A 56302-nucleotide genomic window follows, 5' to 3' on the forward strand; every position below is an offset into this window, starting at 1 on the left:
GACCGACCCCGCACGAACAAGGTAGGGAGCTTTTCGGCACCTCGCTGGCGACGGACAACTCGCGGATGTCGCGCAGCACCGGGTAGCTGGAGTGGTGACATCGACGCCGTGATCGGCGCCGGCTGGTCGTCGTCCGCGCGGACCTCGGCAACGGCGCACACCTCGGACAGCAGGATGCGCGTCCGGTTGCTCACGCCGGCGCCACCATGGTGCGCATCCGCTCCCATACGTCCTTGACGACAGCGACGCCCCGCGTCGGCCGACGCCCCGGGCAAGCTCCCGCACGTTGTCGTAGGCGCGGACCGAGGGCGGCGCGCTGACCTCGTCAAGCGCCCGGTCGGCGGTCGCCGACGCCTCCTCGGGATCGCCGCCCGTCGTCTGCAGCGCGGCCAGATTGGTGCGGGGGAAGGTGCGGGAGCGGGCGTAGGCGTCGGTGTGGTCGTCGACGGCGCTGCCAGGCCACCTCGCCGGGTTCGCTGCCGTCCACCTCCAAAAGGGACGGAGCATCGTCGCGCTTCGGCGCCGCCCCTGCGATCTCGGCCGCCGCACCATTCGAAGATGCACAATCCTGTCTAATTAGGTAGTCTCCATGACTACCTAATTAGGAGAAAATCGCACGCCAGGAAGGACCCCGATGGACACACCCGTCAAGCCCGCGCGGGTGCAGCACCGGGACCGCGAGTGGGCCATGCTCGCCGAGTTCGCCGCGCGCGCCGGGGACTCCCTGCGCATCGCCGTCGTCTCCGGGCGTCGCCGTTACGGCAAGTCCTTCCTGCTGCAGGCCCTCACCGAGGCCATGGGCGGGCTGTACATCACGGCCGTCCAGGAGGACGGCGCCCGGGCGGCCAAGGACCGCATCGCCCAGGCCCTCGCCTCCCACAGCGGGTTGCCCACCGATGCACTGCGCATAGAGGACTGGGACCAGCTGCTGCGCACCGTCTTCCAGGTCGCCGGCCGGGGACCTGGCGCCCCGCTGGTGGTCATCGACGAGTTCCCCTACCTCCTGCAGCACTCCCCCGAGATCCCCGGGCTGCTCCAGCGCATCTACGACGAGGGCCAGTTCGGCACCGCCGACGCACCACGCGGCGCCCTGGTCCTGTGCGGATCCGCCCTGTCGGTCATGCACGAACTGCTCTCCGGCCAGAAGCCGCTGCGCGGCCGGGCCCTGATCGACATGCGCCTCGGCCCCTTCGACTACCGCCAGGCCCGCGCCTACTGGCAGATCCCGGACGCCCACACCGCATTCCTGGTCGACGCCTGCCTCGGTGGGGCCCCCGGCTACGCCCGGCTGACCGACACCGAACCCCCGCACAGCCCCGAGGAGTTCGCCGCCTGGGCCGTCCGCGTCCTGCTCTCTCCCGACCGCGCCACCTACACCCGCACCGAGACCGGGTATCTGCTGCGCGAAGACCCCCGCATCCGCCAGCGGACCACCTATTACGAGCTGCTGACCGCCATCGCCGACGGCGCGACCACCCCCACCGCCATCGGCGCCGCCGCGGGCAGGGAGCGCACCGCCCTCACCCATACTCTGGAGGTCCTGGAGACGGCGGGCTACGCACGCCGCGACCAGGACGTGCTCAAGCAGCGCAACCCCATCATCACGCTGCCCGACCCCGTCATCCGTTTCAACCAGGTCGTCACCCTCCCCCAGGCACCACTGATCGACCTCGGGCAGCCCGAGCGCGCCTGGAGCAACGCGAACCACGCCTTCCACTCCAAGGTCGTCGGCCCCCACTTCGAACAGCTGGCCCGGGCCCATGCCGCCACCCACCTGCTGACGGAGCGACCCGAGCTGCCCATCGGCCACACCGGCAGCACCGAGGTCCCCGACCCCGCCAAGCGCACCCAGCACGAGGTCGATGTGCTGGCTCTCGCCCCCGGCGAGAGCCCCCGCAAGGCCCACCGCTCCATCACCGTGATCGGCGAGGCCAAGGCGACCGCCGCTCCCCGGGCCATCGCGGACCTGGATCGGCTGGCGCGCATCCGCGACCTGCTCACCGCGCAGGGCCACCGCACCGAACACGCACTCCTCGTCCTGTACTCACTCGCCGGCTTCTGGCCCGACCTCGAACAGCACGCCGCCAAGCGCCCCGACGTCCTCCTGGTCGACCTGGCCGCACTCTACGGAGACGGCCCCCTGCGGGGCGGCGGCGCTTCATGACGCCACCTGACGCGCCGGGGCCGGAAAACAGACCGCCGACTACTGCGCAACCGTCCCGCACCACACCTCACCGCATCAGCGGCTCGCCTCGCCTCGCGGATCGGCGGAGACTCGTTCACGCGCCCGCACGATCTGCCGGACTGGCGAGTGGCCTTGTTCCGCCTTTACGGAGAGGCTGGTGGAGGGTGGCACGCGCCCAGCCAGCCCGTACGAGGCTCAGGCGGCGGTGTCCAGGAGCTGGCGGACCGTCACGAGCTGGGCTCGGGTTCGGGGGCCGGGCGGCGGCGGCGTGATCGGTGCGCGGGGGGCCGACGCGCTGGGAGCCGACGCGCTGGGGGTGTCCTGGAGCTGGGGTCGGCGGGGGTCGGTCAGGTGCAGGGCGAGGACGGCGCCGACCAGGGCTCCCGCGAAGGCAGCCACGGCGATGCCGACAGCGGAGGCGCCCGTGGCGGCCACCACGGCCGCGAGGAGACCGGCTCCGGTGACGGTGGCGGCTTGGGTCACGTTTCGAAGGTGGGCGTCCACGGGTCTCACGTCCTGTCGGTTGCGTGTCGGTTCGGTGTTGGTGCGGGCCCAGCGGCCTGACGGGGCGTCGGACCGTCAGGCGTGGGCGCTGATGATGCCGCCGGCGCTGAGGACGATGTAGATGCCGTTGGCGTCCAGCCCGGTGTCGTGCTGGTCGGCGTCGATGGTGGCGGCCACGCCGTCGTTGCCGATGATCTGGGCGCGGTAGTGCAGTTCACCGACCTGGGTGACCTTGGCCGTCCACCCTCCGGCCAGGTGGAAGGTGCCGGGGCTCTGCTGGCCGCCGCCCATCCAGGAGTGGACCTGCCCGTCCAGGGTGAGCGTGACGAACATGTCGTTGGCGTCGAGTCCGGCGTCGGTCTCGCCGGTTTCGATCGTGGCCAGGACGTCGCCGTCGTGGACGATGTCGGCGCGGTAGTGCTGGTTGCCCAGGTCGTAGATCCGGGCGACGCTGACGCCGTCCGCGAGGTGCTGGGTGCGGTAGGAGGAGCCGGCGCGGGAGGTGGTGGTGCCGGCGGTACCGGTCTGGGTGGCGGGGCGGGCCTGGCTCCTGGGGGCTGCCTGGGCCTTGGCGTCCTGCACGTGGGAGTCATGGGTGCCGGTGGCAGTGGCGGTGTCGCCGGACTGGGCGGTGGTCACGCCGGCGACGGTGGAGCCGGAGGCGTGGGCGCCGGCGGTGCCGGTTCCCGAGCAGGCGGTGAGGGAGAGTCCGGCGGCGGCGATCAGCGTTGCGGCGGCGATCTTGAGGCTGCGGCGGCGGGTGGTGGTGCGCATGTCGGGTCCCCCTGGGTGGTTGGTGAGCGTGGCGCTCCCTTGCTCTGCTCCTCACTCTGGACGGGTCCCCTGGTGCTCAACTGCCGGGTGGCTAACGGCGGGCTAACGGCCGGACCGGCCTGGGCGCCCCCCGGTGCACGCCGGTGGTGGTCAGCATTGAGGCGTCGTGGACCCGGTCGATAACGAAGTCGATGATGCACGGGCCGTCTTCGCCGAGGATGATGTTGGCGGTGCGGCGCCCTCCCACCGGGCGCGCGGCCGCCACCCCACGGCAGAGGCGTTTGCGGAATCCGGGGTTCTGGGTGAACCCCGGCCGGGCCGGCGGCCGCTCTTCCGGCGTCACTTGCCGCTGTAGACGGGGAAGGCGCTGTGCTCGCCGTAGTCCACGTCGCGAAGGTCGCGCAGGACGTCCATGTCGTCGCCGGAGATCTCGAAGTCGACCTCGGCGTTGGACCGCATGTGGTCGGGGTTGGCCGTCTTGGGCAGCGACACGGTGTCCAACTGCAGGGTGTAGCGGATGCACAGCTGCGGGACGGAGACGCCGTACTTCCGCGCCATCGCCTTGACCTCGGCGTTGTTCAGGATCGCGCCGTGCGCGATCGGCGAGTACGCCTCGACGAGGATCTGCCTGCTCTCGCAGTAGGCCAACAGGTCGGAGGGCGTGTTGCCGGCGTGCACGAGCAGCTGGTTCACGTGCGGCACGACGGTCGCGCCCTTGAGCAGGTTCTCCAGGTCCTGCTGCTGGAAGTTGGACACCCCGATGGAGCCGATCCGGCCGGCCCGGTGCGCCTCTTCGAGGGCGCGCCAGGCGGCGCGGTTGCCCTCGGCGTAGTCGCCGCCGCGGAAGTCGTTCCACGGCTGCGGGCTGTGGATGAGCATCAGGTCGACGCGGTCCAGGCCCAGCTTCTCCAACGAGCCGTCGATCGCGGCAAGCGCCTGGTCGTAGTCCTTGATCTCGGCGGCGAGCTTCGTCGAGACGAACAGCTCGTCGCGGGGTACCGCGGCGGTGCGCACGCCCTCGCCGACGCCGCGCTCGTTGCCGTAGGCCTGGGCGGTGTCGATGTTGCGGTAGCCGATCTCCACGGCCGCGCGGACCGCCTCGGCCGCCTTGTCGTCGTCGATGAACCAGGTGCCGAGCCCCAGCTTGGGGATCTCGACTCCGTTCGACAGGTGGTAGGTCTCGTCCAGGATGGTCATGCGTGCGCTCCGTTCCTCGGCAGCTTGCCGTACACCTCGTCGGTGACGGGCTCCAGCCATTCGTTGCCGACGCCTTCCCCCGGTGTGATGAAGGCCAGATGGGAGAACCAGGAGTCGGCCTTCGCGCCGTGCCAGTGCTTGGTGCCCGCCGGGACGCGGACCACCGTTCCCGGCTCCATGCCGACGGGGTCCTCGCCCTCGGCCTGGAACCAGCCGCTGCCCGCCGTGCACAGCAGAATCTGGTCACCGCCGCCGCCCGTGCCGTGGTGGATGTGCCAGTTGTTGCGGCACCCCGGCTCGAAGGAGACGTTGCTGACGGGGACGCTCCCCGAGGCGAGCGGGGCCAGGTAGCTCTGGCCGATGAAGTACTGCGCGTAGGCGTCGTTCTTCTCCCCCAAGGGGAAGATCTGATCAAATCCGTTGCCGGCCATCTCGTTCTCTCCGTCGTTGTGCTGGTCGCGCCGGTGATCAGGCGGAGGCCTGCTCGTCGGCGATCCTCTTCAGCTGGTTGATCGCGGTCATGGCGTTGGGCCAGCCGGCGTAGAAGGCCAGATGGGTGATCGCCTCCGACAGCTCCTCGACGCTGAGCCCGTTCTCCAGGGCTTTGCCCAGGTGATAGGGCAGCTGCTCGGTCCGGTACAGGGCGGCCAGCACGCTGACCGTGACCAGGCTGCGGTCCCGCGGCGACAGCCCGGGGCGCTCCCACACGTCCGCGAACAGCACCCCGTCGGTGATCTCGACCAGTTTCGGTGCGATGCCGGCCAGCTCCTGGGGGGCGGACTGCTTGGCCATGAGGCGACTCCCTGCGACAAATCGATGGTGTGGTCGGGCGGGCATCGGGGCGGTCCGGGATCCACGGTCGGCCACCGCGGGCCCGGCGGCATCTCCGGGCGTTCTGGCGCCGGCCGGAGACGGGGCCGCATCTGCTGCCACCTTCGAGACAACCGCAGCCCACGGAGCCGGGGAAGGCACCGCCGTTCCGTGTACCGACAGAACCCCCCAGGGCTGCTCCACCCTGCCTAACCTGGGGTGATGGACACCGCAAAGGAGATCCGCGAGTTCCTCGCCAGCCGCCGCGCCAAGATCACTCCGCAGGCCGCCGGGCTGCCCGCCTTCGGCGGCGGCCACCGCCGCGTGCCCGGCCTGCGCCGCGAGGAGGTCGCGCTGCTGGCCGGTGTCAGCATCGACTACTACGCCCGCCTGGAGCGCGGCCAGCTCGCCGGCGCCTCCGAGGAGGTCCTGGACGCCGTCTGCCAGGCCCTGCAGCTGGACGAGGCCGAACGCGCCCATCTGCACGACCTGGCCGCCGCCCAGCGCCGGCGCCCCCGGCGCCGCACCACCCGCAAGGCCAAGGAACCCGTCCCCGCCAGCCTCAGGCGGGTGCTGGAGTCCATGACCGGCTCCCCGGCGTTCATCCGCAACGGCCGCCTGGACATCCTGGCCGTCAACCCGCTCGGACGCGCCCTGTACGCACCGTTGTTCGCCGGTGCTGCGGCCCTGCCGGTGAACATCGCCCGGTTCCAGTTCCTCGACCCCGCCGGCCGCGACTTCTTCCCCGACTGGGACGCCTCGGTCAACACCACCGTCTCCCTGCTGCGCACCGAGGCAGGCCGCGCCCCCGGCGACAGCGACCTGACCGGGCTGATCGGCGAACTCGTCACCCGCAGCGAGGAGTTCCGCACCGCCTGGGCCCAGCACAACGTGCGCCTGCACCACACCGGACGCAAGCCCTTCCGGCACCCCGCCGTCGGCGAACTCAGCCTGGACTTCGACGCCATGGCCTTCCCCGCCCATCCCGGCCTGACGCTGACCGCCTACAGCGCCGAGCCCGGCACACCGGATCACGATGCGCTGTCGCTGCTCGCCTCCTGGGCCGCCACCGAACAGAAACCTGCCGCCCACGAGGACACCTCCCGCCCCTGACCCTTCCGCCGCCGCCTCGCGCCCTCACGGGACGGGACCGCGACCAAGGGGTGCGGCGCCTCAGACCAGCAGCAACAGACCCTCCCCATCCCGTACTTGGCACAGCGGTGCAGCCTGCGGAAGGCACGGCACGCGGCCCAATGGATCCAGTGCTCACCTGCTGGCGGCTACGGAACCGAGCATTCCCCGACTCCATAGCTCCCATTAGGCTTCGGGGATGTCCCGGCCGAAGGTTTCCAACGTGATGTCGGCGGGTTCGGGGCCGCGGCGGGTGCCGGTGTCGAGGTGGTCGAGGACTTCGAGTTCGGCCGGGGTGAGCTGGAAGTCGAAGACGTCGAAGTTCTCGGCGACGCGCTGGGGGCGGACGGACTTGGGGATGGCGGAGCGGCCCTGCTGGAGGTGCCACCGGATCATGACCTGGGCGGGGGTCCTGCCGTGGTCGGCGGCGATGGCGGTGATGGCGGGGTCCTCGAAGGTGCTGGTACCGGTGCCGCGGTAGCTGGTGATGCCGCCGATCGGCGACCACGCCTGGGTGACGATGCCGCGGTCGGCATCGGCCGCCTGCACGGCCGGCTGGGTGAAGTAGGGGTGGACCTCGATCTGGTTGACGGCCGGCACCACGCCCGTGTGCTTCAGCAGCTGGTCGAGGTGCTCGGGCATGAAGTTGCTGACGCCGATGGCCCGCACGCGTCCGTCGGCGAGCAGCTTCCCCAGCGCCCGGTAGGCGTCCTGGGTGAGGTCGAAGCGATCGGGCAGGGCCTGGTGCAGGAGGAGCAGGTCGATCTGCTCGACGCCGAGCTTGCCGGCGCTCTTGTCGAAGGCGTGCAGGGTCTGTTCGTAGCCGTAGTCGCTGATCCAGACCTTCGTCTCGATGAACACCTCCTCGCGCGGCAGCCCGGAGTTGCGGATGGCGTTGCCGACCTCGCGTTCGTTGGCGTAGGCCGCGGCGGTGTCGATCAGCCGGTAGCCGGTCCGAAGCGCGGTGGCCACGGCCTGCTCGGTGACGTCGGGGGGCGTCTGGAAGACGCCGAAGCCCAGGGCGGGCATCGTCACACCGTTGTTCAGGGTCAGGTACTGCACGGGACGCTCCTCAGCTCGGCCGGTGGTCGGAGGGGGGTGGTGTGCCGGCGTGGCGCTCGGTGACCTGGGCCAGGACGTTGATGGCGCTCATGGCGGCCGGCCAACCGGCGTAGAAGGCCAGGTGCGTGATCGCCTCGGCGAGTTCGGCGGTGCTCAGGCCGTTGTCGAGGGCGCGTTTCAGGTGGCCGGTCAGCTGGGCGTCGCGGCCCAGCGCGACCAGGGCGGCGACGGTGATCAGGCTGCGGTCGCGGGGTGCGAGGTCCGGGCGCTGCCACACGTCGGCGAACAGCACGTCGTCGGTGAGGTCGGCGAGCTTGGGGGCGTGGCGGCGCACCAGGTCGGGTGCCATGCGCGGGTTGGTGCCGGTCATCAGCGCTCCATCATCTTCATCTGCGCCGGGTTGTGGGTGTCTCCGGCGGCCGGGGGCAGGGCGCTCAGCCGGGCGAGGTGCTCGTCGGTGAGCTCGATGGCGTCGGCGGCGGTGTTCTCCTCGACGCGGGCGACGCGGCGGGTGCCCGGGATGGGGGCGATGGTGTCCCCCTGGGCGAGCAGCCAGGCCAGGGCGACCTGGCCGGGAGTGGCGCCGATCTCGGCGGCGACGGCGGCGACCTGGTCGGCCAGGCGCAGGTTGTGGGTGAAGTTCTCGCCGGTGAAGCGGGGGTTGTCGGCGCGGAAGTCGTCCGCGGCGAACTGCTCCGGCGAGCGGATGGCGCCGGTCAGAAAGCCGCGGCCGAGCGGGGAGAAGGGCACGAAGCCGATGTTCAGCTCGCGCAGCACCGGCAGGACCCGGGCTTCGGGGTCGCGGGTGAACAGCGAGTATTCGGACTGCACCGCGGTGACCGGGTGCACGGCATGGGCGCGGCGGATCGTGTCCGGGCCGGCCTCGGACAGGCCGATGTGCCGGATCTTGCCCTCGGCGACCAACTCGGCCAGCGTCCCGACGGTCTCCTCGATCGGCGTTTCCGGGTCGACGCGGTGCTGGTAGTACAGGTCGATGTAGTCGGTGCCCAGGCGGGTGAGCGAGCCCTCGACGGCGACGCGGATGCCGGCAGGGCTGCTGTCCGGCCCGCTGTCTCGGCCGGAGTGGGAGATCAGGCCGAACTTGGTGGCCAGCACCGCCTGGTCCCGGCGGCCCTTCAGGGCGCGGCCCACCAACTCCTCGTTGGTGTAGGGGCCGTAGACCTCCGCGGTGTCGATCAGGGTGACGCCCAGCTCCAGGGCGCGGTGGATGGTGCGCACGGACTGGTCGTCATCGGTCCCGGCGCCGGAGTAGGCGTGGGACATGCCCATGGCGCCCAGGCCGATGCGGGAGACGTCGAGGTCGCGCAGGCGGATGTGCTTCACGAGGCTTCACTGTCCTTCGTTCATGGTGGTGGTGGTGCGGGAAGGTGGGCGATGCCGCCGGTCAGGGGCGAACGATGACCTTGAGGGCCTCGCGGTCGTTCATCAGGCGGTAGCCCTCGGCGACCTCGTCCAGCGCGACGGTGCGGTCGAAGACCCGGCCGGGGTGGATCCCGCCGTTCAGGATGTGCGGCATGAGCTCCTCGATGTAGGCGCGGGCCGGTGCGACACCGCCCGTCAGGGTGAGGTTGCGCATGAACTCGCCGAAGCCGAAGGGGACCTCGGGGTACTGCGGGGCGCCGACCCGGCTGATGGTGCCGCCGTCGCGGGCCACCCCTGCGGCCTGGACGAGGGCGTCCTTGAGGCCCACGCATTCCAGTACCCGCTCGGTGCCGTGCCCGCCGGTCAGCTCGCGCACCGCGGCCACGCCCTCCTCGCCGCGGGCCGAGACCACATCGGTGGCGCCGAAGTCAACGCCCAGGTCGGTGCGCGGGGTGTGGCGGCCCATCAGGATGATGCGCTCGGCGCCCAGGAGCTTGGCGGCGATGACCCCGGACAGGCCGACCGCGCCGTCGCCGATCACGGTGACGCTCTCGCCGCGGGTGACTCCGGCGGTGCGGGCGGCGTGGTAGCCGGTGCACAGCACGTCGGAGAGGGTGAGCAGGTCGGGCAGCAGCTCGGAGTCCTCGCCGACGGGGAGCTTGACCAGCGTGCCGTCGGCATAGGGGACGCGGGTGGCCTGGCCCTGCCCGCCGTCGACGCCGCCCACGCCCCACGGGCCGCCGTGGGGGCAGGAGGTGTGCAGGCCGCGCCGGCAGTACTCGCAGGTGCCGTCCGCGTAGGTGAACGGCGCCACCACCACGTCGCCCGGCTTCAGGCCCGTCACCTGCGGGCCGGTCTCCTCGACGACACCGAGGAACTCGTGGCCCATCTGCCGGGGGGTGTCGGTGAGCGGCTGGGACTTGTACGGCCACAGGTCGCTGCCGCAGATGCAGCCGAGCACGATGCGCACGACCGCGTCGGCGGGCTCCTGGATCTTCGGGTCGGCGACGTTCCCGACGAGGACGTCGCCGGCCTGGTGGAGGAGGGTTGCGCGCATGGGAGGTGGTCCTTCTCGGGTGGGTCGGGCTGGTGGAAACGGGGGCCGGCCGGTCAGCGGGCTCGGGGGCGCTCGCCCGAGTAGGCATGGATCGGCATCCGCACGCCGTTGTTCGAGGTGACGTCGGTCCTGATACGACGAGCGGCCTCTAGGGCTGCTCCTGCCGGTGCTCGTCCTGCTCGCGCCGCTCCTGCTCCTCCAGCGTGACGGCCCAGCTGGCGAGCAGGTCCAGGGCCTGCTGGGAGGGCGAGCCCGGCTCGGCGGTGTAGATGTACAAGGTCAGGCCCGGATCGGAGGGCAGGTCCAGCCCTTCGTAGGACAGGTCCAGATCGCCGACCACCGGATGGTGCAGCCGCTTGATCCCGTTGCGGTGCAGCCGCACATCGTGGGCCGCCCAGCGGGTGCGGAACTCCTCGCTGCGGGTCGACAGCTCCCCGATCAGGTCCGTCAGCCCCTTGTCGTAGGGGCTGCGGCCGGCCTCGGCCCGCAGCACCGACACCACGGTGCGGGCCACCTCGTCCCAGTCGCGGTAGTACTCGGCGGCCCGCGGATTCAAAAAGCGGAACCGGGCGTGGTTGACGGGGCGGGCGGGATCGTCGAACAGCGGCGAGTTCAGCGCGCGGCCCAGCCGGTTGGTCGCCACGATGTCCCCCCGCCCGTTGCGCACCCACGCGGGTGACAGCTGGCTGTCGAGGATCTGCTGGATGGCCGGACGCACCCGCTGCGCGGCGGCACTCGGACGGCGGCGTACCGCAGTTGCGGCGTTGGCCGCCCGGGCCAGGTCGAACAGGTGGGTCCGCTCGGCCTCGTCCAGCAGAAGCGCTCGGGCGATGGCGTCCAGGACGCCCTCGGAGGCGCCCCGCAGGCTGCCGCGCTCCAGCTGGGTGTAGTACTCCACGGAGACGCCCGCCAGCTCGGCCACCTCGCCGCGTCGCAGCCCCGGAACCCGGCGGGCACCGCCGAGGGGCACCAGACCGACCTGCTCGGGAGTGACCTTGCCACGGCGCGAGACCAGGAACTCTCGCACCTCACTGCGGTTGCTCATGTCCTCCACGCTACGAGCCGGGACGCGGTCGTGGGAGATGCTGCCAGCACCCCCCTCCCCCGCGGCCGCCCCGCCCGCTCCCTCGCCCGCTCCCGGGTGTCGGCATGCGCCGGCGTGGCCGCGACCGCCGATCGGGTCAGGCCTCGCCCGCGCGGAGGCGGCCTGCGCCGAGGGCGCGGGCGGTGAGGAAGATCCTGCGCAAGGTGCTGTTCGCGGCGGTCGTGTCCGCCGTCGGGGCGGGTGGGGTGCACGTCATCGGGAGCGGGGCCGCATGGCGGGCCGTCAGGTCGAGGACGGGCTGATCTCGACGACCGCGGCGGAGCCGGCGATCGCCTCCACCTGGATGCGGATGCCGTTCATCACCATCTCGCCGCCCCGGCCCACCGAGGACTGCATCCCGCCGCCGGCGTCCGGGTAGCCCGCGGTCGCCGTCATCCCGTCGGCGCCGATCGCGAACCGCATCGTCCCCACCGCGAAGCGCGGCGCGAAGCCGATCGTGTCACCGTCAGCGAGCCGCACCTCGCACCGGGCGTTGTAGCAGGCGGAGAGGTCCGAGCCGTTGCGCGCGGGCGGCAGCCCGTCGGACGGGGAGCCGGACGGAGAGCCGGACGGCGACGGGTCCGGCGATCCGCCGTCGGACGTCGAGGACGACGGTGGCGGCAGCGGCCGCGTCGGCAGGTCCGTGTGTGTGCCCGCACACCCGGCGAGGACGGCCACCGCGGCAGCGGCAGCCGCGACGGCATGGGTCAACCGGCGCATGGAGCACCCCTCTTGACGGCCCGACCGCGGCCCGCGGACCCCCGCGGAGGGCGCTCCCGCCGCACCCACCCGAGACCAGAGTGTAGGCGAGCGGATGCGCTCCGTGAACAACGCCTCCCGTCGACGCGCCGACCCGGCGCACTGCCGTCCGCCGTACGGGTCGCCCCGGCGGGCCGCCGCGCGTGGCGGGCCGCGGGGGACGCGTCGCGCGCGGTAGGACATGGCCCATGGCCCGTAGGGCACTTCTGCTCACCGCGGCGACGGCAGCGGCCTGCCTCGCCGCGGCCCCGGCGCGGGCCACGGCCGAGCCGCCGCCGCTGGCGCCGCTGACCGTGGCGGTCCGCGTCGCCGGCGCCGCCGCGGACCGCCCGATCCGAGCGGGCGAACGCGTCGACTACGCCATCACCGTCGCCAACCGCGGCCGCGCCGCCTACCCGGCCGCGGTCGTCACCCAGCTGCTGCCGGACGGCATGCACGCCATCGGCTCCACGCCGGCCGCGCGGCCCGCGGGCGGTACGGCGCTCGGCTGGACGGTCCGGCTCGCCCCGCACGGCACCGTCCGCCTCGGCGTCCGCGCGCTCGCGGGCGTGCCGGGCGCGCCGGCGGCGCGGGCGAAGGACGGCACCGCGCTCTCCAGCACCGTCTGCGTCCGCGAGACAGCCGCGGGCCAACCGGTCGCCTGCGGCTCGGACTTCGTCACCCTCGGGGTGCCCGCCGCCCGCGTCGACCGCGGCAGCGTCAACCTCATCACGGCCCTGACCGCCGCCGCGCTGGCGGCTGTCGCCGCCGCCACCACCCTCCCCCTGCTCCGCCGCCACATCACGCCTACCTGACACCCCCCGCCCCACACCCCCGCAGCCCGCGAAGCGGTCCCGGTGGAACGCCGAGACGCCGGAGCGGAGTGGCGAAAGGCCGGAGGGGCGCTGGGCCGAAGAGGCGGAGCGGCGAGGCGCGGAGGGGCGCCGGGGGACGGAGAGGCGCCGGGGCGAGTCGCGGAGGGGCGGAGAGACGGAGAGACGCCGGGGCGAAGGCTCGGAGGGGCGGAGAGACGGAGAGACGCCGGGGCGAAGGCTCGGAGGGGCGAGGCTCCGGGGCGAGTCGCGGAGAGGCGCTGGGCCGAAGAGGCGGAGGGGCGAGGCGCGGAGGGGCGCCGGGGCGGAGGGCCGAGGCGCCGGGCGAGGCGCGGAGGGGCGCCGGGACGGAGGGCCGGGACGGAAGCGCGGAGGGCCCGAGGCGCGGGGAACCCGGTATCGCATCCACCGCGGGCGGGCCCGCGACCGCGCCTACGCGTCCCGCCGCACCACCAGCATCGACGTGTCGTCCTGCAGCACGCCCCCGGTGTGCCGCACCACCGCATCGCCCAACTCCCGCAGCACCGCCCCCGGATCCGACACTCCGGCGCCCCGCGCCGCCACCCACGCCACCGGATCGAAGAACGCCCCCGCCGCGTCCCGCGCCTCCGCGAGCCCGTCCGTGAAGAGCAGCAGCGCATCCCCCTCGCGCAGCTCGTCGCTGCGCACCACCGCCGGCCCCGGCGCAAGATCGCGCAGCCCCAGTGGCAGCCCGTCCTCCGCCGGCTCCAGCACCTCCACCGCCCCGTCCGCCCCGCGGACGACCAGCGGTGCGGGGTGGCCGCACGACGCCGTGCGCAGCGTCCGCCCGTCCCGGGCGACCTCCGCCACCAGCGCGGTGACGAACAACTCGGCCGAGTCCGGCACGTCGTAGCCCACCCCGCCCGTCGGCCGCGACCGCGCCTTCCGCCGCCGCAGCGACGCCTCCAGCAGCGACACCAGCGTCGGCAGGTCCGACGCCAGGTGCGCGTACTCGGCGAACGCCCCCGCCACGCCGCCCACCACCGAGATCGCGCCGAGCCCCTTGCCGCGCACGTCCGCGATGAGCATCCGCACCCCGTGCTGCGTCGACTCCACCGCCAGCAGATCGCCGCCGATGTGCGCCGCGCTCCCCGCGGCGTCGTAGCGGGAGGCCACCAGCAGCCGTCCGTAGCGCCCGTCCGGCGGGGGCAGCACCGCGCGCTGCGCGGCCTCGGCCACCTCCCGGACGGTGGCAAGCTCGGCGCGGCGCCGCGTCCGCACCCGGCAGACGACCGCGCTGACGACGACCAGCGCCACCAGCGCGACCAGGTCCTGAGCGTCGTGAAAGTCGAGGCCGAAGACGAGCAGCACCACCGCCTCGATCAGCAGCACCGTCCCGCCCACCAGCATCGTCGCCGCCGGCGACAGCAGCGCGGCGGCCACGAAGCAGGCCGCGATCAGCGGCGGCGGCCCGGTGATCGGGCCCGGCAGGACGAACTCCGCGAGCACCCCGACGACGAGCAGCACCCCGCACACCGACCACGCCCACACCGCGGCGGGAATGCGCCGGAGCCGCTCCACCACCACCCGCCCGCCCTCCGCTCCTCGACGCCCCGACGGGCCGTCCGGACCGGGCCCCTCATCATGATCGCGGATGCGGCGGACCGGCGCCCCGCCAGGGGGCGCCGACCGCATTCCACTCAGAACTCTGCTCGGATCAGTGCTGCTCAGAACACCCGGGTCCGGTCAGTGGCCCGCGCCACCGACATCGCCAGGGCCATGTCCACCCGATCCGCCCAGGGGCATTCGTGCCGGGTGTCGACATCCGAGCGCAGGCACTGCCCGCCACCGCGGCAGATGCGGTGCACGGCCGCCCTCAGCCGCTGCTCCGAGCGCGTGTGTTTCCAGCGCTTCCACCGGTTCTGTGCGGCGGCCAACCAGCCGAACCGCTCCACGTCCGACCTCGGACGCTTCACCAGCGCCGCCCGGTTCGGTCCCGTCACCGAACCGGCGCCGAACTCCCCCTCGGGGTCCCACGTCGTGTCCAGGTCGTTCGGTCGCTGTTGGACCGATACGCCCATTTCGCACCTCTTCCTTCTCGCCGGTCGCATGTCGCACACCAGCGTAGTCAAATGATCACCGTGCGTGTTCATTTCGGGCATGCCGCGAGGCCCCGAGCCCGCCCGGTAGGGGGGAGGGGTTCCGCGTGCCGTACCCATGAACCCAGTCAAGACCCCCGACGGTCAAACGGGTTTCGGGGCGCCGCGGGGGCGCCGCGGGCCTCTGGGCGGCACTCCGAAGGGCCCCCGGCAGCCGGCCTCGCCCTTCCCCACGACGGCCGCCCGGCCCCGGTTCGCGCGCGGTCGGCCCCGACAGTTCGCGCGGTCGGCCCCGACCGGACCCGCGCACGCGTTTAACGGTTCGCCATCCCCCCGCCCCCGCTAACTATCCTTGCCAGTGCCATGGCTACCCGACATCCGTCCCTCGACGCCGCGCGCCTCGACGCCCTCACCGTCCGCGACTCCCGCCGCCTCCGCCGCCGCCTGGACGGGGCCCGCCGCATCCGGCGCCCCGAGGCCCGCGAGGCCGTCCTCACCGAGATCACCGCCGAGGTGGAGGCCGCGGAGGAGCGCCTCGCCGCGCGGCGCGCCGCGCTGCCCGCCGTCAGCTACCCCGAGGCCCTCCCGGTCAGCGGCAAGAAGGACGACATCGCCGCCGCCATCCGCGACCACCAGGTCGTGATCGTCGCCGGCGAGACCGGCTCCGGAAAGACCACCCAGCTCCCCAAGATCTGCCTGGAGCTGGGCCTCGGCGTGCGCGGCCGGATCGGCCACACCCAGCCCCGCCGGATCGCCGCCCGCACCGTCGCCGAGCGCATCGCCGAGGAGCTGGACGTCGAGCTCGGCGGCGCCGTCGGCTACAAGGTCCGCTTCACCGGGGACGTCTCCGACCGCACCGCGATCAAGGTGATGACGGACGGCATCCTCCTCGCGGAGCTGCAGACCGACCGCGACCTCAACCAGTACGACACGCTCATCATCGACGAGGCCCACGAGCGCAGCCTCAACATCGACTTCATCCTCGGCTACCTCAAGCGCCTGCTGCCCCGCCGGCCCGACCTCAAGGTCGTCATCACCTCGGCGACCATCGACCCCGAGCGGTTCGCGGCGCACTTCGCCGCCCCGGACGGCACCCCGGCCCCGATCGTCGAGGTCTCCGGCCGCACCTATCCGGTCGAGGTCCGCTACCGGCCGGTCGTCGATCCGGAGGACGAGAACGCCGACCCGGACCGCGACCAGGTCCAGGCGATCACCGACGCGGTGGACGAGCTCACCGCCGAGGGCCCCGGCGACATCCTGGTCTTCCTCTCCGGCGAGCGGGAGATCCGCGACGCGGCGGACGCCCTCGCCAAGCGCAACGCCCGCCTCCGCCAGGATCAGCAGGCCGAGATCCTCCCCCTCTACGCCCGCCTCTCCTCCGCCGAGCAGCACCGCGTCTTCCAGACGCACCGCGGCCGCCGCATCGTGCTGGCCACCAACGTCGCCGAGACCTCGCTCACCGTCCCCGGCATCAAGTACGTCATCGACCCCGGCACCGCCCGCATCTCCCGCTACAGCCACCGGCTGAAGGTGCAGCGGCTGCCCATCGAGCCGGTCTCCCAGGCCAGCGCCAACCAGCGCAAGGGCCGCTGCGGCCGCACCTCGGACGGCATCTGCGTCCGCCTCTACTCCGAGGACGACTTCGACTCCCGCCCGGAGTTCACCGACCCGGAGATCCTGCGCACCAACCTCGCCTCGGTCATCCTCCAGATGACCTCCATCGGGCTCGGCGACATCGCCGCCTTCCCGTTCCTGGAGCCGCCGGACCGCCGCCAGATCACCGACGGCGTCAACCTCCTCCACGAGCTGGGCGCGCTCGACCCCACCGTCAAGGACAAGAACCGCAACATCACCGCGCTGGGCCGCAAGCTCGCCCAGATGCCGGTCGACCCGCGGCTCGGCCGGATGGTGCTGGAGGCCGACAGGAACGGCTGCCTCCGCGAGGTGATGGTGCTCGCCGCCGCCCTCTCCATCCAGGACCCGCGCGAGCGCCCCGTCGACAAGCAGACCCAGGCCTCCCAGGCGCACGCCCGCTTCAAGGACGAGACCAGCGACTTCCTCGGCTACCTCAACCTGTGGAACTACCTGAAGGAGAAGCAGAAGGAGCTCTCCGGGAACCAGTTCCGCAAGCTGTGCCGCACCGAGTTCATCAACTACCTGCGGATACGCGAGTGGCAGGACATCGACGGCCAGCTCCGGCAGACCGTCAAGCAGATGGGCCTGCACCCCGGCACCACCGAGGGCACCCCGGACAACATCCACCGCTCGCTGCTCTCCGGCCTCCTCTCCCACGTGGGCCTCTACGACAACGACAAGCGCGAGTACGACGGCGCCCGCGGCGCCCGGTTCGCCGTCTTCCCCGGCTCCGGCCTCTTCAAGAAGTCCCCGCGGTTCGTGATGGCCGCCGAGCTGGTGGAGACCTCCCGGCTCTGGGCCCGCACCGCGGCGAGGATCGAGCCGCAGTGGGCCGAGGACCTCGCCCAGCACCTCGTCAAACGCACCTACAGCGAGCCGCATTGGGAGATGAAGCAGGCCGCGGTGGTCGCCCTGGAGCGGGTCACCCTCTACGGCGTGCCGCTGGTGGCCGGCCGCAAGGTCGCCTACGGCCGCATCGACCCGGAGCTCTCCCGCGACCTGTTCATCCGCCACGCGCTCGTCGAGGGCGACTGGCAGACGCACCACAGGTTCTTCCACGAGAACCGCAGGCTGCTGGAGGAGGTCGAGGACCTCGAGCACCGCGCCCGCCGCCGCGACATCCTCGTCGACGACGACACCCTCTTCGACTTCTACGACCAGCGCGTCCCCGAGGACGTCGTCTCCGGTCGGCACTTCGACCAGTGGTGGAAGAAGGCCTCGAAGGAGCAGCCCGACCTGCTCAGCTTCGAGAAGTCGATGCTCATCAACGAGCGCGCCGGGGACGTCAGCCGCGCCGACTACCCCGACATCTGGCGCCAGGGCGACCTCCGGCTGAAGCTGACCTACCAGTTCGAGCCCGGCACCGAGGCGGACGGCGTCACCGTCCACATCCCGCTGGCCATCCTCAACCAGGTGGAGGAGGAGGGCTTCGACTGGCAGGTGCCGGGGCTGCGCGAGGAGCTCGTCACGGCCCTGATCCGGGTGCTGCCCAAGCCGATCCGCCGCCACTTCGTGCCGGCCCCCAACGCGGCCCAGGCGGTGGCGAAGGTCCTCGCCCGCTACCAGTCCGCGGCCGCCCCGGACACCGCGCCGGCCGAGCCGCTGCTCACCGTCCTCTCCCGGGAGCTGCGCCGCCTCGGCGGCCTGGAGGTCCCGGAGGACGCCTTCGAGGCGGAGCGCATCCCGCAGCATCTGAGGATCACCTTCCGGGTGGTCGGCGAGAAGGAGAAGAAGCTCGCCGAGGACACCTCCCTGGAGGCGCTGAAGCGGCAGTTGAAGCCGAAGATGCGGGAGACCATCTCCAAGGCGGCCGCCCCGGACGGCATCGAGCGCGCCGGCCTCACCTCCTTCGAGGGCCTGGGCGCCCTCCCGGAGACGTTCGAGCGCAAGCGCGGGCGCCACTCGGTGCGCGCCTTCCCGGCGCTGGTGGACGAGGGCGGCACGGCCGCCGTCCGGATGTTCGACACCGAGGAGGAGCAGCGGGACGCCATGTGGGCGGGCACCCGCCGGCTGCTGCTGCTCTCCGTCCCCTCGCCGGCCAAGCAGGTGCAGAAGGAGCTCTCCAACACCGAGAAGCTGGCCCTGTCCGGAGGCCCGCACGGCTCGGTGGGCGCGCTGCTGGAGGACTGCGTCGCGGCGGCGGTGGACTTCCTGATGGCGGCGAACGGCGGCCCGGTGCGCGAGGAGGCCGCCTTCGCGGCGCTGCGCGACAAGGTCCGCGCCGAACTCTTCGACGTCACCCTGGAGACGGTGCGCCGCACCGCGCGGGTGCTGGCGGAGTGGAACGGCGCCGAGCGGCGGCTGAAGCAGGTGAAGAGCGTCACCCTGCTGCCCGCCCTCACCGATGTCCGCGAGCAGCTGGACCGCCTCGTCCACAAGGGCTTCGTCACCGAGACCGGGGTGCGCAGGCTGCCGGACCTGGTGCGCTATCTGCGGGCCGTGCAGCGGCGCCTGGAGGCGCTTCCCGAGGCGCCCCGCCGGGACGCGGAGCGGATGGCCTCGGCCCGCCGGATGTGGGACGAGTACCGGGCGGAGGCGGAGCGGCTGCCGGCCGGCCGCCGCGAGCCGGAGGAGCTGCTCAAGGTGCGCTGGATGATCGAGGAGCTGCGGGTCAGCTACTTCGCCCAGAGCCTGGGGACGGCCCATCCGGTCTCCGAGAAGCGCGTGCTCAAGGCGCTGGACGCGGCGGTGAGCGCGATGGCGTGACGGCCGGCGGGGGCCCCGCGGCAACGAGTTGGACCGGGGCCCTCCCGTGCCGTACTATCTGTCTGGTCGCAGACGTTCTCGCCTGCGAAGTTCCAGGTCCTGTGGAGCAGCTAGGAGTGCTCGCCACCCTGTCAAGGTGGAGGCCGCGGGTTCAAATCCCGTCAGGACCGCAGCACAGCATCGAGGTTGGGCCCGTTCCCCGTGGGGAGCGGGCCCTTCTTCGTGCTCCCGGCAGGGCTATGCGGCCATATATCCGGTTCGACACGGAGCGGGCAAGGATCTGCCCTGTGAGAGGTGTCACGGAATTCGTTCCGGGAGCGGACCGGGAAGAACCGGCCCAGATCGCTCTCCATCGAATATGTAGAATATTACTGCCGGTTACCCGTACCCCTCTCCCGTCACAGGAGTACCGGAATACCCTTCACTCACTCTGGCAACGAAGGGCCGGAAATGATCGTTCCGGGCATGCCGAAGGGGCCGCATCGGATCCGGCGGAATCCGGTGCGGCCCCTTCGGGACGGCTGAAACGCATCGGCCCGGTCTGAGCGGGACGGAGCGTGGCTCAGGCCTCGGTGCGCTGCTGCGGGATGCCCGCGAGCAGGGCGCGAACCTCGGTCTCGCGGTAGCGGCGGTGGCCGCCGAGCGTGCGGATCGACGTGAGCTTGCCGGCCTTTGCCCAGCGAGTGACCGTCTTAGGGTCCACGCGGAACATCGTGGCAACCTCTGCCGGCGTCAGCAGCGGCTCAGCATCAGGGGTGCGGGCGGTCATGAGCGGCCTCCTCGGAGAACCGAACCAACACGGTTCTTTCCTTCAAATTATGCACCTTGACCCGCGATGCCCGAAATGGCGCACGCGAGCCGGGTCGGTAATAGGACGAACGGCTTGTCCTTGGCACTACAACTACACCATCCGTCCAGTGCCGACAGCCAAACCGCAAGAATTGCCCCGGCAAGGGTGCAACACCGCGGAGAGATACGGAACCCCCCATAGCGGGCAGTCACATCTCGGTGACAACCCGTCACGTCGGGTCAGGCCATGCAGTCCTTCCTAAAACCCGCAGAACCGTACTTCATCCGATGGAACCGGACAAGGGGTCTGGGGCTCGGACTCCGGTGCGTCTTGTCCTACTTTGCCACAACCAACCTGCTTGTCGGACAGGTTCGTTGGATCCGGATACGTGATCCTCATCCCAATAGTCCGGATGGGGACCAAGGTCCGCCGGAGCTGAACGTTCCGATGACCGTACACGCTCAGTTCACGCCAAGCTTCTTTCGTGGCCGCAACGTGATGAAGCGCACCAACCCCCCGAACCGTGCAGACCCCGCCGATCCCCCGCGTCCCGGGAGCTAGTAACGCCGCCGGTCGCGGCGCTAGTTGGCGAACTGCAGCTGCTGCACCCCGCGCCAGCGCTCGTGCAGCCTCCGGTAGGCGACGCCCGCCGCGGCGCCGTCCCCCTCGCGCAGCGCCGCCAGGCCCTCCGTCACATCCGCCGCCGAGACGTCCTCCGCCAGCCGCTCCGGCGGCAGCGCATGCACCAGCCCGCCGTAGTCCAGCTCCACCAGCGAGCGCGGATGGAACTCCTCCAGCCAGCGGCCCACCTGCTCCAGACCGGCCGAAAGCAGCCCGTCGTCCTCCATCGCGTCCCGCAGCACCCGCAGCCCCCGCGCGGTCCGCTGCCGCGCCCGCGTCATCGACGTCCGGTACGACAGCGCCGGCGGCACCCCGCCGCCGCCCGGCTGGTACGACCGCTCCGACCCGTCGAAGAGCACGAACCAGCGCACCGGGACGTGCCACGCCGCCTGCTGGATCCACGGCCGGGCGTCCGGGTTCTTGTCCCGCCAGCGCTCGAAGTCGCCCTGCAGCTGCTCGCGCAGCACCGCCGGCAGCGCCGCCTCCAGCGCCGGGTCGGGCAGCAGCCGGACGGCCTCCTCCAGCGCCAGGCGCACCCGCAGCTGCGTCGTCCACGGGCAGATGTGCGTCACACCGTCGGCCACCGCCACGAACGCCTCGCGGCTCTCCCGCTCCGGCACCACCCGCGGCGGCACGGCCGTCAGCCCCGCGAGGCTGGAGCGCACCTCGTCCTGCGCGGACGGCAGCTCGCCGCCGGCCGCGTAGTCGTACCAGTGCGAGCGCTCCGGCTCGGGGAACGCCGCGAGCGGCTCGTAGACGCGTAGGTAGGCCGCATAGGGAGCGAGCAGGCTGGTGCGCACCCCGAAATCCTCGCACGGGAAGGGCAGTTGCTTCCATGTCGCCGACGCCCCGGGAGCGCCGCCCGGCGGGGCCGCTCCAACCTCGCACCGCAGGGCCCCCGACCTCACTAGGGTGAGCCCCAACACGCCGCCAACAGGCGGCCCCAGCAGAGCCCTTCAGGAGTCACTACCGTGACCGAGAACGACACCGTCTTCGCCCGCGCCGACGGCCACGAACAGGTCGTCTTCTGCAACGACCCGGCCAGCGGACTGCGCGCCGTCATCGCCGTCCACTCCACCGCGCTGGGCCCCGCCCTCGGCGGCACCCGCTTCTACCCCTACGCGAACGAGCAGGACGCCGTCACCGACGTCCTCAACCTCTCCAAGGGGATGTCGTACAAGAACGCCCTCGCCGGGCTCGACCACGGCGGCGGCAAGGCCGTCATCATCGGCGACCCCGCCGAGCTGAAGGGCGAGGCCCTGCTGCGCTCCTACGGGCGCTTCGTCGCCTCCCTCGGCGGCCGCTACATCACCGCCTGCGATGTCGGCACCTACGTCGCCGACATGGACGTGATCGCCCGCGAGTGCCGGTTCGTCACCGGCCGCTCCCCCGAGCACGGCGGCGCCGGCGACTCCTCCGTCCTCACCGCCTTCGGCGTCTTCCAGGGCATGCGCGCCTGCGCCGAGGCCCGCTGGGGCGAGCCCACCCTCGCCGGCCGCCGGGTCGGCGTGGCCGGCGTCGGCAAGGTCGGCCGGCACCTCGTCGCCCATCTGGTGGAGGACGGCGCCGAGGTGGTCGTGACCGATGTCTCGGACGCCGCCGTGCGGGTCGTCCTGGACCGCCACGCGGACGCCCGCCCGGGCGTCTCCGCGGTCGCCGACACCGACGCGCTGATCGCCGCGGACCTCGACGTCTACGCCCCCTGCGCGCTGGGCGGTGCCCTTGACGACGCCACCGTGCCGAGGCTGACCGCCTCCGTGGTGTGCGGTGCGGCGAACAACCAACTCGCCCACCCCGGCGTCGAGAAGGACCTCGCGGACCGCGGCATCCTCTACGCCCCCGACTACCTGGTGAACGCCGGCGGCGTCATCCAGGTGGCCGACGAGATCGAGGGCTTCGTCTTCGAGCGGGCCCGCGCCAAGGCCGCCAAGATCTTCGACACCTCGCTGCAGATCTTCCGCTCGGCCGAGGCCGAGGGCATCCCCCCGGCGGTGGCCGCCGACCGGCTCGCCGAGCACCGGATGGCCGAGATCGGCCGCCTGCGCGGCTTCTACCTCGGCGGGTCCGCGAGCCGGCCCTGAGATCCGGATATAGGGGTCATCGGAGGCGATGCGGGACGCCCCGCGCGGCATCCGCGGACGCCGCGCGGGATTCCTCCGGACCAATCCCGTCAGAAAGACGCTAAGATGACTGCTGACCAGCGGTGATCCTGGGTTCGACGGATTGTTCGGGGCGGCACGTCGCACGGGCGACGTACCGTCCGGCCGCCGAAGCAGGTACCGTTGGAGCCTACGAGCGGTCCCACACATCCGCGGGGCCGTTCTCCATCATGATCGCGTGACAGATCCGGGGCCGTCAGGTCCCGTCGTTGAGGGGGTCGAGCCATGGGGCGCGGCCGGGCCAAGGCCAAGCAGACGAAGGTCGCCCGCCAGCTGAAGTACAACAGCGGCGGTTTCGACCCGACACGTCTGGCCGACGAGCTGGGCGTTCCGTCGACGAACCACGAGCCGCCGGTGAGCGGCAACGGGCACGGCGACGTAAACGACACCGATACCGATCGGGACGACGATCCCTACGCGGATTACGCCGAGAAATACAACACCGGACCTGACGACGACGAGGACGCCTGAGGCGCCGTCGGGTCCGGGGGCCGTCGCACCCACGATCGTCCGGTAGATCCGGGGTCCACGCCGACCCCGGATCTTCTGCTGCCCGCTTCCGGTTCACGCCCCGTCAGGGGCGCGGGGCGCCGGCACAACGGTGCGGCTCCGCCGCGCGGGCGCGGGTGAGCGACGGCGACCGGGCGGCCGGGCGCCGTCGCCACCCGCTGCTGCGCGATCCGCCCCCTCACCCGGCCGGGTGATCCCCGGAGAGCACCGCGCCCGGCGTCCGCGCGTCCTCCCGCTCGACCACGTCGCCCAGCACCCACGCCTCGACATCGCGGTCGTCCAGCGCGCTGAGCACCACGTCGACCGACTCCCGCGGGACGACCGCGACCATGCCGACACCCATGTTGAGCGTCTTCTCCAGCTCCTCGCGGGCGACCTTCCCCGCGCCCCCGACGACGCCGAAGACCGGGTGCGGCGTCCAGGTGCCGCGGTCCAGGCGGGCCGTCAGGTGATCGGGGACCACCCGCGCCAGGTTGGCCGCCAGGCCGCCGCCCGTGACATGGGCGAAGGTGTGGATCTCCGCGGTGCGGGCCAGCGCCAGGCAGTCCAGCGCGTAGATGCGGGTCGGCTCCAGCAGTTCCTCGCCGAGCGTGCGGCCGAACTCCGGCACCTCGCGGTCCAGCTTCCAGCCGGCCTTCTCCAGCAGGACGTGGCGGACCAGCGAGTAGCCGTTGGAGTGCAGTCCGGAGGAGGCCATCGCGATCACCGCGTCGCCGGCCGCGACCCGCTCCGGGCCGAGCAGCCGGTCGGCCTCGACGACGCCGGTGGCGGCGCCGGCCACGTCGTACTCCTCCGGGCCCAGCAGGCCCGGGTGCTCGGCCGTCTCGCCGCCCACCAGCGCGCAGCCGGCGTCCACGCAGCCGTCCGCGATGCCCTTGACGATCGCGGCGATCCGCTCCGGCACGGTCTTGCCGACGCAGATGTAGTCCGTCATGAACAGCGGCTCGGCGCCGCACACCGCGAGGTCGTCGACGACCATGCCGACCAGGTCGCGGCCGATGGTGTCGTGCCGGTCCATCGCCTGGGCGAGGGCGACCTTGGTGCCGACGCCGTCGGTGGAGGCGGCGAGCAGCGGACGGGTGTAGCCGGCGAGCTTGGAGGCGTCGAAGAGCCCGGCGAACCCGCCCAGGCCGCCCAGCACCTCGGGGCGGGTGGCGCGGGCCACATGGGCCTTCATCAGCTCGACCGCGCGGTCGCCGGCCTCGATGTCGACGCCGGCGGCGGCGTAGGTGGTCACGGGGGTGCTCCTTGGGGTGACGCTCAGGGGCGGGACAGTGCCGAGGCGGGGCTCGGGTCCTCGAGGACGTGCTTGCCGAGCAGCTCCGGGTCGGGGAGCTCCATCGGGTACGTGCCGTCGAAGCAGGCCCGGCAGAGGTTCTCGCCCGGGACGGTGGTCGCCTCCGTCATCCCTTCGAGGGAGATGTAGGCGAGCGAGTCGGCGCCCAGCGAGGTGCCGATCTCGTCGACCGAGAGGCCGTTGGCGATCAGCTCGGCGCGGCTGGCGAAGTCGATGCCGAAGAAGCAGGGCCACTTGATGGGCGGGCTGGAGATCCGGATGTGGATCTCGGCCGCGCCGGCCTCGCGGAGCATCCGCACCAGGGCGCGCTGGGTGTTGCCGCGGACGATCGAGTCGTCCACCACCACCAGCCGCTTGCCGCGGATGACCTCCTTGAGCGGGTTGAGCTTCAGGCGGATGCCGAGCTGCCGGATCGTCTGGCTGGGCTGGATGAAGGTGCGCCCGACGTAGGCGTTCTTCACCAGGCCGGCGCCGTAGGGGATGCCGCTGGCCTCGGCGTAGCCGATCGCCGCCGGGGTGCCGGACTCCGGGGTCGGTATCACCAGGTCGGCCTCGGCGGGCGACTCCTGGGCGAGGCGGCGGCCCATCTCCACGCGGGAGAGGTAGACGTTGCGGCCGTCGATGTCGGAGTCGGGGCGGGCCAGGTAGATGTGCTCGAAGGCGCAGCCCTTGCGGCGCGGTTCGGCGAACCGGCTGCTGCGCAGGCCGTCCGCGTCGATGGCGATGAGCTCGCCGGGCTCGATGTCGCGGACGAAGGAGGCGCCGACGATGTCGAGGGCGGCGGTCTCGGAGGCGACCACCCAGCCGCGGTCGAGGCGGCCCAGCACCAGCGGGTGCAGGCCCTGCGGGTCGCGGGCGGCGTAGAGGGTGTCCTCGTCCATGAAGACCAGGCAGAAGGCGCCTTTGACGCCCGGCAGCACGGCGAGCGCGGACTGCTCCAGGGTGCGGTCCGGGTCGGCGGCGAGCAGGGCCGTGACGAGGTCGGTGTCGTTGGTGGTGGCCGGCGCCGGGGCCGACTGCTGCGGCGAGCTGGGCCGGTCGGCCTCCGCCTTGGCGACGGCCTCGGACAGCTCCCGGGTGTTCACCAGGTTGCCGTTGTGGGCCAGCGCCAGCGAGCCGGTGGCCGTGGCCCGGAAGGTCGGCTGCGCGTTCTCCCACACCGAGGCGCCGGTGGTGGAGTACCGGGCGTGGCCGACCGCCAGGTGCCCGTTGAGCGAGCCCAGGGAGGACTCGTCGAAGACCTGGGAGACCAGGCCCATGTCCTTGAAGACGAGGATCTGGGAGCCGTTGCTCACCGCGATTCCCGCGGATTCCTGGCCTCGGTGCTGAAGGGCGTAGAGCCCGAAATAGGTTAGTTTGGCGACCTCTTCGCCGGGGGCCCAGACGCCGAAGACACCGCAGGCGTCCTGGGGGCCTTTTTCACCCGGAAGGAGATCGTGGCTGAGTCGTCCGTCACCACGCACAGAAGAAACAGTACATGGGGGCGGCGCCCGGGGGCGCGCGGGGCCGGAGTGAGATGCCGCTCAACCGGCCGGGGGCGGACGGAGAGGCAGCAGGTCGGAGAGGTCGCTGCGCTCTCCGGAGGCGGTGAGGAGGCTCTCGTCGAGGGCCTGCTGCCAGGAGAGCCGGCCGCTGGCGAGGCGGAGCCAGGTGAGCGGATCGGTCTCCACGACGTTGGGCGGGGTGCCGCGGGTGTGCCGGGGCCCCTCGACGGCCTGGACGACGGCGAACGGCGGGACGCGCAGTTCGACGGAGCCGCCGGGGGCGCGGTCGGCGAGGGCGTCGGCGAGCAGCCGGGTGGCGGTGGCGAGGGCCTCGCGCGGCGGCTTGGCCGGCTCGGGGCCGTCCAGGGCGGCGAGGACGGCGGCGAGGAGCTGCTCCAGGAGGGCGGGGAGGTTCTCCTCGGCGGCCTCCAGCCCGGGGTCGCGGCCGGTGGCGGCGGCGAGGGCGGCGTGCACCTTGGCGGGGTCGTAGCGGCGGGGGCGCCGGGCGCGGGGCGGCATGGGCACTCTTTCGGGTGATGGCGGCGAGAGGCTCTGGTGTTCGGCTGACGAAGGCTCATAGTGTGGCCGCAGAGCCACTGTTCCAGATATGCGTGCGTGATGCTCTTTGCACTTTTTGCCGGTCGGGCGCCGTAGCGCCCGGTCCATGCTCCCGATGGTGATGCGTCGTTGTCGACATCCTCAGAGGGGGCTTTCTTCATGTTCACCACTTCGGATCCGGCCGCACTGGGCGAACTCGCCGGGCGGCTCGGCCAGTTGGCCGGCAGCGTCGGGGCCCGCGGCGGCACGCTGCTGCACGAGGTGCGGGTGACACCCTGGGCGGGGCCCGCGGCGCAGTCCTTCCGCACCCGGCTGACGGTGGAGTGCACCGGGATCGAGGAGGCGGCGCGCCATCTGCGCGGGGCCTCCTCGGCGATGAACGACCTCGCGGCGGCGGTGGCCCGCAAGGTGGCGGCGTCGTGACGGGCGGGGAGCTGCGGCTGCCGCCGGGCGAGCTGCGCCGGCTGCGGCGGGTGTGCAGCTCGGAGGCGGAGGCGCTGGCCGAGGCAGCCCGGGCGGCGCGGGAGCTGCTGGAGCATCCGGCGTTCCGGGCCGGGCTCGCCGCGTGCCCGGAGGAGGCGGCGCGGGTCGGCCGGCTTGTCCACAGGGCTGTGGACGGAGACGCGGGGCTGCCGAGCTGTGCGCGCCGGGTGCGGCGCAGCGCGGAGGAGCTGGCCGGGGCGGAGGAGGCGTACCGCAGGGCGGAGCGGCATGCGGCGGAGGCGGCCCGCGCGGCCGCGTCCGGCTCCAACTACGGCAAGCCGTGGGGGCACGGCTGGCTGCCGGCGGACGCGCATGCGGCGCATCTGGCCCATGCGCAACACCGGGCGCATCTGGCGCACGCCGGTCGTGTGCATGGCGGGGCGGCGCACGGCGATGGGGGCTCCGCCCCGGAGGCCGGTGCAAGCGGGCGGCGGGCGGCGATCCTGGAGCGGGCGGCCCGCTGGGCGGCGCAGCGGGTGCCGTACACGATGTACGGCTACCACGGCGGCTGGCGGGCCGACTGCTCCGGCTTCGTCTCGATGGCCTGGCAGCTGCACACCTCGATGACGACGGTGACGCTGCCGGAGGTGGCGCACCGCGTCCTCAAGGCCCAGCTCCGGCCGGGCGACGTCCTGCTCAACAAGGCGCCGGGCCGGCACGGCCATGTGGTGCTGTTCGAGCGGTGGACGGACGAGTCGCACACCTCGTATCTGGCGTACGAGCAGAGCCCGGGAGGCACCAAGCACCGGGTGGTGCCCTATCCGTACTTCCCGGGCCACGGCGCGTTCGAGCCGTACCGGCTCAACGCGCTGGGGCGTTGAGGCCGGGCCCACGCCGTCGAGCGCGGGCCCGGCTCACGACCCTTCCGATCCTTCCGACCACCAGGTCTTGCTGCTTCAGAACTTCACAGCGGAGGCGGAGGCCTCGCGGAGCTCCTCCAGGGAGACGGCGAACTGGCCCTGGATGTCGAGGGCGTCGCCGTCCACCACGCCGATGCGCGCCGCGGGCAGGCTGCGGGCCCGGCACATGTCGGTGAACCGCACCTCCTCGCTGCGCGGCACCGAGACGATGGCACGTCCCGCCGACTCGCTGAACAGGAAGGTGAACGCCGCGATCGTGTCGGGCACGACCACCCGGGCGCCGATCCCGCCGCCCAGGCAGCTCTCCACCAGGGCCTGCGCCAGGCCGCCGGCGGAGAGGTCGTGGGCGGAGTCGATCATCCCGTCCCGGGAGCCGGCGATCAGCACCTCGGCGAGGAGCCTCTCCCGCTCCAGGTCCACCTGCGGGGGGAGGCCGCCGAGGTGGCCGTGGGCGAGCTGCGCCCAGGCCGAGCCGCCGAACTCGTCGCGGGTGTCGCCGAGCAGGTAGACCAGGCTGCCCTCGGTGCGGAAGGCCACCGGGGTGCGCCGCTCCACGTCGTCGATGACGCCGAGGACGCCCACCACCGGGGTGGGGTTGATCGCGGTGTCGCCGGTCTGGTTGTAGAGCGAGACGTTGCCGCCGGTGACCGGGGTGCCCAGCACCTGGCAGGCGTCGGCGAGGCCGCGGCAGGCCTCGGAGAACTGCCACATCACCGCGGGGTCCTCGGGGGAGCCGAAGTTGAGGCAGTCGGTGACGGCCAGCGGCTTGGCGCCGGTGGCGGCGACGTTCCGGTACGACTCGGCGAGCGCCAACTGGGCGCCGGTATACGGGTCGAGCTTGGCGTAGCGGCCGTTGCCGTCCAGCGAGAGGGCGACGCCCAGGCCGCTGGCCTCGTCGATCCGGATCATGCCGGAGTCCTCGGGGGAGGCCAGTACGGTATTGCCGAGGACGTAGCGGTCGTACTGGTCGGTGATCCAGGACTTGTCGCCCTGGTCCGGCGAGCCGACGAGCTGGAGCAGGGTGAGGCGGGTCAGCTCCGCGGAGGCGGGGCGCTCCAGCCGGTCCGGGGTGTCGGCCTGCAGCTCGTCCTGCCAACCGGGCCGGGCCAGCGGCCGGTTGAGGGTGGGGCCGTCGTGGGCGACGCTGCGCGGCGGCACGTCCACGATCTGCTCGCCGTGGTAGTAGATCTCCAGCCGGTCGCCGTCGGTGACCTCGCCGATGACAGTGGCGATGACGTCCCACTTCTCGCAGATGGCGAGGAAGCGGTCCACCTTGTCGGGCTCGACGACGGCGCACATCCGCTCCTGCGACTCGCTCATGAGGATCTCCTCGGGAGTGAGCGTGGAGTCGCGCAGCGGCACGTCGTCGAGGTCGACGCGCATGCCGCCGGAGCCGTTGGAGGCCAACTCGGAGGTGGCGCAGGAGAGTCCGGCGGCGCCGAAGTCCTGGATGCCGGTGACGAGGTTCTCCCGGAAGATCTCCAGGGTGCACTCGATGAGGAGCTTCTCCTGGAACGGGTCGCCGACCTGGACGGAGGGGCGCTTCGACGGCTTGGCGTCGTCGAAGGTCTCGGAGGCCAGGATGGAGGCGCCGCCGATGCCGTCGCCGCCGGTGCGGGCGCCGTAGAGGATGACCTTGTTGCCGGAGCCGGCCGCCTTGGCGAGGTGGATGTCCTCGTGCCGCATCACGCCGATGCAGAGGGCGTTGACCAGCGGGTTGCCCTGGTAGCAGGGGTCGAAGACGGTCTCGCCGCCGATGTTGGGCAGGCCCAGGCAGTTGCCGTAGCCGCCGATGCCGGCGACGACGCCGGGCAGCACCCGCTTGGTGTCGGGGTGGTCGGCGGCGCCGAAGCGCAGCGAGTCCATCACGGCGACGGGGCGGGCGCCCATGGCGAGGATGTCGCGGACGATGCCGCCGACGCCGGTGGCGGCGCCCTGGTAGGGCTCCACGTACGAGGGGTGGTTGTGGGACTCCACCTTGAAGGTGACGGCCCAGCCCTCGCCGATGTCGACGACGCCGGCGTTCTCGCCGATGCCGACGAGCATGGCGTCGCTGTGCGGGGCCTTCTCGCCGAACTGCTTCAGATGGACCTTGCTGCTCTTGTAGGAGCAGTGCTCGGACCACATCACCGAGTACATGGCGAGCTCGGCGCCGGTGGGGCGGCGGCCGAGGATCTCGCGGATGCGGGTGTACTCGTCCTCCTTGAGGCCGAGTTCCGCCCAGGGCTGCGGCTGCTCGGGGGTGCCGGTGGCGTGCGCCACGGTGTCGAGCGGGGGCTTGGCAGGGGTGCTCATCGTGCGGTCACCAGTCGCTTCAGGATCGAGGTGAAGAAGCCGAGGCCTTCGGTGGTCGGGCCGGTGAGCGGCTCGACGGCGTGCTCCGGGTGGGGCATCAGGCCGACGACGTTGCCGGCGGCGTTGCTGATGCCGGCGATGTCGCGGCGCGAGCCGTTGGGGTTCAGCTCCAGGTACCGGGCGACGACCCGCCCCTCGGCCTCCAGCTCGTCCAGGGTGCGCTCGTCGGCGACGTAGCCGCCCTCGCCGTTCTTCAGCGGGACGGTGATCTCCTGGCCGGCCTCGTAGTCGGAGGTCCAGGCGGTGCCGGCGTTCTCGATGCGGAGCTTCTGGTCCCGGCAGACGAAGTGCAGATGGTCGTTGCGGGTCAGCGCGCCGGGCAGCAGATGGGACTCGCAGAGGATCTGGAACCCGTTGCAGATGCCGAGGACGGGCATGCCCTCGCGGGCGCCCGCGATGATGTTCTCCATGATCGGGGAGAACCGGGCGATGGCGCCGCAGCGCAGGTAGTCGCCGTAGGAGAAGCCGCCGGGCAGCACCACCGCGTCGACCTGGTGCAGGTCGGTGTCGCGGTGCCAGAGGGCGACGGGCTCGCCGCCGGCGAGGCGCACGGCGCGGCGGGCGTCGCCGTCGTCGAGCGATCCGGGGAAGGTGACCACGCCTACCCGCGCGGTCATGACTCCACTCGCACGGTGAAGTCCTCGATGACGGTGTTGGCGAGGAAGGTCTCGGCGGCCTCGCGGATGCGGGCGAGGGCCGCCTCGTCGGCGGGTCCGTCCAGTTCGAGTTCGAAGCGCTTGCCCTGGCGGACGTCGGTGATGCCCTCGAAGCCGAGGCGCGGCAGCGCGCGCTGCACTGCCTGCCCCTGGGGGTCGAGGATCTCCGGCTTGAGCATGACGTCGACGACGACGCGTGCCACTGGCACTCCCGGTGAGATTGGTGCAACGGGTGGAAGGCCAGGATAACGGCCGGTGAGGGACGTACCGGAGCACGCCCCTCACCGGGTGGCCGGAGCGTTATCCGGCGGTGCCCACCGTCAGCGTGTTGGGGTAGGGCGGGAACTGGCCGATGGTGAACCCGGCCACCTTGGAGCCGTGCATGTAGGCGTTCTTCGAGTAGATCAGCGGGACGACGGGGGCGTCCTGCTGGATGCGCTTGTCGATCGCGGTCCAGGCGGCGGCGGCCTTGGCGGCGTCGGTCTCGCCCATCGCGGCGTTGATCAGCTTGTCCACCGCGGGGTTGCTGTAGAGCGCGGTGTTGAAGTTGCCGTTGCCGATCTGGTCGCTGGCGAAGAGCGGCTGGATGGCGCCGAGGGCGCTCGGGAAGTCGGCGAGCCAGCTGCTGATGTGCAGGTCGTAGTCGCCCTTGCCGTTGGTGATGGTGTCGTAGTACGAGTTCTCGTCCATCATCTTGATCGTCACGGTGATGCCGACCCGGCGCAGCGACTCCTGGATGGCCTGGGTCTTGGCCTCGACGCCGCTGCCGGAGCTGTCGGCGATCAGGGTGAGCTTGAGGCCGCTGACGCCGGCCGACTTCAGCAGCGCCTTGGCCTTGGCGACGTCGCCGTTGACGGGGGCGTTCCAGGGGTCGTACTTCTGGTAGCCGTTGAGGCCGGGCTCGATCAGCGTGGTGGCGATGTTGCCGCCGATGACGCTGCCGCCGGAGGCCACCTGGTACGCCTGCTTGTCGATGGCGTAGTTGATCGCCTGGCGGACCTTGAGCTGGTCGAGCGGCTTCTTGCGGTTGTTCATCACCAGGTAGGCGAGGGCGCCGCTGGGCGAGACCACCATCCGCGACTTCGCGGTCGGGTTGCCGTTCACCTTGGGCAGCAGGGCCGCGGAGACCGAGGCGCCGTTGGTGTAGGCGTACTGGTCGTTGCCGGAGTCGGAGATCAGCCGCTGGTTGATCACGTCCGGGTTGAGGTTGAGGCTGATGACGATCTTGTCGGCCTTGCCGGTGCCCGGGGCGGCGGTCTTCTTGTCCCAGTGCTTGTTCCGGATCAGGACGCCCTGCTTGTTCTTCTGGTACTGCGTCAGCACATAGGGCCCGGAGGTGACCTGGTGGTTGACGTAGGTGTGGGGGTTGGGGTCGGACGCCTTGGGGACGGGCGCGAAGGCCGGCATGGAGGCGATCCAGGGCCAGTCGCCGTAGGGCCGGTTGAGGTGGAAGACGAGGGTGTCGTCGCCCTGCACCTCGATGGAGTCCAGCTGCTTGCCCTGGTAGGGGCCCTTGTACTTGTCGCCGCCCGCCAGCAGGGTCTTGTGGTAGCCGAGGCCCTGGGAGAGCGCGGGGTCGAAGGAGCGCTCCAGCGCGTACTTCACATCCGCGGCCTTGATCACCTGGCCGTTGGAGAACTTCAGGCCTGGCTTGAGCTTGTAGGTCCAGGTCTTGCCGCCGTCGGAGGGCGTCCCGGTGTCGGTGGCCAGGTCGGGGATGACCTTGGGCTGGCCGCCGCCGCTGGTGTCCCAGGTGGTGAGGGAGCGGTGCAGCAGGTGGATGATGCTGATGCCCAGGCTCTGGGAGGTCGCCGGGTCGTCCAGCTCGGGGCTGTTGAGCAGGATGTAGAGCGTCCCGCCCTTCTGCGCCTTGGCGCTCCCGCTGCCGCCGGAGCCGCACGCGGCGAGGGCGGGAGCGGCGAGGGCTGCGGCGCCGAGCGCGACGAAGCGTCTCCGGTTGAGCTGTATCGGCTCACTGGTCATGAGTGCGTGCCTTCCGTGTCGGCGGGGGATTCGGCGGGGGATGCGGTGGAGCTGTCGGCCTGACGCGGCACCGAGGGGGCGCTGTCGGCCGGGGATTCGGGGTGGTGGCAGGCCGCGAGGTGGCGGGCGGTGCCCTCCAGCACCGGGCGCTCGGTGCGGCACCGGTCGTCGGCCTTCCAGCAGCGGGTGTGGAAGGGGCAGCCGGACGGGATGTCGGTCGGGCTGGGGACGTCGCCGACGAGGGTGATGCGCTCGCGGGCCCGCTCGGCCGGCGGGTCGGGCAGCGGCACGGCGGAGAGCAGCGCCCGGGTGTAGGGGTGGCGGGGCGCGGTGTAGAGCTCGTCGCCGGCGCCCGTCTCCACGATGGAGCCGAGGTACATCACGGCGACGCGGTCGCACAGCTGCCGGACGACGGACAGGTCGTGCGCGATGAACAGGTAGGAGAGGCCGAACTCCTGCTGGAGGTCCATCAGCAGGTTGACGACCTGGGCCTGGATGGAGACGTCCAGGGCGGAGACCGGCTCGTCGCAGACGATCAGCTTGGGGCGCAGCGCGAGGGCGCGGGCGATGCCGATGCGCTGCCGCTGCCCGCCGGAGAACTCGCTGGGGTAGCGGTTGTAGTGGTCGGGGCGGAGGCCGACGACCTCCAGCAGGTGCATGACCTCGTCGCGGATCTGGCGGTCGGTCAGCTTCCCGGCGAGCTGCAGCCCGGTGCCGACGATGCGGCCCACGGTCTGGCGGGGGTTGAGCGAGGAGTACGGGTCCTGGAAGATCACCTGGATGTCGCGGCGGACCGTGCGCAGCTCGCGTCCGCGCAGCGAGGCGAGGTCGCGGCCCTCGAAGAGGATGCGGCCGGAGGTGGGGTCCTCCAGGCGGGCGATGAGCCGGCCCAGGGTCGACTTGCCGCAGCCGGACTCCCCCACCAGGCCGAGCGTCTCGCCGCGGCCCAGGGTGAGGTCGACGCCGTTGACGGCGTGCACGGCGGGCCGGCGGGGCGCCAGCAGTCCGCCGCGGGTGGCGAAGACCTTGGTGAGGCCCTCCAGGCGGAGCAGCGGCTCGCCCTCGGCGGCGGTCGCCTCCGCGCTCGCCTCGGCGGTGGTGATTCCGGTCATCAGGAGGCCGCCTTCCGGCTCGACGGTCGGAGTGCGTCCCGGTCGTCCGGGGCGAGGTGGCAGGCGGGCAGCGCGGCGGGCCGGTCGGTGGCGCAGGCGTCGCCCTCGACGCGGTCGGTGAAGACGCAGCGCGGCGCGAACGGGCAGCCGGCGGCGGGCTCCAGCAGGTTGGGCGGGCTGCCGGGGATGGGCGCGAGCCGCTTGCGGCGGTCGCCGTCCAGCCGGGGGGTGGAGCCCAGCAGGCCCCAGGTGTACGGGTGCTGGGGCGCGGCGAAGAGCCGGTCGACGGGCGCGGTCTCCATGGTGCGGCCGGCGTACATGATCACCACGTCGTCGACGGTGCCGGCGACGACGCCCAGATCGTGGGTGATCAGGATGGCGGCGGAGCCGAACTCCTGCTGGACATCGGCGATCAGCTCCAGGATCTGCGCCTGGACGGTGACGTCCAGGGCGGTGGTGGGCTCGTCGGCGATGAGCAGCTCGGGGTCGTTGACGAGCGCCATCGCGATCATGACGCGCTGCCGCATGCCGCCGGAGAACTGGTGCGGGAAGTCGTCGGCGCGCTCCCGCGGCCGGGGGATGCCGACCCGGCCGAGCAGTTCGGCGGCGCGCTCCTTGGCGGCCTTGCGGGAGCCCTTGTGGTGCACCCGGTACGCCTCGGCGATCTGCGCGCCCACCGAGTAGTAGGGGTGCAGGGCGCTCAGCGGGTCCTGGAAGATCATCGACATGGTGCGGCCGCGGAGCTCGCGGATCCGGCGGGCCGGGGCGGAGAGCAGTTCCTCGCCGTTGAGGCGGATCTCGCCGCTGGTGCGGGCGTTGCCGGCGGTCGTCGAGTCGGGCCGGAGCAGGCCCATCACGGCGAGGCTGGTGACGGACTTCCCGGAGCCGGACTCGCCGACCAGGCCGAGGGTGCGGCCGCGCTCCAGCGTGAAGTTGAGGCCGTCGACGGCGCGCACGCTGCCGTCGGCGGTGGCGAAGTCCACGGCCAGATCGGTGACCTGGAGGAAGGGCTCCGGGTCGTCCTTGCGGAGGCTGAGTTCAGGCGAGAGAGACACGGGGGTCCAGGTATCCGTAGAGAATGTCGACCAGGAGGTTGGCGGCGACCACGAAGAAGGCCGAGAAGAGCGTCACGCCGACGACGACCGGCAGGTCGAGCTGGCCGACGCCCTGCAGCAGCAGATAGCCCAGGCCCTGCATGGAGAAGACCTTCTCAGTGATGATGGCGCCGCCCAGCAGCAGCCCGATGTCCATCCCGAACATGGTGGCGATGGGGGTGAGCGCGGCGCGGAGCGAGTGCTTGCCGATCACGATGCGTTCGGGCAGGCCCTTGGCGCGGGCGGTGGTGATGTAGTCCTCGCCGAAGACCTCCAGCAGCTGGCTGCGCGTCAGCCGGGCGTAGACGGCGGCGTTGACGAAGGCCAGCACGGCCCAGGGCAGGATCAGATGGCTCGCCCAGGGGCCGATCCCGTCGGTGAAGTTGGCGTAGCCGTTGACGGGCACCAGGCGCCACTGGAAGCCCAGCAGCAGGATGCCGAGCAGCCCGACCAGGTAGGTGGGGGTGGCCACGCCGGTGAGGGAGAGCAGCGTGGCGCCGCGGTCCCACCAGGTGCCGCGCTTGACCGCGGAGATCATGCCGGTGGCGACGCCGAAGACCAGCCACAGCGCGGCGGCGCCCACGGTGATGGAGACGGTGACCGGGAAGGCCGTCCCGATCATGGTGCGGACGGGCATCGACTGGTGGAAGGAGTAGCCGAGGCAGGGCGCCGGGCACTGGGCCGCGGCCTGGCCGATGCCGAAGGAGCGGCCGCCGACGAGGCCCTCCAGGAAGTGCCAGTACTGCTCCCAGATGGGCTGGTTGAGCCCCATGTAGGCGCGGACCTGGTGGAGCGTCTCGGGGGTGCAGGGCTTGCCGCAGGAGAGCCGGGCCGGGTCGGACGGCATCCAGTAGAAGATCACGTAGGTGACGGCGCCGGTGATGAGCAGGACGACGGCCATCCCGATCAGGCGGCGGGCGATGTAGCGGAGCATGGCGGTCCGCCTTTCAGCGCCGGGTGCGCGGGTCGAGGGCGTCGCGGAGCGAGTCGCCGAGGACGGTGAACGCCAGCACCGCGAGGAACAGGGCGCCGCCGGGGAAGAGCAGGTACATCAGGTCGGTCTGCACCCAGTCGGTGGCGTCGCTGATGGTGCGCCCCCAGTCGGGGGTGGGCGCCGGCACGCCGACGCCGAGGAAGGAGAGCGCGGCCTCGGTGCCGATCCGCTGCGGAATGGAGATCGCCGAGAAGACGATGATCGGCGCCATCAGGTTGGGCATCAGCTCACGGAAGATGATGTGCCCGGGGCCGGCCCCGAGGGTGCGGGCGGCGTCCACGAACTCCCGCCGGACCAGCGAGAGCGCCTGGCCGCGGATGATCCGGGCGAAGCCCGGCCAGCCGAAGAACCCGATGACGATGACGAGCAGCAGCCATCGGGGGAACGCCTGGGGGACAACGATGCCGAGCGCGATCATGAAGATCATCCCGGGGAAGGCGAGGAACACATCGGCGGTGCGGCCGATGACCGCGTCCAGCCAGCCGCCGAAGAAGGCCGCCGCGGTGCCGACCACCGCCCCGATGATGATCGAGACGGCGGTGGAGGCGAGCCCCACCAGCAGCGAGGTCTGGGCGCCGTAGACCACGAGGGCGAACATGTCTCGGCCCGTCAGCGGCTCCACGCCGAACCAGTGGGCGCCGCTCATGCCGCCCAATATCCCCTTGGGGCCCGAGCCGTTGGCCTGGTTGAGCAGCCCGATGTGGTACGTGTACGGGTCCTGCCCCTCCAGCTTCACCAGCAGCGGCGCGGCCACCGCCATGATCACCAGCAGGGCGATGAGGGCGGTGGAGACCAACGCGGCCCGGTCGTGGACGAGTTGGCGCAGGGCGCGGCGCCAGGGCGAGAGGGGCGCCGGCGCCTCCTCGGCTCCGGGCGGGACCTTGGCCGGTTCAGGCACGGTGGCGGATTCGGGCATAGGGGACCGATTCTCTGCGGGGGACCAGTGCGCGCGCCCCGTACGGTAGCGAGGTTGCGCCCGGCCGAGAAGAGGGCGTGGAGAAGATGAAACGACAACGAAAAATGTGCGGTCGTTTCGACATGGCGGCGCAATCCGTAAAGCTGACGGGTCGTCAGTTGTTCATGCGTGGACGGCGCGGGGCCGGACCGCGTGCGGGCGCCGACACGAGGCGCTGCAGACCCGACAGAAGTCGACATGTCGTCGCGCGACGAGCCGGACACCGCATTCGCCGTACCCCATGTCCACCCCACTCCTCGCGCGCGGATTGCGAGCCCATGTTCGTAGGGGCCGCTGGCGGAACCTATTCGAACAGCCTGGGGTGCGTCCACTGCACGTCCAGCATGCGGACGGACGACTGAGACGGGCACCTCCGCGGCGACCCGCCGGGCGCCCCGCGCCGACCTGCGACACCGCAAGGCGAAATGCCGGAATTCCCCCCGCCGGAGGGTTCCTCGAAATACCGTAAGCGGCGGGATAAGCCATTGACCGGGTGCCGCCCCGCCGTCGATGATGCATCGAGCCTTACCAGCAATAGCGGCGACACAATAATTTGACGTCGGGACGGACACTCATGGCACAGCGCGTGGCGATCACCCTGATCGATGATCTCGACGGCGGCCAGGCGGCCGAGACGGTGCAGTTCTCGGTCGACGGCCGGAGCTACGAGATCGACCTCTCCTCCGGCCATGCCGACGAACTGCGCACGGCGCTCGCCCCGTACATCAACGCGGGCCGGCGGCAGAGCCGCTCGGGCCGCAGCTTCACCCGCACCGCCGTCCGCCCCGACCCCGGGACGCTCCGGGCCTGGGCCCGCGCGCAGGGCATCGAGGTGCCGCCGCGCGGCCGGATCCCGCAGCGCGTCTACGACGCCTTCGCCGGCACCGACTGAGCGGTCCCTCCCACCGGAAACGGACTTTGAGGACGTATCAGCATCTACCCCCCGCGGGTTGCGCGAGGCGGCCGTCGTTCCGCTAAAGTTCATGACGCACGCCGGACCGCGAGGGGCGCAAGCGCCGAACGGGCCGGACGATGCGGGTGTAGTTCAGTAGCAGAACACTGCCTTTCCAAGGCAGAGGCACATGGTGCGATTCCTGTCACCCGCTCGACGCACGGCCCGGCCTCGCGGCGGGGCTGGCGCGGACCGCCCGGAACATCGGGTAGAGTAGGTCCCGTCGCCGCCGCCGGCAGGCAGCAGCGCGAACAACTAAACACCATGCGGACGTGGCTCAGTTGGTAGAGCATCACCTTGCCAAGGTGAGGGTCGCGGGTTCGAGTCCCGTCGTCCGCTCCACATCGAGGGCCCCGATTCCACCAGGAATCGGGGCCCTCGACGCTTCCCCGCACCGGTCGGTCCACGAGCACGCCGGTCCACGAGCACGCCGGTCCGGGAGCCGCACACGTCCACGCGCCGCCGCACCCATGACACACGTCATCGGTGCCCGGTGAGCGGCCGCACTGCCGCCGGCCCGGATCCGCCGCGAGGCTGGTCCCATGAGTAGCACTGACGCAGTCGCCGCCCTCGGCCTGACCCGCCGCTACGGACGCGGCGCCACCGCCTTCGAGGCGCTGCGCGGCGTCTCCTTCCGGGTCGCCCGGGGCGAGCTCTTCGCCCTGCTGGGCACCAACGGCGCCGGCAAGACCTCGGCCCTGGAGCTGCTGGAGGGCCTCGCCGCGCCCAGCTCCGGCTCCGTCCGCGTCCTCGGGCACGACCCGTACCGGGAGCGGGCCGCGGTCCGCCCCCGCACCGGGGTCGTCCTCCAGGACGGCGGGCTGCCCGGCCTGTTGACGCCCCGCGAGGCGGCCGAGATGTGGCAGGGCACGCTCTCCAGGCCGCGCCCCGCCTGGGAGGCCCTGGAGCTGGTGGGCCTCGCCGACCGGCGGGACGTGGCGATCCAGCAGCTCTCCGGCGGCGAGCGGCGCCGCCTCGACCTGGCGCTGGCCCTGCTGGGCCGCCCCGAGCTGCTCTTCCTCGACGAGCCGACCACCGGCCTCGACCCGGAGAGCCGGCGCGGCGCCTGGGACCTGGTGCGCGGCCTGCTGGCCGGCGGCGCCACGGTGGTGCTCACCACGCACTACCTGGAGGAGGCCGAGGAGTTGGCGGACCGGCTGGCCATCCTGCACCGCGGCGCGATCGTGGCCACCGGCACCCCGGCGGAGGTGGCGGCCGGGCTGCCGGCCCGGGTCTCCTTCGAGCTCCCGGACGGCGTCGAGCCGCCCCGCCCCTCGGGCGAGGACGTCCGGGTCGCCGTCGCCGGCGCCGACGGCCGCCGGGTGACGATCACCACACCGCGGCTGCAGTCCACCCTCGGCGAGGTGCTGGCCTGGGCCGACGGGCGCGGGCTGGAGCTGCACGGGCTGGACGCGCGGTCCGGCTCCCTGGAGGAGGCGTTCCTGGCGGTGGCGGCCGACGGGGCGTCCGGGGCGAACACGGTCAAGGCGAAGACGGTCAAGGAGGCGGCATGAGCGGGACATTGGCCGGGACGGGCAGGAACTCCGGCACGAGCCCCGGCACCGGCCCCGGCACGAACCCCGGCACCGAGCGCCGGGGCGGCTCCGCGTGGCGGCGGATCGCCTCCGTGGCGCGCGCCGAGGTCCGCCTGACGCTGCGCAACCGCTCGGCGCTCGCCCTCGGCGCGCTGATGCCGGGCGTGATGGTGCTCGCCTTCTACAAGGCCGCGCAGGGCGCGGGCGGGCTGGTGATGGTCTCCGGGATGGGCTGGGTGCTGCTCTTCTCCCTCTACACCGGCCCGGTCGGCACCCTGACCACCCGCCGCGAGCAGCTGGTCCTGAAGCGGATGCGCACCGGCGAGCTGACGGACCGCGAGGTCCTCGCCGGCACCGTCTCCGCCAACGCCCTGCTCGCCGGGCTCCAGCTGCTGGTGCTGCTGGCGGCCGGCATCCCGATGCTGAAGGTCGCCGCGCCGCCCGCCCCGGCGGCGCTGCTGGCCGGCCTCGTCGGCGGCGCGGCTCTGTGCCTGCTGCTGGCGGCATCCACCAGCGGGCTCTCCAAGTCCTACGAGGCGACGGCGATGACGACGCTGCCGCTCTTCCTGCTGACCATGCTCGGCGGCGGCCTCGCCGTCCCGCTCGACAAGTTCCCGCACCCGGTGGCCGAGATCGCGGCGCTGCTGCCGCTCTCGCCGGTGCTGGAGCTGCTGCGGATCGGCTGGACGGGCGGCGGCGGGATGCCCAAGGCGCTGCTGGTGCTGGCCGTCTGGCTGGTGCTGGGCTGGTGCGCGGCGACCCGCTGGTTCCGCTGGGAGCCTCGGCGCTGAGCAGCGCGGCGACCGGGTCGGGCAGGATGGGCGGTATGGGGATGAGGGAGCGCGGACGGCGGATGGCCGGGGGTTGGCGCAGGCGCAGCGACACCGAGCAGATCCACGCCTACACGCGCTGGAGCATGTACTACACCAGCCCGTTCATGGGCGTGCTGATGCCGCTGCTGGCCGTCCGCACGCTGCACGGGCTCGGCGTCGCGGACGGCTGGCTGTGGTTCCTGGTGGTCCTCGGCGCCGCCCAGGCCGTGCCGTCGATGTTCATCACCCGCAGGGCGCTGGACCGGGTGCGGACGGACGCGCCGCAGCCCGCGGCGCGCGGGCTGTGGCTGCTCGCCGGGGCGACGGCGGTGCTGCTGATCGCCGGTCAGGGCCTGGTGCTGCACGGCGTCCCGTCCGCCTCGGCGGACCACAGCACCACGCTCGGCTCGGCGGTCGGCCTGCTGGCCATCACCCCGGCCTCGGCCTGGGCCTCGCTCGGCATGCTGGGGCGCTCCCGCCGGGTGGCGCTGCTGTCCCTGGCCCCCGGGGCGCTGGGCATGGGCGTGCTGGCCGCCCAGGGCGCCGGCCGGGCGCTGCTGCTGGCGCTGCCGATCGCCTTCGTGGTGGTCTCCGCGTTCATGGCCGCGCTGATGCACTGCGGCATGTGGCAGCTGCGCGTCGTCTGGCGGCTGGACCGGGCCCGGGACGTCGAGGCGCGGCTGGCCGTCGCCGAGGAGCGGCTGCGCTTCGGCCGCGATCTCCACGACGTGCTGGGCCGCAACCTCTCGGTGCTGTCCCTCAAGGCCCAACTGGCCGTCCGCCTCGCCGAGCAGCAGGGCGACCCCGAGGCGCACGCCAAGGCCGTCGCCCAGATGCGCGAGGTGCAGGAGCTGGCGGACGGCTCGCTGCGCGAGGCCCGCGAGGTGGCCCGCGGCTACCGCCGCCCCGATCTGGAGGCCGAACTGGCCGGGATGCGCTCGGTGCTGACCGCGGCCGGCGTCGACTGCCGGGTGCAGGGCGCCTCCGGTTCGCTGCCGCGCGGGGTGCAGGACGCGCTGGCCTGGGTGGTGCGCGAGGGCACCACCAACGTCATCCGGCACAGCCGCGCCCGCCGCTGCACGGTCCGGCTGGCGCACGCCGGGGCGCGGGTGCGGCTGGAGCTGGAGAACGACGGGGTCGCCGCCCGGGAGGACGGCGCGGACGGCTGCGGCGACGGCTCGGGCCTGCGCGGGCTCGCCGACCGGCTGGAGGCGATGGGCGGCACGGTGGACGGCGGGCCCGCGCCGGGCGGGCTGTTCCGGCTGGTGGCGACGGTGCCGACGACGGCGCCGGAGGTGCCTTCGGCGCAGGCGCGTTCGGCGCAGGCCGCGGCCTCCACGGCCGCCGCGGCGGAGGTGCGGGCGTGATCCGGGTGCTGCTCGCCGACGACGAGCATCTGATCCGCACGGCGCTGGCCGCGCTGCTCTCCCTGGAGGACGGCATCGAGGTGGTGGCCGAGGCGGCGTCCGGCGACGAGGCGCTGGCGATGGCCCGCGCGCACCGGCCGGACGTCGCGGTGCTGGACCTGCAGATGCCCGGCCCGGACGGGATCGCAGTGGCGGCGGAGCTGCGCGGGCTGCTGCCGGGGTGCCGGTCGCTGATCCTCACCAGCCACGGCCGCCCCGGGTATCTGAAGCGGGCGCTGGCGGCGGGGGTGCAGGGGTTCCTGCCGAAGACGGTGTCGGCGGAGGTGCTGGCGCGGGTGGTGCGGACGGTGCACGGGGGCGGGCGGTACGTCGACCCGGAGCTGGCGGCGGAGGCGATCAGCGCGGGCGACTCGCCGCTGACGCCGCGTGAGGCGGATGTGCTGGAGCTGGCCGCGGGCGGGGCGTCGGCGGAGGAGATCGCCCGCCGGGCCGGGCTGTCGCCGGGGACGGTGCGCAACTACCTCTCGGCGGCGGCGGGCAAGCTGGGGGCGCGCAACCGGCACGAGGCGGTGCAGGTGGCGCGGCGGCACGGCTGGGTGTGAGGTCCGGCCGCCGCGGTGCCGGGGTCTGCCGCCCCTCCGCCCCGGCACCCCGCCCGGACCGCCTCGCGGTCCGGGCGGGGTGCCGCGGCGTTCAGAAATCCTTGCCGGTGAGCCGCTCGTACGCCTCGACGTACTTCGCGCGGGTCCGCTCGACGATGTCGGCCGGCATCTCCGGCGGGGCCTGCTCGCCGTTCGGGTCCCACCGCGACCGCAGGTAGTCGCGGAGGTACTGCTTGTCGAAGGACGCCTGCGCCCGCCCCGGCTTCCACTCCTCCGCCGGCCAGAACCGCGAGGAGTCCGGCGTGAGCACCTCGTCCGCCAGGACCAGCGTCGGCCCCTCCGCGGAGAGCTCCTCCTCCGGCGCGTCCGCCGCGAAGCCGAACTCGAACTTGGTGTCGGCGAGGATGATGCCCCGGTCGCGCGCGATGTCCCGCGCCCGCCCGTACAGCGAGAGCGTCAACTGCCGCAGCGCCGCGGCGGTGTCCGCGCCCACCTTGCGGGCCACGTGCTCGTAGGAGACGTTCTCGTCGTGGTCGCCGACGTCCGCCTTGGTCGCCGGGGTGAATATCGGCGCCGGCAGCTCGGAGCCGTCCTCCAGGCCCTCGGGGAGCGCCAGGCCGCAGACGGTCCGCGACTCCTGGTACTCCGTCAGCCCGGAGCCGGTGAGGTAGCCGCGGGCCACCGCCTCCACCGGCACCATGTCCAGGCGCCGGCAGATCAGCGTGCGCCCCTCCCAGTCGGCGGGCGCCCCCTCCGGGACCTCCGTCGAGATCACATGGTTGGGTGCGAGGTCGGCGAGTTGCTCGAACCACCACAGCGAAAGCCGGGTGAGGATGCGCCCCTTGTCCGGGATGCCGGTGGGCAGCACCCAGTCGTAGACGGAAATGCGGTCGCTGGCGACCATCACCAGCTGCCCGTCCTTGTCCCGGTAGAGGTCGCGGACCTTTCCGGTGTGCAGATGGACGAGCCCCGGCACCTGCACGGGTTCCGGCCGTACGGTGAAACCGGTCACGGTGTTGTCGTCTCCCCTCGAAGGATGTCCTGCGCCCTGAGCACCAGTATCGGCCGCACCTAGGAAAGCGATCCCAGGCGCGTGAACATGCCGTCCAGCCGCTCCACGAAGCGCTCCGGCCGGCACACCTCGTCCAGCCGCTGCTCGTCGAGCTGCTGCCCGCCGGCCGCGGCCTCCTCCCGGAGCGTCTCCCGGAACGGGGTACCCGTTTCCCAGGTGCGCATGGCCGCGCGCTGCACGAGGGCGTAGGCGTCCTCGCGGGAGAGGCCCGTCCGGGCACCCGACTCGATCAGCTCGGAGAGCACCGTGGAGGTGTAGATGAGGCCGCCGGTGGACTCCAGGTTGGCCTTCATCCGGTCGGCGTCGACGACCAGGCCCTCCATGAGACGGATCGTCAGGTTGAGCATGTAGTCCAGGGCGATGGACGCGTCCGGCAGCGCGATCCGCTCCGTGGAGGAGTGCGAGATGTCGCGCTCGTGCCAGAGCGGGATGCCCTCCATCACCGGGACGATCTCGGCGCGCACGATGCGGGCGAGGCCCGCCAGCCGCTCCGAGATGATCGGGTTCTTCTTGTGGGGCATCGCCGAGGAGCCCTTCTGGCCCTTCTTGAACGGCTCCCACAGCTCGCGCACCTCGGTGCGCTGCCCGTGCCGCACCTCCAGGGCGATGGCCTCCAGCACGGTGGCCATGATGCCGAGCGCCGAGACCCACTCGGAGACGCCGTCGCGCAGCACCACCTGGGTGGAGACGGGGGCGGCGGTCAGGCCCAGCTCGGCGGCGACGTGCTCCTCGATGGCCGGGTCGATGTTGGAGTAGGTGCCGACCGGGCCGGAGATGGCGGCCATGCCGACGGCCTCGCGGGCGCGGCGCAGCCGGTCGCGGGAGCGGGCGACGCCGTAGGCGAAGTCGGCGACGCGGTGGCCCCAGACGTCGGGCTCGCCGTGGATGCCGTGAGTGCGGCCGACGCGCAGCGTGCCGCGGTGGGCGAGCGCGTGGTCGCGGAGGACGGCGACCAGCTTGTCGGCCTTGGCGAGCAGGATGTCGGTGGCCTCGGTGAGCTGCACGGCGAGCGCGGTGTCGAGCAGGTCCGAGGAGGTCATGCCGAAGTGCACGTAGGCGGCGGCCTCGCGCGGGGTGGTGTTGTCCGCCCAGGCGCTGAGGAAGGCGATGACGTCGTGCTGGGTGACGTCCTCGATCTTCTTGACGGCCTCGGGGGTGGGAGCGGCGGCGTTGCGCACGGGCTCGACGGCGTCGGCGGGGACGTTGCCGGCCTTGGCGTGGGCCTCGAGGACGAGCGTCTCGACGCGGCACCAGATCTCGTACTTGTTCGCTTCGCTCCAGACCCGGCCCATCTCGGGAAGGGTGTAACGCTCGATCACTGCGGTGCCTTTCGCTGGCGCGGTTACCGGGGCGGACACCGTCGATTGTCCCTTATCGCGGGAGCCGCCCCGCCGCCCGCACCCCCCGAGGCGGCGCGGGGTCCGGGAGGAGGGGCGGCGCGCCGGGCACCGCGGCGGCCGGGAGCCGCTAGGAGAGCTCCGCCCAGGCCAGCACCTGCGCGGCCAGGCCGTCGATGGCGGCGAGCAGCCCGAGCCGGTTGGCGCGCACCGCGGGGTTCTCCGCCATCACCATCACCTGGTCGAAGAAGGTGTTCACCGGCCCCACCAGGTAGCGGCCCTCGGCGGCGAACCGGGCCAGCCCGCGGTCCTCCCCCAGCCGGGAGCGCAGCTCGACGAAGGCGTTGTGCAGCGCGTGCTCAGCCGGCCCCTCGAAGAGCGCCGTGTCGTACAGCGGCTCCGTCCCGGCCGGCACGATGCGCCGCACCCGCTGCAGCGCCGCGGCAAGCTGCGCGAACTCGGCGTCGCCGGTGAGCCGCTCCAGCTCGGTGAGCGTCGCCTCCGCCCGGGCGGGGGCGTCGGCCAGCGGCAGCACCGCCCGCACCGCTTCCACCGTGTTGCCGCCGTGCGAGCCGTCCTCCAGCAGGGCCTGCTCCAGCCGCCGGACGGCGAACTGGTGGGCCTCGTCCAGCGCTTCGCGCGGCACCGACACCGGCTGCAGCTCGGCCGCCGCGGCCAGCCCGCCGCCCAGGGTGATCCGGGCCAGCTCGGGACGGGCCCGCAGGATCGAGATGACGCCGAGCGCGGCGCGCCGCAGCCCGTACGGGTCGGACGAGCCGGTCGGCGCCGAGCCGATCGCGAAGAGCCCGGCGAGCAGGTCGAACCGGTCGGCGAGTGCCAGCACCGCGCCGGCCGCCGAGGCCGGCAGCGCGTCGCCGGCCGAGCGCGGCTGCTCGGTCTCGATCAGCGCGTCGGCGACCTCCACCGTCTCCCCGGCGCGCAGCGCGTACTCCCGCGCCATCGTCCCGGCGAGCCCGGACAGTTCGGTGACCATCTGCGAGCCGAGGTCGAACTTGGCCAGCTCGCCGGCGCGCTGCACGGTGCGCCGGTCCGCCTCGCCGAGGCCGGCGGCGGCCGCCAGGCGGTCGGCGAGGTGGGCGATCCGCCCGGCGCGGTCGGCCATCGAGCCGAGCCGCCGCTCGAAGGTGAGGAGGCCGAGCTTGGCCTTCATCTCCAGCAGCGGGGTCTTCAGGTCGGCGTTCCAGAAGAACGCGGCGTCCTCGTAGCGGGCCCGCAGCACCGCCTCGTTGCCGGCCCGCACCCGGTCCTCGTCGCAGCGGCCGTTGGCGACGGCGACGAAGTTGGGCAGCAGCCGGTCGGAGGCGTCCAGCACCGGCAGGTAGCGCTGGTGCTTGCGCATCACGGTGGTGAGGATCTGGGAGGGCAGGTCGAGGTACTTCTCCTCGAAGCGGCCCAGGATCGGGGTGGGCTGCTCCACCAGGTTGGTGATCTCGTCGAGCAGCGCGGACTCGGCGGCGGTGTCGACGTGCCCGTCGGCCCAGACCGCCAGCGCGTCCGCGCCGGAGACGACGAGGCGGCGCCGGGCGTCCGCGTCGGCGAGGATGCCGTGCGAGGCGAGCAGCTTGACATAGCCCTCGGCGTGCGCGACCTGCAGCTCGGGCTGCTCGGCGTTGCGGTGCACCCGGGTGGTGCGCCCGGAGGCCAGCGAGGAGACGGTGAAGGGCACCACGTGCTCGCCGAGCAGCGCCAGGATCCAGCGGATCGGGCGGGTGAAGGAGAGGCCGGGCGCGTTCCACCGCATGTTCTTGTCGGAGCGCAGCTCGCGCACGATCTCCGGCAGGACGGCGGCGAGCACCTCGGCGGCCGAGCGGCCGGCGATGTGCTTGACGGCGGCCAGGTGCTCGGTGTCGCCGACGGCGATGCGCGTCAACTGGCCGATCTCCAGGCCCTGTCCGCGGGCGAAGCCCTCGGCGGCCTTGGTGGGCCGCCCCTCGGCGTCGAAGGCCTGGGCGAGCTTGGGGCCGCGGGTGGTCTGCTGGTGGTCCTCCTCGCGCGGGGCGATCTCGTCCACCAGGGCGACGATGCGGCGCGGCGAGGCGACGACCCGGATCGCGCCGTGCGCCAGTCGGGTGCCGCCCAGCTTCTCGGCGAGCGCGGCGCGGACGGCCTCGGCGGCCTGCGTCACCTCGTGCGGCGGCATCTCCTCGACGCCGACCTCGAAGGCGAGCGGGGCCGGCTCGGCGAGGTGCGGCACGGCTGCCACCGCGTCGGCGGGCAGCTCCGGGGAGGCCGGCGGCTGGACACGGCCGAGCGGGTGGCCCTCCTCCTCGCGGCGCGCGCCCCACAGGGCGGCGACCTGCTGGGAGAGGTTGCGCATGGTGGAGAAGGCCTTGGCCCGCTCGGTGGTGGAGATGGCGCCGCGCGCGTCGAGCACGTTGAAGGTGTGCGAGCACTTCAGCACGTAGGTGTAGGCGGGGACGGGCAGCCGGGCGTCGAGCAGCCGGCGCGCCTCGGCGGCGTAGGTGTCGAACAGCTCCCGGTTGGCGGCGACGTCCGCCTCGTCCAGGTAGTAGCGCGACATCTCGTACTCGGCCTGGCCGAAGACCTCGCCGTAGGTGATGCCCGGCGCGTAGCGGATCTCCTTGAAGTTGCTGACGCCCTGAAGCGCCATCAGGATCCGCTCGATGCCGTAGGTGATCTCGACGGAGACCGGGTCCAGGGTGATGCCGCCGGCCTGCTGGAAGTAGGTGAACTGGGTGATCTCCAGCCCGTCCAGCCAGACCTCCCAGCCCAGGCCCCAGGAGCCGGTGGCGGGGTTGGCCCAGTTGTCCTCGACGAAGCGGATGTCGTGGGCGGCGATGTCGATGCCGATCCGCTTCAGGCTCTCCAGGTACAGCTCCTGGGGGTTGCCCGGGTCCGGCTTGAGGATCACCTGGAACTGGGTGTGGGTCTGCAGCCGGTTGGGGTTCTGCCCGTAGCGGGAGTCGTCCGGGCGGACGGACGGCTCGACGTAGGCGGTGCGCCACGGCTCGGGCCCCTGCACCCGCAGGAAGGTGGCGGGGTTGAGGGTGCCGGCGCCGACCTCGGTGTTCATCGGCTGGACGGTCATGCAGCCGCGACCGGTCCAGTACTCGGTGAGGGCGTGCAGGGTCTCCTGCATCGTCAGTGGCTCGTTGGACGTGCTGGACATGGTCGGGAAGCCTCCCCTAACAGGCGCGGCGAACTCCGCGAGTCTAAGCGTTCGCAGGGAGGCGGGGCGCCTGGGTCCGCTACGGCGCGACCTCGCCGAGCGCCGTCAGCACGGCCTTGACGAGGGGGTGGTTCTCCCTCCCCGCCCTGGTCGCGGCGAAGACACGCCGGGTGGGCGCGGGGCCCTCCAGGGGGCGGACGACGACGCCCTCGAGGGCAGGGGGGCGCAGCGCTTCCTCGGAAGGGTGGTGGGGGGAGACGGGCGGGCGCGCGGGCAGCGCGGTGCGCGGGACGAGCGCCACCCCGGCGCCGGCCGCGGCGAGCGCGACGACGGCGCTGAAGTCGTCGGACCAGTGCACCACCGCGGGCTCGAACCCGGCGCGCTCGCAGGCGCGGGTGGTGACCTCGTGGAGCGGGTTGCGCGGGTAGGGGCCGATCCACGGGTCGTTCGCCAGGTCGGCGAGGGCGAGGACGTCCTGGTCGGCGGCGGGGTGGTCGCGCGGCAGGACGGCGTCGAAGGGCTCGGCGTAGAGCGGGAAGCTGGCCAGCCGGCCGTCGCCCTGCCGGGGGGCGCCGCGGTATTCGACGGCGACGGCGATGTCCAGCTCGCCGTCGAGCAGCAGCCGCAGCGACTCGTCGCCCTCGGCGTCCCGCACGCGGACCCGGACGCCGGGGTCGAGGCGGGCTATGGCCGGCGCCACGAGGCGGGTGATGCCGGTGGCGAAGGCGGCGACGGTGACCGTGCCGGCGGCGCCGGTGCGGTAGGCCGCGAGCTCGGCGTCGGCGCGCTCCAGCTGGGCCAGCACCAGGTCGGCGTGCTTGAGGAGGATCTCCCCGGCGGGCGTCAGGGCGACGCCGCGGCCGGAACGTTCCAGCAGCCGCTCGCCGGTCTCGTTCTCCAGCTGGTTGAGCTGCTGGGAGACGGCGGACGGGGTGAGGTAGAGCACGGCTGCCGCGGCGGTCACGGTCCCGTGGTCCGCGACGGCCCGCAGCGTTCGGAGTCTGCGAGCGTCAATCATGCGGTCCATTGTGCCGCTCCGCCGGCGGATCGGTGCGGCCGCCGCGGGGTGCGCGGCGCGTCCGGCCGGGGGGTCCGCCGAGCGCTTCCCCGTTCGCAGACTGTCACTTCCAGTCGCTATCGGTCGGAGATCGCCGCTATCCGGAACAACCGGCGACCGAAAGTGCGCAACAGGGTCACTACCGGCTCCGGGCCTGGGATGCTGCGGCCCTCCGGCTTCTCGCGGGACAACGACCCAGGGGGCGTGCGTGCGTTCGGAGCGTGGCTGGCTGCTCTCGGCGGTTTCGGCCGAGGCGGTCGTCGCGCTGGGCACGGCCCTCCGCACCGCGGCCGCGCTCCCCGAACTGCTGGTGTGCGGGCCGCTGCTGGCCGCCTGCCGGCTGCGGGCGCGCGTCACCGCGCTGCTCGCCCTCGCCGCGGCGCTGCTCGCCGCGGTCCTCCCGGGCGGGGCGGCCGCCGCCGGTTCGCCGCATGCCGTCCTCAACCATGCGGTGCGGGTGGTGCTGGTCTCCGCCGTCGGCCTGTGGGCCGTCCTGGTGGCCCGCGGGCGGACGGCGGCCGAGGCCGCGCTGGCCCGGGCGACCCGCATCGCCGAGCTGACCCAGCGGGCCCTGGCGCGGCCGCTGCCCACCGAGTTCGGCGGCCTCACCACGGCCATGCACACCGCCTCCGCCACCCCGGGTGCGCTGATCGGCGGCGATCTGTACGACGCCGTGCTCACCCCCGCCGGCCCCCGGCTCCTGATCGGCGACGTGCGGGGGCACGGCGTGGACGCGGCCCTGCTCGGCGCGGCCGTGCTGGGCGCCTTCCGCCGGCTGGCGGCCACCGAGCCCGACCTGGTGGGCCTGGCCCGCGAGTTGGACGACCGCATCGGCGGCGACCTGAGCGAGGAGGACTTCGTGACGCTGCTGCTCGCCGACTTCACCGCGGACGGGGTCCGCCTGGTCAACTGCGGCCATCCGCCGCCGCTGCGGGTCGGGCGCCGGCTGGAGCTGCTGGAGCCGGCCCACCCGTCCCCGCCGCTCGGACTGTCGCCGCGGCCGTCCCTGCAGCGGGTGGGGCTCTCCCCGGAGCAGCGGCTGCTGCTCTACACCGACGGCCTCACCGAGGCCCGCGACGACCGGGGCGCCGGCTTCCCGCTCGACCACCGGGTCCGGTCCGCGCTCTCCGCGCCCAGCGTCGGGCAGGCCCTCGACGGCCTGGTCGAGCTGCTCCGCGGGCACGCCTCCGGCCGCACCCACGACGACCTCACCCTGATCCTCGTCCAGCCCACCGCGGATCTGATGGCGGCGCCGATGTACGACGACCGGGTCTGGGGCACCATCGAAAGGGGATGCGAATGACCACGCACGAGCACGGGCTCTGGGCCGGCGGTCTGCCCCCGGAGGGGACGGAGCTGATCGGGCGCCGCACGGAACTCGCGCGGCTGCGCGAACTCCTCGGCGCATCCCGGCTGGTGACGCTGACCGGCGTCGGCGGGGTGGGCAAGACCCGGCTGGCGCTGCGGGCGGCGGCCGACGCCCGGCCGGCCTTCCCGGACGGGGTCTGGTGGGTGGAGCTCTCCGCGCTGCGCCGGGGCTCGCTGCTGGAGCAGGACATCGCCGAGGCGCTGCCGCTGACCGACCAGACGACCCGTCCGATGATCGACATACTCTCCGACTACCTGGCGGACCGCGAGCTGCTGCTGGTGCTCGACACCTGCGAGCACCTGGTGGAGGACTGCGCGCTGGTGGCCGAGGCGCTGCTGGAGGCCGCGCCCGGCCTGCGGATCCTGGCGACCAGCCTCCGTCCGCTGGGCATCGAGGAGGAGCGGGTGCTGGCGGTCGCCCCACTGCCGGTGGAGGACGCGGCATCCCTGCTGGCCGCCAGAGCCGCCGAGACGGCGCCCGGCTCCCCCGCCGACCGCCCCGAGCTGATGCGGCTCTCCCGCCGGCTGGACGGCCTGCCGCTCGCCCTCGAACTGGCCGCCGCCCGGCTGGGCGAGATGACCGTGCCGGAGCTGGCCGACCGGCTGGACGACCGGTTCGCCGTGCTGGGCACCACCGACTCCGTGGTGGACGAGGCCGATCCGCCCTGGCACCAGGCGCTGCGCACCACGGTCGGCTGGAGCCACGAGCTGTGCAGCCCGGCCGAACGGCTGCTGTGGGCGCGGCTGTCGGTCTTCGCGGGCGGCTTCGACGCGGTCGCGGCGGTCGGTGTCTGCGCCGACGAGCACCTTCCGCACGAGACGATCCCCGGCCTGCTGGCGGGGCTGGCGGACCGCTCGCTCCTGGTTCCCGCCACCGCCGGCCGCTCCGGGCCCCGCTTCCGGATGCTGGACACCATCCGCGACTTCGGCTCCTTCTGGCTGCGCGGTGTGGGCGAGGAGCACGCGCTGCGCCACCGCCACGCCGAGCACTACCGGTCGATGGCGCACCGGGCGGACGCCGCCTGGATGGGGCCGGACCAGCTCGTCTGGCACGAGCGCGCGGTCGCCGAGCACGCCAACCTCCGTGCCGCGCTGGAGTTCTGCCTCGCCGAGGGGGACGCGAACCGCGCGCAGGACCTCGCCGGCGCGCTGTGGTTCCTCTGGGTGGCCTGCGGTTTCGCCCGGGAGGGCCGGCACTTCCTGGACCGCGCGCTGGCCCTCGCCCCCTCGCCGGGCCTGGTGCGCGCCAAGGCCCTGTGGGCCAGGTGCTCCACCGCCAGCGTGCAGGGCGACGCGGAGGCCCTCGGCCGGTTCTCCGCCGCCTTCCACGCCGCCGTCGCGCACGACCCGGACGAGACGGCCGCGGTGGGCGACATCCAGCTGCGCGGCCGGGTCCACCTGGCGAACGGTCAGATGAAGGAGGCCCTGGCGGTGTTCGAGACGGCGCCGCCCTCCCCGCCGCACGACGGGCGCTATCCCGCGGCCTGGTTCATGGCGGTGAGCCTAGAGGCCTTCGCCCATGTCTTCCTCGGGCAGGCCGTCGAGGCCGCCGCGATCGCCGACGAGATGCGCGCCGCGTGCGCCGGACGGGGCGAGACCTGGCTGCGGGCCTGGGCCGAGCACATGCGCGCGCTGGCCGCGCTGGGCCTCGGCCGCACCGAGGAGGCCGAGGCGCTCGCCCGGGCGGCCGTCGACGGCAAGCGGCACCTCGACGACTGGACGGGCATCGCCATGAACATCGAGCTGCTCGCCGCCGCGGCGGTCCGCTCCGGGCGGGCCGAGAACGCCGCCCGGCTGCTCGGCACGGCCGAGGTGCTCTGGCACACCATCGGCGTCCCCCAGTCGGGCGTCCCGGTGCTCATCGCCTCCCACACCGCCTGCGAGGACCGGACCCGCGAGCTGCTCGGGGACGAGGCCTACCGGACGGCGTTCGCGGCGGGCCGCGACGCCGGCCCGGAGGCCGGCATCGCCTACGCCCTCGCCCCACCCCCCACCGGGTAGCGCACGCCCCCCCCGGGGCGGGTGGGGTGCCGGGGCGGAGGGGCGGCGAGCAGCCCACCGCGCCCGGCGGTCAGCCCAGCGCGTCCCTCGCACCGACGAACGCGGCGACGGCCTTCTCCACATCGTCCGCAGAGTGCGCGGCGGAGAGCTGGATGCGAATCCGCGCCGCGCCCTTCGGCACCACCGGGAAGGAGAACCCGATCGCGTAGACGCCCCGCTCCAGCAGCAGCTCCGCCATCCGCCCGGCCACCGCCGCATCGCCGATCATCACGGGGACGATCGGGTGGTCGCCCGGGAGGATCTCGAAGCCCTCCTCGCCCATCCGCCGCCGGAACAGCGCCGTGTTGTCGGCGAGCCGCTGCCGCAGCTCGCCCGAGCCCTCGACCAGCTCCAGCACCTTCAGCGAGGCCGCCGCGATCATCGGGGCCAGCGAGTTGGAGAAGAGGTAGGGACGCGACCGCTGCCGCAGCAGCGCCACGATCTCGCTCCGCGCCGCGACATAGCCGCCGCTCGCGCCGCCCAGCGCCTTGCCCAGGGTGCCGGTGATGATGTCCACCCGGTCCATCACCCCGTGCAGCTCCGGCGTGCCGCGGCCGCCCGCGCCGACGAAGCCGACCGCGTGGGAGTCGTCCACCATCACCATCGCGTTGTGGCGCTCCGCGAGGTCGCAGATCTCGCCGAGCGGGGCGACGTAGCCGTCCATGGAGAAGACGCCGTCGGTGACGATCAGCTTGCGCCGGGCGCCGGCCGCCTCGGCGTCCTTCAGCTGCTGCTCCAGGTCGGCCATGTCGCGGTTGGCGTAGCGGAAGCGCTTCGCCTTCGACAGCCGGATGCCGTCGATGATGCTGGCGTGGTTGAGCGCGTCGGAGATCACCGCGTCCTCGGCGCCCAGCAGGGTCTCGAAGACGCCGCCGTTGGCGTCGAAGCAGGAGCTGTAGAGGATGGTGTCCTCCTGCCCCAGGAACTCCGAGAGCTTCGCCTCCAGCTGCTTGTGGATGTCCTGGGTGCCGCAGATGAAGCGGACCGAGGCGAGGCCGTAGCCCCAGCGGTCCAGGGCCTCCTTGGCGGCGGCGATCACCTGGGGGTTGTCGGCGAGGCCCAGGTAGTTGTTCGCACAGAAGTTGAGGACCTCGGCGCCCCCGCTGACGCCGATCTCGGCGCTCTGCGGGGTGGTGATGACGCGCTCGGGCTTGTGCAGCCCGGCGGCGTCGATCTCCTCGAGGGTGGCCCGGATCTCGTCGCGGACGGTGTCGAACATGGTGTCTCCGGGCTCCTCTTACTTCTCGGTGGACCAGTCAAGGATGATCTTGCCGCAGCGGCCGCCGGCCGCCTCGTCGAACGCCGCGTCGAACTCGCGGTAGCCGTAGCGGCCGGTGATCACCGGGCTGAGGTCGAGGCCGCCCTCCAGCAGGACGGACATCTGGTACCAGGTCTCGAACATCTCGCGGCCGTAGATGCCCTTGAGGGTGATCATCGACGTGACGAGGCGTCCGAAGTCGATCGCGAAGTCCTCGGACGGCAGTCCGAGCATCGCGATCCGGCCGCCGTTGGTCATGTTGGCGAGCATCTCGCGGAGCGCCTCGGGGCGGCCGGACATCTCCAGGCCGACGTCGAAGCCCTCGCGCAGCCCGAGCTTCGTCTGCGCCTCGGCGACGCTGCTCTCCGCCACGTTGATCGCCAGGTCGACGCCGACGCTGCGGGCCAGGTCGAGGCGGTAGGGGCTGACGTCGGTGATCGCCACCTTGCGGGCGCCGGCGTGCTTGGCGACCGCGGCGGCCATCACGCCGATCGGACCGGCACCGGTGATCAGCACGTCCTCGCCGACCAGGTCGAAGGAGAGCGCGGTGTGCACGGCGTTGCCGAACGGATCGAAGATCGCGGCGACGTCGAGGTCCAGAGCGGAGGGGTTGCGGTGCACCCAGACGTTGGACGCCGGCAGCACCAGGTACTCGGCGAAGGCGCCGTCCCGCCCGACGCCCAGGCCGACGGTGTTGCGGCACAGGTGGCGGCGGCCGGCCTGGCAGTTGCGGCAGTGGCCGCAGACCAGGTGGCCCTCGCCGGAGACCAGGTTCCCGACGGCGACGTCCTGGGTGTTGACGGACCCGCCGACCTCCACGACCTCGCCGACGAACTCGTGGCCGATGATCCGGGGGGCGGCGATGTTCTCCTGCGCCCAGCCGTCCCAGGCGCGGATGTGCAGGTCCGTGCCGCAGATGCCGGTGCGGAGGGTCTTGATGAGGACGTCGTTCGGCCCGGTCTCGGGCATGGGGACGTCGGCGAGGACGAGCCCGGCCTCGGGCTTCTCCTTGACGAGGGCCTTCACGGGTGTCGGGTTCCTTAGCGGGGTGGTGGCGGAGAACGGGTGGGACTTTTCGGGACGATGCTGCGGCGAGCACGGCCCTTCCGTCCATCGACGATTCCTGAGGGGGGCGTGCAGCGCCACTTCACACCCCGGCCATTCGGCGGACCCGCCAAGCCCGCTCAGAGGACCGCGACCTCCGCCCCCGCGGAACCGTCCTCCGCATGCGCCGCCGACGCGAGGCGCCGCACGGCCTCCGCCGCGGCTTCGTCCGGCAGGATGAACGGCACCCGGACGAAGCCGTCCAGCGCCCCGTCCACCCCGAAGTGCGTCCCGGCCGCCACCCGCACCCCGCGCCGCGCCGCCGCCGCGACCAGCGAGGCGCCCGAGCGGGCGGTGCCGTCGGTGACGATCCGCACCCACAGCGACAGCCCGCCGCCGGGCACGGTGAACGACCACTCGGGCAGCTGCGCCCGCAGCTCCCGCACCATCGCCTCCCGCCCGGCCCGCACTACCGCCCGGCGGTGGCCCAGCACCTCCTCGAAGGTGCCCTCGGCCAGCAGCCGACGGGTGATCAGCTCGTCGAGGACCGGCGAGGACACATCGAGGCTGGAGCGGGAGAGCGCCAGCCGCCGCACCAGCGCGGGGGAGGCCCGCAGCCAGCCGATCCGCAGGCCCGTCCAGAACGACTTGCTCGCGGAGCCGATGGTGACCACCGTGCCGCCGCCCCGGTCGAAGGCGGCCATCGGCCGCGGCACCGCCGCCGGGTCGTCCAGCGCCATCTCCGCGTTGGTCTCGTCGACCACCAGCAGGGTGCCGGCGTTGCGGGCCAGCTCCACCAGGCGGGCCCGGTCCTCCTCGGCCATCAGGTGCCCGGCCGGGTTGTGGAAGTCGGGCAGCACATACGCCATCCGCGGCGCGGCCTGCCGCAGCACCGCGGCCCAGGCGTCCAGGTCCCAGGGGTGCGGGCCGGTGCCGAGGCCGATCGGCACCGGGCGGGCGTCGTACTTGCGCAGCGCGGCGAGCGAGTTGGCGTACGAGGGCGACTCCACGGCGATCCGGTCGCCGGCCGAGGCGAGCTCGTGCAGCAGCAGCGCCCAGCCGGACGCCGCCCCGGTGGTGACCATGATCTGCTCGGGTGAGGTGGGCGCCCCGCGCGCGGTGTACCGCTCGGCGATCGCGGCGCGCAGCGCCGGGGTGCCGTACGGGAAGTTGCCGTGCCCCCGGGTGTAGGCGGGCAGCTCGGCGACGGCCTCGGCGGCCGCCCGGGTGAACCAGGGCTCGGGCGCGGGCATGGCGACGACCGCCAGGTCGATGGTGCCGCCGGGGGCGCCCGGGTCGCCGGGGTCGAGGGGATGGACGCCGGTGGAGGGCGGGGCGCTGCGGCCGTCCGGGAGGGCGGTGTAGCTGCCGCTGCCCCGACGGCTGATCAGATAGCCGTCCTCGCGCAGCAGTTCGAAGGCGGCGGCGACGGTGGTGCGGCTGACGCCGAGCGCCGCGGCGAGGGAGCGCTCGGCGGGCAGGCGGACGTGCAGGGCGATGCGGCCGTCCCGGACCAGGCCGCGCAGCGCCGCGGCGAGCGCCCGGTAGGACGCGCCGCCCCTGGGAGCCTCGCCGTCCGCGTTCCGCCACGCCCCGAGCAGCCGGACCAGCCCGGCCGGGCCCAGCGAGCCACGCAT

Annotated in this window: 48 protein-coding genes, 3 tRNA genes and 1 pseudogene (1 of these 52 cut by a window edge); 18 read left to right on the plus strand and 34 right to left on the minus strand. The window is 72.9% G+C overall.

The features are described 5' to 3' along the window. The coding region (locus tag BIV57_RS25535) for a hypothetical protein (RefSeq protein ID WP_217651689.1) at nt 1-194 on the minus strand (194 nt) is incomplete at its 3' end. A gap of 440 nt (nt 195-634) precedes the next feature. Here BIV57_RS25535 and BIV57_RS04555 point away from each other — a divergent pair. Beyond that, nucleotides 635-2164, plus strand: a complete 1530-nt coding sequence (locus BIV57_RS04555) for an AAA family ATPase (protein ID WP_071655332.1) — start codon at nt 635-637, stop codon at nt 2162-2164. Between the two features lie 216 nt (nt 2165-2380). On the opposite strand, the gene BIV57_RS04560 is transcribed toward BIV57_RS04555, so the two are convergent. The 5 genes from BIV57_RS04560 to BIV57_RS04580 all read right to left on the minus strand — a co-directional run bounded on the left by BIV57_RS04560 (nt 2381) and on the right by BIV57_RS04580 (nt 5452). Next, a complete protein-coding gene (locus BIV57_RS04560) occupies nt 2381-2668 on the minus strand; it encodes a hypothetical protein (protein WP_071655333.1) in 288 nt (95 codons plus the stop codon). Nucleotides 2669-2764: 96 nt separating this feature from the next. Continuing rightward, the gene (locus tag BIV57_RS04565; protein ID WP_071655334.1) at nt 2765-3463 is read right to left on the minus strand and encodes a hypothetical protein; all 699 of its coding nucleotides are present in this window, start codon (nt 3461-3463) and stop codon (nt 2765-2767) included. 339 nt (nt 3464-3802) lie between these two features. Then, nucleotides 3803-4660 carry an aldo/keto reductase gene (locus BIV57_RS04570; protein ID WP_071655335.1) on the minus strand — a complete coding sequence of 286 codons (858 nt, stop codon included), beginning with the start codon at nt 4658-4660 and terminating at the stop codon, nt 3803-3805. Further along, nucleotides 4657-5091, minus strand: a complete 435-nt coding sequence (locus BIV57_RS04575) for a cupin domain-containing protein (RefSeq protein WP_071655336.1) — start codon at nt 5089-5091, stop codon at nt 4657-4659. The genes BIV57_RS04570 and BIV57_RS04575 overlap by 4 nt, the downstream gene beginning before the upstream one ends. A gap of 37 nt (nt 5092-5128) precedes the next feature. Then, complete coding sequence (locus BIV57_RS04580) at nt 5129-5452, minus strand: carboxymuconolactone decarboxylase family protein (protein WP_071655337.1); 324 nt, start codon at nt 5450-5452, stop codon at nt 5129-5131. Nucleotides 5453-5692: 240 nt separating this feature from the next. On the opposite strand from BIV57_RS04580, the gene BIV57_RS04585 reads away from it, so the two are divergent. Further along, the gene (locus BIV57_RS04585) at nt 5693-6583 is read left to right on the plus strand and encodes a helix-turn-helix transcriptional regulator (RefSeq protein ID WP_071655338.1); all 891 of its coding nucleotides are present in this window, start codon (nt 5693-5695) and stop codon (nt 6581-6583) included. 204 nt (nt 6584-6787) lie between these two features. Here BIV57_RS04585 and BIV57_RS04590 read toward each other — a convergent pair whose 3' ends face one another. From BIV57_RS04590 to BIV57_RS24505, 6 genes are all read right to left on the minus strand, one after another. Then, nucleotides 6788-7663 carry an aldo/keto reductase gene (locus BIV57_RS04590; RefSeq protein ID WP_245797427.1) on the minus strand — a complete coding sequence of 292 codons (876 nt, stop codon included), beginning with the start codon at nt 7661-7663 and terminating at the stop codon, nt 6788-6790. A gap of 10 nt (nt 7664-7673) precedes the next feature. After that, a complete protein-coding gene (locus tag BIV57_RS04595) occupies nt 7674-8033 on the minus strand; it encodes a carboxymuconolactone decarboxylase family protein (protein ID WP_071655339.1) in 360 nt (119 codons plus the stop codon). After that, nucleotides 8033-9007 (minus strand): aldo/keto reductase, encoded by a 975-nt coding sequence (locus tag BIV57_RS04600; RefSeq protein WP_071655340.1) that lies wholly within the window; start codon nt 9005-9007, stop codon nt 8033-8035. The genes BIV57_RS04595 and BIV57_RS04600 overlap by 1 nt, the downstream gene beginning before the upstream one ends. A gap of 61 nt (nt 9008-9068) precedes the next feature. Further along, entirely contained in the window at nt 9069-10103 is a 1035-nt protein-coding gene (locus tag BIV57_RS04605) for an alcohol dehydrogenase catalytic domain-containing protein (protein WP_071655341.1), read from the minus strand. Nucleotides 10104-10251: 148 nt separating this feature from the next. Next, nucleotides 10252-11148, minus strand: a complete 897-nt coding sequence (locus BIV57_RS04610; RefSeq protein ID WP_071655342.1) for a helix-turn-helix domain-containing protein — start codon at nt 11146-11148, stop codon at nt 10252-10254. A 282-nt stretch (nt 11149-11430) separates the two neighbouring features. Further along, nucleotides 11431-11907, minus strand: a complete 477-nt coding sequence (locus BIV57_RS24505) for a hypothetical protein (RefSeq protein ID WP_139275450.1) — start codon at nt 11905-11907, stop codon at nt 11431-11433. Between the two features lie 227 nt (nt 11908-12134). Here BIV57_RS24505 and BIV57_RS04620 point away from each other — a divergent pair, with 227 nt between their 5' ends. Then, complete coding sequence (locus BIV57_RS04620; RefSeq protein ID WP_071655344.1) at nt 12135-12740, plus strand: DUF11 domain-containing protein; 606 nt, start codon at nt 12135-12137, stop codon at nt 12738-12740. A 450-nt stretch (nt 12741-13190) separates the two neighbouring features. Here BIV57_RS04620 and BIV57_RS04625 read toward each other — a convergent pair whose 3' ends face one another. Further along, complete coding sequence (locus tag BIV57_RS04625; protein ID WP_175548664.1) at nt 13191-14303, minus strand: PP2C family protein-serine/threonine phosphatase; 1113 nt, start codon at nt 14301-14303, stop codon at nt 13191-13193. Between the two features lie 143 nt (nt 14304-14446). Continuing rightward, nucleotides 14447-14800: a hypothetical protein gene (locus tag BIV57_RS04630; RefSeq protein ID WP_071655346.1), complete on the minus strand. Its 354-nt coding sequence runs from the start codon at nt 14798-14800 to the stop codon at nt 14447-14449. Between the two features lie 381 nt (nt 14801-15181). Between BIV57_RS04630 and hrpA the strand changes: the two genes are divergently transcribed. Next, nucleotides 15182-19159, plus strand: a complete 3978-nt coding sequence (gene hrpA, locus BIV57_RS04635) for an ATP-dependent RNA helicase HrpA (RefSeq protein ID WP_071655347.1) — start codon at nt 15182-15184, stop codon at nt 19157-19159. Nucleotides 19160-19254: 95 nt separating this feature from the next. Then, nucleotides 19255-19329 (plus strand) — tRNA-Asp (locus BIV57_RS04640). Nucleotides 19330-19721: 392 nt separating this feature from the next. Here the strand turns inward: BIV57_RS04640 and bldC are convergent. Both bldC and BIV57_RS04650 read right to left on the minus strand, forming a co-directional pair. Next, nucleotides 19722-19928: a developmental transcriptional regulator BldC gene (gene bldC, locus BIV57_RS04645; protein ID WP_071655348.1), complete on the minus strand. Its 207-nt coding sequence runs from the start codon at nt 19926-19928 to the stop codon at nt 19722-19724. A gap of 602 nt (nt 19929-20530) precedes the next feature. After that, nucleotides 20531-21370: a DUF8083 family protein gene (locus BIV57_RS04650; RefSeq protein ID WP_071655349.1), complete on the minus strand. Its 840-nt coding sequence runs from the start codon at nt 21368-21370 to the stop codon at nt 20531-20533. Between the two features lie 171 nt (nt 21371-21541). Between BIV57_RS04650 and BIV57_RS04655 the strand changes: the two genes are divergently transcribed. Together BIV57_RS04655 and BIV57_RS04660 are read left to right on the plus strand one after the other, a co-directional pair. Continuing rightward, nucleotides 21542-22651 carry a Leu/Phe/Val dehydrogenase gene (locus BIV57_RS04655; protein ID WP_071655350.1) on the plus strand — a complete coding sequence of 370 codons (1110 nt, stop codon included), beginning with the start codon at nt 21542-21544 and terminating at the stop codon, nt 22649-22651. Nucleotides 22652-22954: 303 nt separating this feature from the next. Next, entirely contained in the window at nt 22955-23200 is a 246-nt protein-coding gene (locus tag BIV57_RS04660) for a DUF3073 domain-containing protein (protein ID WP_071655351.1), read from the plus strand. Nucleotides 23201-23417: 217 nt separating this feature from the next. Here the strand turns inward: BIV57_RS04660 and purM are convergent, their stop codons facing one another. The 3 genes and pseudogenes from purM to BIV57_RS25815 form a co-directional block, all read right to left on the minus strand. Then, nucleotides 23418-24503: a phosphoribosylformylglycinamidine cyclo-ligase gene (purM, locus tag BIV57_RS04665; RefSeq protein ID WP_175548667.1), complete on the minus strand. Its 1086-nt coding sequence runs from the start codon at nt 24501-24503 to the stop codon at nt 23418-23420. After that, nucleotides 24500-25999 carry an amidophosphoribosyltransferase gene (gene purF / locus BIV57_RS04670; RefSeq protein WP_071655353.1) on the minus strand — a complete coding sequence of 500 codons (1500 nt, stop codon included), beginning with the start codon at nt 25997-25999 and terminating at the stop codon, nt 24500-24502. The genes purM and purF overlap by 4 nt, the downstream gene beginning before the upstream one ends. Before the next feature lie 60 nt (nt 26000-26059). Further along, a pseudogene (locus BIV57_RS25815) lies at nt 26060-26356 on the minus strand (sterol carrier family protein); the annotation flags it as partial. Between the two features lie 381 nt (nt 26357-26737). On the opposite strand from BIV57_RS25815, the gene BIV57_RS04680 reads away from it, so the two are divergent. Both BIV57_RS04680 and BIV57_RS04685 read left to right on the plus strand, forming a co-directional pair. After that, nucleotides 26738-27001, plus strand: coding sequence for a hypothetical protein (locus BIV57_RS04680; protein ID WP_071655354.1), 264 nt, complete (start codon nt 26738-26740; stop codon nt 26999-27001). Continuing rightward, the gene (locus BIV57_RS04685) at nt 26998-27882 is read left to right on the plus strand and encodes an NlpC/P60 family protein (RefSeq protein WP_071655355.1); all 885 of its coding nucleotides are present in this window, start codon (nt 26998-27000) and stop codon (nt 27880-27882) included. Before BIV57_RS04680 ends, BIV57_RS04685 begins: the two co-directional genes overlap by 4 nt. A 75-nt stretch (nt 27883-27957) precedes the next feature. Here BIV57_RS04685 and purL read toward each other — a convergent pair whose 3' ends face one another. The 8 genes from purL to BIV57_RS04725 form a co-directional block, all read right to left on the minus strand. Further along, nucleotides 27958-30216, minus strand: coding sequence for a phosphoribosylformylglycinamidine synthase subunit PurL (gene purL, locus BIV57_RS04690; protein ID WP_071655356.1), 2259 nt, complete (start codon nt 30214-30216; stop codon nt 27958-27960). Beyond that, a complete protein-coding gene (gene purQ / locus BIV57_RS04695) occupies nt 30213-30893 on the minus strand; it encodes a phosphoribosylformylglycinamidine synthase subunit PurQ (protein ID WP_071655357.1) in 681 nt (226 codons plus the stop codon). Before purQ ends, purL begins: the two co-directional genes overlap by 4 nt. Next, nucleotides 30890-31141 carry a phosphoribosylformylglycinamidine synthase subunit PurS gene (purS, locus tag BIV57_RS04700; RefSeq protein WP_071655358.1) on the minus strand — a complete coding sequence of 84 codons (252 nt, stop codon included), beginning with the start codon at nt 31139-31141 and terminating at the stop codon, nt 30890-30892. Before purS ends, purQ begins: the two co-directional genes overlap by 4 nt. A gap of 91 nt (nt 31142-31232) precedes the next feature. Continuing rightward, nucleotides 31233-32915, minus strand: a complete 1683-nt coding sequence (locus tag BIV57_RS04705; protein ID WP_079170004.1) for an ABC transporter substrate-binding protein — start codon at nt 32913-32915, stop codon at nt 31233-31235. Further along, a complete protein-coding gene (locus tag BIV57_RS04710; RefSeq protein WP_071655359.1) occupies nt 32912-34027 on the minus strand; it encodes an ABC transporter ATP-binding protein in 1116 nt (371 codons plus the stop codon). Before BIV57_RS04710 ends, BIV57_RS04705 begins: the two co-directional genes overlap by 4 nt. Further along, nucleotides 34027-35082, minus strand: coding sequence for an ABC transporter ATP-binding protein (locus BIV57_RS04715; protein ID WP_071655360.1), 1056 nt, complete (start codon nt 35080-35082; stop codon nt 34027-34029). Before BIV57_RS04715 ends, BIV57_RS04710 begins: the two co-directional genes overlap by 1 nt. After that, complete coding sequence (locus BIV57_RS04720) at nt 35066-36055, minus strand: ABC transporter permease (RefSeq protein WP_071655361.1); 990 nt, start codon at nt 36053-36055, stop codon at nt 35066-35068. Before BIV57_RS04720 ends, BIV57_RS04715 begins: the two co-directional genes overlap by 17 nt. Nucleotides 36056-36068: 13 nt before the next feature. Continuing rightward, a complete protein-coding gene (locus tag BIV57_RS04725; RefSeq protein WP_071655362.1) occupies nt 36069-37031 on the minus strand; it encodes an ABC transporter permease in 963 nt (320 codons plus the stop codon). Nucleotides 37032-37644: 613 nt separating this feature from the next. On the opposite strand from BIV57_RS04725, the gene BIV57_RS04730 reads away from it, so the two are divergent. From BIV57_RS04730 to BIV57_RS04760, 7 genes are all read left to right on the plus strand, one after another. Then, nucleotides 37645-37962 carry a histone-like nucleoid-structuring protein Lsr2 gene (locus tag BIV57_RS04730; protein ID WP_071655363.1) on the plus strand — a complete coding sequence of 106 codons (318 nt, stop codon included), beginning with the start codon at nt 37645-37647 and terminating at the stop codon, nt 37960-37962. Nucleotides 37963-38104: 142 nt separating this feature from the next. Beyond that, nucleotides 38105-38176, plus strand: a tRNA-Gly gene (locus BIV57_RS04735). Nucleotides 38177-38288: 112 nt separating this feature from the next. Further along, nucleotides 38289-38364 (plus strand) — tRNA-Gly (locus tag BIV57_RS04740). A 200-nt stretch (nt 38365-38564) separates the two neighbouring features. Beyond that, on the plus strand, nt 38565-39536 hold the full coding sequence (locus BIV57_RS04745) for an ABC transporter ATP-binding protein (protein WP_071655364.1): 972 nt from the start codon (nt 38565-38567) through the stop codon (nt 39534-39536). Beyond that, a complete protein-coding gene (locus BIV57_RS04750) occupies nt 39533-40348 on the plus strand; it encodes an ABC transporter permease (protein ID WP_071655365.1) in 816 nt (271 codons plus the stop codon). The genes BIV57_RS04745 and BIV57_RS04750 overlap by 4 nt, the downstream gene beginning before the upstream one ends. Before the next feature lie 35 nt (nt 40349-40383). Next, nucleotides 40384-41736, plus strand: a complete 1353-nt coding sequence (locus BIV57_RS04755; protein ID WP_139275452.1) for a sensor histidine kinase — start codon at nt 40384-40386, stop codon at nt 41734-41736. After that, nucleotides 41733-42338: a response regulator transcription factor gene (locus BIV57_RS04760; RefSeq protein ID WP_071655366.1), complete on the plus strand. Its 606-nt coding sequence runs from the start codon at nt 41733-41735 to the stop codon at nt 42336-42338. The genes BIV57_RS04755 and BIV57_RS04760 overlap by 4 nt, the downstream gene beginning before the upstream one ends. 91 nt (nt 42339-42429) lie before the next feature. Here the strand turns inward: BIV57_RS04760 and BIV57_RS04765 are convergent, their stop codons facing one another. The 4 genes from BIV57_RS04765 to BIV57_RS04780 form a co-directional block, all read right to left on the minus strand. After that, the gene (locus tag BIV57_RS04765; RefSeq protein WP_071655367.1) at nt 42430-43350 is read right to left on the minus strand and encodes a phosphoribosylaminoimidazolesuccinocarboxamide synthase; all 921 of its coding nucleotides are present in this window, start codon (nt 43348-43350) and stop codon (nt 42430-42432) included. Nucleotides 43351-43409: 59 nt separating this feature from the next. Continuing rightward, nucleotides 43410-44729, minus strand: a complete 1320-nt coding sequence (purB, locus tag BIV57_RS04770) for an adenylosuccinate lyase (protein ID WP_071655368.1) — start codon at nt 44727-44729, stop codon at nt 43410-43412. A 148-nt stretch (nt 44730-44877) separates the two neighbouring features. Next, the gene (locus BIV57_RS04775) at nt 44878-47898 is read right to left on the minus strand and encodes a glycine--tRNA ligase (RefSeq protein WP_217651690.1); all 3021 of its coding nucleotides are present in this window, start codon (nt 47896-47898) and stop codon (nt 44878-44880) included. Between the two features lie 79 nt (nt 47899-47977). Further along, the gene (locus tag BIV57_RS04780; protein ID WP_071655380.1) at nt 47978-48916 is read right to left on the minus strand and encodes a LysR family transcriptional regulator; all 939 of its coding nucleotides are present in this window, start codon (nt 48914-48916) and stop codon (nt 47978-47980) included. Nucleotides 48917-49163: 247 nt separating this feature from the next. Between BIV57_RS04780 and BIV57_RS04785 the strand changes: the two genes are divergently transcribed. After that, nucleotides 49164-50258 carry a PP2C family protein-serine/threonine phosphatase gene (locus tag BIV57_RS04785; RefSeq protein ID WP_071655369.1) on the plus strand — a complete coding sequence of 365 codons (1095 nt, stop codon included), beginning with the start codon at nt 49164-49166 and terminating at the stop codon, nt 50256-50258. Next, nucleotides 50255-52324 (plus strand): ATP-binding protein, encoded by a 2070-nt coding sequence (locus BIV57_RS04790; RefSeq protein ID WP_079170007.1) that lies wholly within the window; start codon nt 50255-50257, stop codon nt 52322-52324. The genes BIV57_RS04785 and BIV57_RS04790 overlap by 4 nt, the downstream gene beginning before the upstream one ends. A gap of 70 nt (nt 52325-52394) precedes the next feature. On the opposite strand, the gene BIV57_RS04795 is transcribed toward BIV57_RS04790, so the two are convergent. The 3 genes from BIV57_RS04795 to yczR form a co-directional block, all read right to left on the minus strand. Beyond that, the gene (locus BIV57_RS04795) at nt 52395-53582 is read right to left on the minus strand and encodes a glycine C-acetyltransferase (protein ID WP_071655371.1); all 1188 of its coding nucleotides are present in this window, start codon (nt 53580-53582) and stop codon (nt 52395-52397) included. An 18-nt stretch (nt 53583-53600) separates the two neighbouring features. Then, a complete protein-coding gene (tdh, locus tag BIV57_RS04800) occupies nt 53601-54647 on the minus strand; it encodes an L-threonine 3-dehydrogenase (RefSeq protein WP_071655372.1) in 1047 nt (348 codons plus the stop codon). A gap of 158 nt (nt 54648-54805) precedes the next feature. Next, nucleotides 54806-56302: the 3' portion of a MocR-like transcription factor YczR gene (gene yczR, locus BIV57_RS04805; RefSeq protein WP_245797428.1), read on the minus strand. Its footprint extends 24 nt past the window's final position; 1497 of the gene's 1521 nt are visible here — the last part of the coding sequence; its start codon lies beyond the right edge, outside the window — the gene reads right to left on this strand; the stop codon is at nt 54806-54808.

This window comes from Mangrovactinospora gilvigrisea (genome assembly GCF_001879105.1).
Classification (GTDB): domain Bacteria; phylum Actinomycetota; class Actinomycetes; order Streptomycetales; family Streptomycetaceae; genus Mangrovactinospora; species Mangrovactinospora gilvigrisea.

Excerpts from the sequence above, each read along its gene's own strand:
- BIV57_RS04555 (WP_071655332.1), top strand. The coding sequence starts at position 635 with ATGGACACACCCGTCAAGCCCGCGCGGGTGCAGCACCGGGACCGCGAG.
- BIV57_RS04565 (WP_071655334.1), bottom strand. The coding sequence starts at position 3,463 with ATGCGCACCACCACCCGCCGCCGCAGCCTCAAGATCGCCGCCGCAACG.
- BIV57_RS04570 (WP_071655335.1), bottom strand. The coding sequence starts at position 4,660 with ATGACCATCCTGGACGAGACCTACCACCTGTCGAACGGAGTCGAGATC.
- BIV57_RS04575 (WP_071655336.1), bottom strand. The coding sequence starts at position 5,091 with ATGGCCGGCAACGGATTTGATCAGATCTTCCCCTTGGGGGAGAAGAAC.
- BIV57_RS04580 (WP_071655337.1), bottom strand. The coding sequence starts at position 5,452 with ATGGCCAAGCAGTCCGCCCCCCAGGAGCTGGCCGGCATCGCACCGAAA.
- BIV57_RS04585 (WP_071655338.1), top strand. The coding sequence starts at position 5,693 with ATGGACACCGCAAAGGAGATCCGCGAGTTCCTCGCCAGCCGCCGCGCC.
- BIV57_RS04595 (WP_071655339.1), bottom strand. The coding sequence starts at position 8,033 with ATGACCGGCACCAACCCGCGCATGGCACCCGACCTGGTGCGCCGCCAC.
- BIV57_RS04605 (WP_071655341.1), bottom strand. The coding sequence starts at position 10,103 with ATGCGCGCAACCCTCCTCCACCAGGCCGGCGACGTCCTCGTCGGGAAC.
- BIV57_RS04610 (WP_071655342.1), bottom strand. The coding sequence starts at position 11,148 with ATGAGCAACCGCAGTGAGGTGCGAGAGTTCCTGGTCTCGCGCCGTGGC.
- BIV57_RS24505 (WP_139275450.1), bottom strand. The coding sequence starts at position 11,907 with ATGCGCCGGTTGACCCATGCCGTCGCGGCTGCCGCTGCCGCGGTGGCC.
- BIV57_RS04620 (WP_071655344.1), top strand. The coding sequence starts at position 12,135 with ATGGCCCGTAGGGCACTTCTGCTCACCGCGGCGACGGCAGCGGCCTGC.
- BIV57_RS04630 (WP_071655346.1), bottom strand. The coding sequence starts at position 14,800 with ATGGGCGTATCGGTCCAACAGCGACCGAACGACCTGGACACGACGTGG.
- hrpA (WP_071655347.1), top strand. The coding sequence starts at position 15,182 with ATGGCTACCCGACATCCGTCCCTCGACGCCGCGCGCCTCGACGCCCTC.
- bldC (WP_071655348.1), bottom strand. The coding sequence starts at position 19,928 with ATGACCGCCCGCACCCCTGATGCTGAGCCGCTGCTGACGCCGGCAGAG.
- BIV57_RS04660 (WP_071655351.1), top strand. The coding sequence starts at position 22,955 with ATGGGGCGCGGCCGGGCCAAGGCCAAGCAGACGAAGGTCGCCCGCCAG.
- BIV57_RS04680 (WP_071655354.1), top strand. The coding sequence starts at position 26,738 with ATGTTCACCACTTCGGATCCGGCCGCACTGGGCGAACTCGCCGGGCGG.
- purL (WP_071655356.1), bottom strand. The coding sequence starts at position 30,216 with ATGAGCACCCCTGCCAAGCCCCCGCTCGACACCGTGGCGCACGCCACC.
- purQ (WP_071655357.1), bottom strand. The coding sequence starts at position 30,893 with ATGACCGCGCGGGTAGGCGTGGTCACCTTCCCCGGATCGCTCGACGAC.
- BIV57_RS04705 (WP_079170004.1), bottom strand. The coding sequence starts at position 32,915 with ATGACCAGTGAGCCGATACAGCTCAACCGGAGACGCTTCGTCGCGCTC.
- BIV57_RS04710 (WP_071655359.1), bottom strand. The coding sequence starts at position 34,027 with ATGACCGGAATCACCACCGCCGAGGCGAGCGCGGAGGCGACCGCCGCC.
- BIV57_RS04720 (WP_071655361.1), bottom strand. The coding sequence starts at position 36,055 with ATGCTCCGCTACATCGCCCGCCGCCTGATCGGGATGGCCGTCGTCCTG.
- BIV57_RS04725 (WP_071655362.1), bottom strand. The coding sequence starts at position 37,031 with ATGCCCGAATCCGCCACCGTGCCTGAACCGGCCAAGGTCCCGCCCGGA.
- BIV57_RS04730 (WP_071655363.1), top strand. The coding sequence starts at position 37,645 with ATGGCACAGCGCGTGGCGATCACCCTGATCGATGATCTCGACGGCGGC.
- BIV57_RS04745 (WP_071655364.1), top strand. The coding sequence starts at position 38,565 with ATGAGTAGCACTGACGCAGTCGCCGCCCTCGGCCTGACCCGCCGCTAC.
- BIV57_RS04750 (WP_071655365.1), top strand. The coding sequence starts at position 39,533 with ATGAGCGGGACATTGGCCGGGACGGGCAGGAACTCCGGCACGAGCCCC.
- BIV57_RS04755 (WP_139275452.1), top strand. The coding sequence starts at position 40,384 with ATGGGGATGAGGGAGCGCGGACGGCGGATGGCCGGGGGTTGGCGCAGG.
- BIV57_RS04775 (WP_217651690.1), bottom strand. The coding sequence starts at position 47,898 with ATGTCCAGCACGTCCAACGAGCCACTGACGATGCAGGAGACCCTGCAC.
- BIV57_RS04780 (WP_071655380.1), bottom strand. The coding sequence starts at position 48,916 with ATGATTGACGCTCGCAGACTCCGAACGCTGCGGGCCGTCGCGGACCAC.
- BIV57_RS04790 (WP_079170007.1), top strand. The coding sequence starts at position 50,255 with ATGACCACGCACGAGCACGGGCTCTGGGCCGGCGGTCTGCCCCCGGAG.
- BIV57_RS04795 (WP_071655371.1), bottom strand. The coding sequence starts at position 53,582 with ATGTTCGACACCGTCCGCGACGAGATCCGGGCCACCCTCGAGGAGATC.